At 71.2% G+C, this 56356-nt stretch carries 51 protein-coding genes (1 of these 51 cut by a window edge); 34 read left to right on the top strand and 17 right to left on the bottom strand.

Going from position 1 to position 56356, the window contains the following annotated elements:
- The 3 genes in view from NJ376_RS00255 to NJ376_RS00245 are tightly spaced (each overlapping or abutting the next) and all read left to right on the top strand, a layout consistent with a single transcriptional unit that may run on beyond the window.
- Positions 1 to 991, top strand: the 3' portion of a protein-coding gene (locus tag NJ376_RS00255) for an amidohydrolase family protein (protein ID WP_252951204.1). Its footprint begins 440 nt before the window's first position; 991 of the gene's 1431 nt are visible here — the last part of the coding sequence; the start codon falls outside the window, past its left edge; its stop codon occupies positions 989 to 991.
- Complete coding sequence (locus tag NJ376_RS00250; RefSeq protein WP_252951203.1) at positions 988 to 1278, top strand: hypothetical protein; 291 nt, start codon at positions 988 to 990, stop codon at positions 1276 to 1278. The genes NJ376_RS00255 and NJ376_RS00250 overlap by 4 nt, the downstream gene beginning before the upstream one ends.
- Positions 1275 to 2249, top strand: a complete 975-nt coding sequence (locus NJ376_RS00245) for a CobW family GTP-binding protein (RefSeq protein ID WP_252951202.1) — start codon at positions 1275 to 1277, stop codon at positions 2247 to 2249. The genes NJ376_RS00250 and NJ376_RS00245 overlap by 4 nt, the downstream gene beginning before the upstream one ends.
- Here NJ376_RS00245 and NJ376_RS00240 read toward each other — a convergent pair.
- On the bottom strand, positions 2246 to 3148 hold the full coding sequence (locus tag NJ376_RS00240; RefSeq protein ID WP_252951201.1) for an ABC transporter substrate-binding protein: 903 nt from the start codon (positions 3146 to 3148) through the stop codon (positions 2246 to 2248). The two genes, NJ376_RS00245 and NJ376_RS00240, sit on opposite strands and share 4 nt — an antisense overlap.
- Positions 3149 to 3268: 120 nt before the next feature.
- Between NJ376_RS00240 and NJ376_RS00235 the strand changes: the two genes are divergently transcribed.
- From NJ376_RS00235 to NJ376_RS00205, 7 genes are all read left to right on the top strand, one after another.
- The gene (locus tag NJ376_RS00235; protein WP_252951200.1) at positions 3269 to 4231 is read left to right on the top strand and encodes a Bug family tripartite tricarboxylate transporter substrate binding protein; all 963 of its coding nucleotides are present in this window, start codon (positions 3269 to 3271) and stop codon (positions 4229 to 4231) included.
- A 67-nt stretch (positions 4232 to 4298) separates the two neighbouring features.
- On the top strand, positions 4299 to 5066 hold the full coding sequence (locus NJ376_RS00230; RefSeq protein WP_252951199.1) for an SDR family NAD(P)-dependent oxidoreductase: 768 nt from the start codon (positions 4299 to 4301) through the stop codon (positions 5064 to 5066).
- A 13-nt stretch (positions 5067 to 5079) separates the two neighbouring features.
- Positions 5080 to 6285: an acyl-CoA dehydrogenase family protein gene (locus NJ376_RS00225; RefSeq protein WP_252951198.1), complete on the top strand. Its 1206-nt coding sequence runs from the start codon at positions 5080 to 5082 to the stop codon at positions 6283 to 6285.
- Entirely contained in the window at positions 6278 to 7894 is a 1617-nt protein-coding gene (locus NJ376_RS00220) for an acyl-CoA synthetase (protein WP_252951197.1), read from the top strand. The genes NJ376_RS00225 and NJ376_RS00220 overlap by 8 nt, the downstream gene beginning before the upstream one ends.
- A gap of 30 nt (positions 7895 to 7924) precedes the next feature.
- Complete coding sequence (locus tag NJ376_RS00215) at positions 7925 to 8887, top strand: Bug family tripartite tricarboxylate transporter substrate binding protein (RefSeq protein WP_252951196.1); 963 nt, start codon at positions 7925 to 7927, stop codon at positions 8885 to 8887.
- Between the two features lie 13 nt (positions 8888 to 8900).
- A complete protein-coding gene (locus tag NJ376_RS00210) occupies positions 8901 to 9311 on the top strand; it encodes a (R)-mandelonitrile lyase (protein WP_252951195.1) in 411 nt (136 codons plus the stop codon).
- 82 nt (positions 9312 to 9393) lie between these two features.
- A complete protein-coding gene (locus NJ376_RS00205) occupies positions 9394 to 10347 on the top strand; it encodes an acetamidase/formamidase family protein (protein ID WP_252951194.1) in 954 nt (317 codons plus the stop codon).
- A gap of 170 nt (positions 10348 to 10517) precedes the next feature.
- Here the strand turns inward: NJ376_RS00205 and NJ376_RS00200 are convergent, their stop codons facing one another.
- The 4 genes from NJ376_RS00200 to NJ376_RS00185 form a co-directional block, all read right to left on the bottom strand.
- On the bottom strand, positions 10518 to 11300 hold the full coding sequence (locus NJ376_RS00200) for an N-acyl homoserine lactonase family protein (RefSeq protein WP_252951193.1): 783 nt from the start codon (positions 11298 to 11300) through the stop codon (positions 10518 to 10520).
- A complete protein-coding gene (locus NJ376_RS00195; protein WP_252951192.1) occupies positions 11300 to 12235 on the bottom strand; it encodes an NAD(P)-dependent oxidoreductase in 936 nt (311 codons plus the stop codon). The genes NJ376_RS00200 and NJ376_RS00195 overlap by 1 nt, the downstream gene beginning before the upstream one ends.
- A complete protein-coding gene (locus NJ376_RS00190; protein ID WP_256476061.1) occupies positions 12232 to 12564 on the bottom strand; it encodes a carboxymuconolactone decarboxylase family protein in 333 nt (110 codons plus the stop codon). The genes NJ376_RS00195 and NJ376_RS00190 overlap by 4 nt, the downstream gene beginning before the upstream one ends.
- Before the next feature lie 128 nt (positions 12565 to 12692).
- A complete protein-coding gene (locus NJ376_RS00185) occupies positions 12693 to 13331 on the bottom strand; it encodes a con-10 family general stress protein (RefSeq protein ID WP_252951190.1) in 639 nt (212 codons plus the stop codon).
- A gap of 345 nt (positions 13332 to 13676) precedes the next feature.
- On the opposite strand from NJ376_RS00185, the gene NJ376_RS00180 reads away from it, so the two are divergent.
- The gene (locus NJ376_RS00180; RefSeq protein ID WP_252951189.1) at positions 13677 to 13874 is read left to right on the top strand and encodes a hypothetical protein; all 198 of its coding nucleotides are present in this window, start codon (positions 13677 to 13679) and stop codon (positions 13872 to 13874) included.
- Between the two features lie 31 nt (positions 13875 to 13905).
- On the opposite strand, the gene NJ376_RS00175 is transcribed toward NJ376_RS00180, so the two are convergent.
- The 6 genes from NJ376_RS00175 to NJ376_RS00150 form a co-directional block, all read right to left on the bottom strand.
- Positions 13906 to 14730 (bottom strand): ABC transporter permease, encoded by an 825-nt coding sequence (locus tag NJ376_RS00175; RefSeq protein ID WP_252951188.1) that lies wholly within the window; start codon positions 14728 to 14730, stop codon positions 13906 to 13908.
- 59 nt (positions 14731 to 14789) lie between these two features.
- Positions 14790 to 15809, bottom strand: a complete 1020-nt coding sequence (locus NJ376_RS00170) for an extracellular solute-binding protein (RefSeq protein ID WP_252951187.1) — start codon at positions 15807 to 15809, stop codon at positions 14790 to 14792.
- Positions 15806 to 16807: an ABC transporter substrate-binding protein gene (locus tag NJ376_RS00165; RefSeq protein ID WP_252951186.1), complete on the bottom strand. Its 1002-nt coding sequence runs from the start codon at positions 16805 to 16807 to the stop codon at positions 15806 to 15808. The genes NJ376_RS00170 and NJ376_RS00165 overlap by 4 nt, the downstream gene beginning before the upstream one ends.
- 74 nt (positions 16808 to 16881) lie before the next feature.
- Positions 16882 to 17898, bottom strand: coding sequence for an extracellular solute-binding protein (locus tag NJ376_RS00160; RefSeq protein ID WP_252951185.1), 1017 nt, complete (start codon positions 17896 to 17898; stop codon positions 16882 to 16884).
- Positions 17895 to 18980: an ABC transporter ATP-binding protein gene (locus tag NJ376_RS00155; protein ID WP_252951184.1), complete on the bottom strand. Its 1086-nt coding sequence runs from the start codon at positions 18978 to 18980 to the stop codon at positions 17895 to 17897. Before NJ376_RS00155 ends, NJ376_RS00160 begins: the two co-directional genes overlap by 4 nt.
- 2 nt (positions 18981 to 18982) lie before the next feature.
- Positions 18983 to 19792 carry an ABC transporter permease gene (locus NJ376_RS00150; RefSeq protein ID WP_252951183.1) on the bottom strand — a complete coding sequence of 270 codons (810 nt, stop codon included), beginning with the start codon at positions 19790 to 19792 and terminating at the stop codon, positions 18983 to 18985.
- A gap of 140 nt (positions 19793 to 19932) precedes the next feature.
- On the opposite strand from NJ376_RS00150, the gene NJ376_RS00145 reads away from it, so the two are divergent.
- Positions 19933 to 21162, top strand: a complete 1230-nt coding sequence (locus NJ376_RS00145) for an ABC transporter substrate-binding protein (protein ID WP_252951182.1) — start codon at positions 19933 to 19935, stop codon at positions 21160 to 21162.
- 6 nt (positions 21163 to 21168) lie between these two features.
- On the opposite strand, the gene NJ376_RS00140 is transcribed toward NJ376_RS00145, so the two are convergent.
- Positions 21169 to 22404 carry a metal-dependent hydrolase family protein gene (locus tag NJ376_RS00140; protein ID WP_252951181.1) on the bottom strand — a complete coding sequence of 412 codons (1236 nt, stop codon included), beginning with the start codon at positions 22402 to 22404 and terminating at the stop codon, positions 21169 to 21171.
- Between the two features lie 136 nt (positions 22405 to 22540).
- On the opposite strand from NJ376_RS00140, the gene NJ376_RS00135 reads away from it, so the two are divergent.
- Positions 22541 to 24646 carry a TonB-dependent receptor gene (locus NJ376_RS00135; RefSeq protein WP_252951180.1) on the top strand — a complete coding sequence of 702 codons (2106 nt, stop codon included), beginning with the start codon at positions 22541 to 22543 and terminating at the stop codon, positions 24644 to 24646.
- On the opposite strand, the gene NJ376_RS00130 is transcribed toward NJ376_RS00135, so the two are convergent.
- The gene (locus tag NJ376_RS00130) at positions 24630 to 25625 is read right to left on the bottom strand and encodes a Bug family tripartite tricarboxylate transporter substrate binding protein (RefSeq protein ID WP_252951179.1); all 996 of its coding nucleotides are present in this window, start codon (positions 25623 to 25625) and stop codon (positions 24630 to 24632) included. The two genes, NJ376_RS00135 and NJ376_RS00130, sit on opposite strands and share 17 nt — an antisense overlap.
- A gap of 265 nt (positions 25626 to 25890) precedes the next feature.
- Between NJ376_RS00130 and NJ376_RS00125 the strand changes: the two genes are divergently transcribed.
- The 5 genes from NJ376_RS00125 to NJ376_RS00105 all read left to right on the top strand — a co-directional run bounded on the left by NJ376_RS00125 (position 25891) and on the right by NJ376_RS00105 (position 30998).
- Positions 25891 to 27015, top strand: a complete 1125-nt coding sequence (locus NJ376_RS00125) for a CaiB/BaiF CoA transferase family protein (protein ID WP_252951178.1) — start codon at positions 25891 to 25893, stop codon at positions 27013 to 27015.
- Positions 27016 to 27028: 13 nt separating this feature from the next.
- Positions 27029 to 28201, top strand: a complete 1173-nt coding sequence (locus tag NJ376_RS00120; RefSeq protein ID WP_252951177.1) for an acyl-CoA dehydrogenase family protein — start codon at positions 27029 to 27031, stop codon at positions 28199 to 28201.
- A gap of 108 nt (positions 28202 to 28309) precedes the next feature.
- Entirely contained in the window at positions 28310 to 29755 is a 1446-nt protein-coding gene (locus tag NJ376_RS00115) for a protein adenylyltransferase SelO (RefSeq protein ID WP_252951176.1), read from the top strand.
- Positions 29756 to 29814: 59 nt separating this feature from the next.
- Positions 29815 to 30774: a Bug family tripartite tricarboxylate transporter substrate binding protein gene (locus NJ376_RS00110; protein ID WP_252951175.1), complete on the top strand. Its 960-nt coding sequence runs from the start codon at positions 29815 to 29817 to the stop codon at positions 30772 to 30774.
- An 86-nt stretch (positions 30775 to 30860) separates the two neighbouring features.
- Positions 30861 to 30998, top strand: a complete 138-nt coding sequence (locus tag NJ376_RS00105) for a hypothetical protein (protein ID WP_252951174.1) — start codon at positions 30861 to 30863, stop codon at positions 30996 to 30998.
- Between the two features lie 15 nt (positions 30999 to 31013).
- On the opposite strand, the gene NJ376_RS00100 is transcribed toward NJ376_RS00105, so the two are convergent.
- Positions 31014 to 32549 (bottom strand): AMP-binding protein, encoded by a 1536-nt coding sequence (locus NJ376_RS00100; RefSeq protein WP_252951173.1) that lies wholly within the window; start codon positions 32547 to 32549, stop codon positions 31014 to 31016.
- A 163-nt stretch (positions 32550 to 32712) separates the two neighbouring features.
- Here NJ376_RS00100 and NJ376_RS00095 point away from each other — a divergent pair, with 163 nt between their 5' ends.
- From NJ376_RS00095 to NJ376_RS00065, 7 genes are all read left to right on the top strand, one after another.
- Entirely contained in the window at positions 32713 to 33708 is a 996-nt protein-coding gene (locus tag NJ376_RS00095; protein ID WP_252951172.1) for an MBL fold metallo-hydrolase, read from the top strand.
- A gap of 12 nt (positions 33709 to 33720) precedes the next feature.
- Positions 33721 to 34548, top strand: a complete 828-nt coding sequence (locus NJ376_RS00090; protein ID WP_252951171.1) for a hypothetical protein — start codon at positions 33721 to 33723, stop codon at positions 34546 to 34548.
- A gap of 53 nt (positions 34549 to 34601) precedes the next feature.
- On the top strand, positions 34602 to 36107 hold the full coding sequence (locus NJ376_RS00085) for a bifunctional metallophosphatase/5'-nucleotidase (RefSeq protein WP_252951170.1): 1506 nt from the start codon (positions 34602 to 34604) through the stop codon (positions 36105 to 36107).
- Complete coding sequence (gene greB / locus NJ376_RS00080) at positions 36104 to 36634, top strand: transcription elongation factor GreB (protein WP_252951169.1); 531 nt, start codon at positions 36104 to 36106, stop codon at positions 36632 to 36634. The genes NJ376_RS00085 and greB overlap by 4 nt, the downstream gene beginning before the upstream one ends.
- A 56-nt stretch (positions 36635 to 36690) precedes the next feature.
- Complete coding sequence (locus tag NJ376_RS00075) at positions 36691 to 37746, top strand: hypothetical protein (RefSeq protein WP_252951168.1); 1056 nt, start codon at positions 36691 to 36693, stop codon at positions 37744 to 37746.
- Positions 37747 to 37881: 135 nt separating this feature from the next.
- Entirely contained in the window at positions 37882 to 38751 is an 870-nt protein-coding gene (locus NJ376_RS00070; protein WP_252951167.1) for an alpha/beta fold hydrolase, read from the top strand.
- Positions 38748 to 39716, top strand: a complete 969-nt coding sequence (locus NJ376_RS00065) for a Bug family tripartite tricarboxylate transporter substrate binding protein (protein WP_252951166.1) — start codon at positions 38748 to 38750, stop codon at positions 39714 to 39716. Before NJ376_RS00070 ends, NJ376_RS00065 begins: the two co-directional genes overlap by 4 nt.
- A gap of 182 nt (positions 39717 to 39898) precedes the next feature.
- Here NJ376_RS00065 and NJ376_RS00060 read toward each other — a convergent pair whose 3' ends face one another.
- Positions 39899 to 40807 (bottom strand): glycosyltransferase family 2 protein, encoded by a 909-nt coding sequence (locus tag NJ376_RS00060; protein WP_252951165.1) that lies wholly within the window; start codon positions 40805 to 40807, stop codon positions 39899 to 39901.
- A gap of 333 nt (positions 40808 to 41140) precedes the next feature.
- Positions 41141 to 42271 (bottom strand): M20 family metallopeptidase, encoded by a 1131-nt coding sequence (locus NJ376_RS00055; RefSeq protein WP_252951164.1) that lies wholly within the window; start codon positions 42269 to 42271, stop codon positions 41141 to 41143.
- A 238-nt stretch (positions 42272 to 42509) separates the two neighbouring features.
- Between NJ376_RS00055 and NJ376_RS00050 the strand changes: the two genes are divergently transcribed.
- From NJ376_RS00050 to mutL, 9 genes are all read left to right on the top strand, one after another.
- Positions 42510 to 42713: a hotdog family protein gene (locus NJ376_RS00050; protein WP_252951163.1), complete on the top strand. Its 204-nt coding sequence runs from the start codon at positions 42510 to 42512 to the stop codon at positions 42711 to 42713.
- On the top strand, positions 42710 to 43645 hold the full coding sequence (locus NJ376_RS00045) for a bifunctional riboflavin kinase/FAD synthetase (RefSeq protein ID WP_252951162.1): 936 nt from the start codon (positions 42710 to 42712) through the stop codon (positions 43643 to 43645). Before NJ376_RS00050 ends, NJ376_RS00045 begins: the two co-directional genes overlap by 4 nt.
- A 289-nt stretch (positions 43646 to 43934) precedes the next feature.
- Positions 43935 to 46778 carry an isoleucine--tRNA ligase gene (gene ileS / locus NJ376_RS00040; RefSeq protein ID WP_252951161.1) on the top strand — a complete coding sequence of 948 codons (2844 nt, stop codon included), beginning with the start codon at positions 43935 to 43937 and terminating at the stop codon, positions 46776 to 46778.
- Positions 46775 to 47284, top strand: coding sequence for a signal peptidase II (gene lspA, locus NJ376_RS00035; protein WP_252951160.1), 510 nt, complete (start codon positions 46775 to 46777; stop codon positions 47282 to 47284). Before ileS ends, lspA begins: the two co-directional genes overlap by 4 nt.
- Positions 47281 to 47856, top strand: coding sequence for a DUF3035 domain-containing protein (locus tag NJ376_RS00030; protein ID WP_252951159.1), 576 nt, complete (start codon positions 47281 to 47283; stop codon positions 47854 to 47856). Before lspA ends, NJ376_RS00030 begins: the two co-directional genes overlap by 4 nt.
- Before the next feature lie 308 nt (positions 47857 to 48164).
- On the top strand, positions 48165 to 49553 hold the full coding sequence (locus tag NJ376_RS00025) for a M16 family metallopeptidase (protein ID WP_252951158.1): 1389 nt from the start codon (positions 48165 to 48167) through the stop codon (positions 49551 to 49553).
- The gene (locus NJ376_RS00020) at positions 49550 to 50836 is read left to right on the top strand and encodes a M16 family metallopeptidase (protein ID WP_252951157.1); all 1287 of its coding nucleotides are present in this window, start codon (positions 49550 to 49552) and stop codon (positions 50834 to 50836) included. Before NJ376_RS00025 ends, NJ376_RS00020 begins: the two co-directional genes overlap by 4 nt.
- A 232-nt stretch (positions 50837 to 51068) precedes the next feature.
- Positions 51069 to 52709, top strand: coding sequence for a glucose-6-phosphate isomerase (gene pgi / locus NJ376_RS00015; protein WP_252951156.1), 1641 nt, complete (start codon positions 51069 to 51071; stop codon positions 52707 to 52709).
- Positions 52710 to 52927: 218 nt separating this feature from the next.
- Positions 52928 to 54718: a DNA mismatch repair endonuclease MutL gene (mutL, locus tag NJ376_RS00010; RefSeq protein WP_252951155.1), complete on the top strand. Its 1791-nt coding sequence runs from the start codon at positions 52928 to 52930 to the stop codon at positions 54716 to 54718.
- A gap of 88 nt (positions 54719 to 54806) precedes the next feature.
- Here the strand turns inward: mutL and NJ376_RS00005 are convergent.
- Positions 54807 to 56356 (bottom strand): DUF6212 domain-containing protein (locus NJ376_RS00005; RefSeq protein ID WP_252951154.1); only part of this gene is annotated, 1550 nt, incomplete at its 5' end.

The following is a 56356-nucleotide window of genomic DNA, read 5'->3' as shown; positions in this document are numbered from 1 at the left end:
CGGCGAGGCGATCGAGGCGGGCCACGCCTCGGTGAAGATCTTCACCACCGACATCACCCCGAGCCGCAAGGGACGGATGGTGGATTTCGGCGATATCTGGGAAGTCTTCCAGGTGCTGGCGAAGAAGGGCGGCCTCGGCGTCATCCATGCCGAGGACAACGACATCGTCATGCACATGTACGCCAAGCTGTTCCGCGAGGGCCGCACCGGCTTCGAGAACATGGCGGAGGTGCACAACACCCTTTCGGAAGACCTCTCCTTCCGCCGCGTCCTGCGTCTGGCGGAGCATGTGCCGGGCACCGCGCTCTACATGCTGCATGTCTCGGCGGCCAATGGCGTGCACGCCATCCGCGCCGCGCGGGGCAAGAACCAGCCCGTCTATGGCGAGAGCCTGCACCAGTACATGCTCTACACCCAGGAGGACTACAAGCGCCCGAACGGGCAGATCTACCACACCTACCCCTCGCTCAAATCCCAGGCGGACCAGGATGAGCTGTGGCGTGGCGCGATGGATGGCAGCATCAATTGCGTGGCGACGGATGAGCTCTGCTGCTCCCTGGCGGTGAAGACCCAGGGCAAGCAGATCGACGACACCACCGGCGGCAATTCCGGCGTCGAGCCGCGGGTGGCGGTGATGTATTCGGAGATGGTCGGCAAGCGCCGCTTCACGCTGCGGCAATTCGTCGATGCCGTCTCCACCAATGCAGCGCGGATCATGGGGCTCTATCCGCGCAAGGGCTGCATCGCACCGGGGGCGGATGCGGATATCTGCATCCTGGACCCGGCGCTGAAGCGCACCGTGCGGGCCGAGGTGATGCATGAGAGCGACTACTCGCCCTGGGAAGGGCGCGAGGTGAATGCCTGGCCTTCCATGACCATCCTGCGCGGCAAGGTGGTGGTGGAGGGCGACAAGTGGCTGGGCGACGACCGGGGCGGCACCTGGCTCTCCCGCAAGGTGCCAGAAGAGATCCGCGCCGGCGCGGCGCTGTGACGCCGCCGGAGCTGCGCGACCTGATCTCCGACGCCCTGGCGCTGTGGCAGGTGCCGGGGAAGGTCCGCGTGGTGGAAGGTAGGGTGGCGCTGGCGGCACCGGATGGCACGCCGCTCAGCGTGCATGCGGCGGAGCCAGCCGACCGGCCGATCCGCTGGTGGCTCGAACGGCCGGGGCAGAGGCGGCCCTGCACCTCGGTGCTCGGCCTGCTGCGCGGGTTGCGCAATGCGGTAGGCGCCGGCGAAGGGGAAGCGCGGCGCGCCAGGGTCGCGTTGCCGGAGGCATGAGCCCGATTGCGGCGCCGGAGGGACGCCTTCCCGTCTGCGTCGTCACGGGCTTTCTCGGCGCCGGCAAGACGACGCTGCTGAAGCGCGTGCTGCGGGACCCCCGCTTTGCCGACAGCGCCGTCATCGTGAACGAGTTCGGCGAGGTGCCGCTCGACCATGACCTGATCGCCGCCAGCGAGGACATGCTGATCAGCGTCTCCACCGGCTGCCTCTGCTGCGTGGTGCGCAGCGACCTGACGGAGACGCTGCTGGACCTGGCCCGGCGCCGCGCCGCGGCGGAGGTGCCGGCCTACGCGCGGGTGGTGATCGAGACCTCCGGCCTGGCCGACCCCGCCCCCATCCTGCATGCGCTGATGGCGGATGAACGGGTGGCGGCGGGACACCGTCTGCAGTCGGTGGCAACGCTGGTGGATGCGGCAACCGGCGCGGCGGTGCTGGAACGCCATCCGGAGGCCCAGCGCCAGGTCATGCTGGCCGACCGGCTGCTGCTGACCAAGACCGACCTGGCACCGGTGCCGGCGACGCTGGAGACGGCGCTGGCAGCGCTGAACCCGGCCGCGCCGCGCCGGGTTGCGGCGCATGGCGAAGTGGACCCCGAGTGGCTCTTCGCTCCCGGCAGCCTGCCCGCATTCCTGGAGGCGAATGCCCGCCACACCGAGGGCGTGGCGAGCATCGTGCTGGAGCGGGAGGCGCCGATCCCGGCCCTGGCCCTGACGCTTTGGCTACAGGGGCTGGTGGAGCATTGCGGCCCGCGCCTGCTGCGACTGAAAGGGCTGGTGGCGCTGGCGGAGGCGCCGGAGAAACCCGTCGCCCTGCACGCCGTGCAGCACCTGCTGCACCCGCTGGAATGGCTGGATGCCTGGCCGGGCACGGACCGCCATAGCCGGATCGTGCTGATCGGCGAGGGCATCCCCCGGCACCTGCCAGCCCGGCTGCTGGCCGCCATCGAGGCGGAGGTGCGGGACAGCTAACCCAGCGCCTCCGCGACGATCCGGTTGTCCGCCGTCCGTGCGAAGCCCGGCTTCCGGGTGATGGCACCCGCCGTGGACATCGCATGCTCCAGCCGGGCGAAGGCTTCCTCCGGGTAGAAGGGATCCTGCGTCCAGATCCCCAACGTCTTGTAGCGTGCCAGGCAGCGCGCCAGCAGCGGCTGGGGCAAATCGGGGAAATAGGCTGCGATGCTCTCGGCCAGGGCCTCCGGCGGGTTCGCCGCCACCCAGGCCAGGGTCTTCGCCAGGCCGCGGATCATCGCCTTGAACTCGGCGTGTCGCGATTGCAGCATGTCCGTCGTGGTGGTGAAGGTGGTGTAGCCCGTCACGCCGCGGGAGGCCGCCGCGTACCAGACATGGCAGCCGCGGTCCTCCGCCAGGGTGATGAAGGGCTCGAAGAGCTGCGCCACCTCCAGCCGCCCCTCCACCAGCGCGTCCAGATTCGCCGCCATGCCCTGGTCCGTCACCCGCCGCACCGTGGTCGGGTCCAGCCCCGCCTGTCGGATGTCCTCCTGCAGGGTCCACCAGGGCGTCGGCACTTCGGACACGCTGCCCAGCGTCAGCCTCGCCAGCTCGGACAGGCGGAAATCCGGCCGCGGCGTGCGGCCCAGCAGGCAGAACGGGTCCCGCATCACCACCGCGCCGAAATTGCGCAGGGGGCTGCCAGGGTCGGCCTCATGCGCCAGCAGGATGCGCATCGGCCCGCCCCAGGCGAGGTCCGCCACCCCCGCCAGCACCGCATCCTTGGCATTTGCCGGGATGGTGCCGCTGCGCAGCACCACCTCCACCCCCTCCGCCGCATAATCGCCACGCGCCAGCGCCGCGTAGAAGGGGGCGTAGAAGACGCCGCGGAAAGGTTCCTGCAAGGTGATGGTCGGCATGGCACGCTCCGGCGTGGGGCTTGCTAGAGCAATATCCGATTAGGCGGAATCACCTGATCGGATTTCTTGCTCTGGAAACATAAGATCTAGAGCATGCAATTCCCCTCAGGACCATCCGCCATGCTGCGCCGATCCCTGCTCGCCGCCCCGCTCCTCACGCCCTTCGCCGCCGCCGCACAGGAGCGATTCCCCAGCCGTCCCGTTCGGCTCGTCATTCCCGTCGCCGTCGCTGGCGTTACCGACATCGTCGGCCGCATCCTGGCAGAGGGGATGGCCGCCATCCTTGGCCGGCCGGTGGTGGCGGAGAACATCCCCGGGGCGGGCAGCACGGTGGGCGCCGCCGCCTTCCAGCGCAGCCCGGCCGATGGCTACACGCTTTTCATCGCCACCAACAACCATGCGGTGATGAAAGCGATCTACCCGCAGATCCCCTTTGATCCCGTGGCGGATTTCATCCCCCTCGCCCTGGTCGCGCGGCAGCCCTTTGTCCTGGCGGTGCACCCGGCGGTGCCGGCGCGCGACGTGCCGGAACTTCTCGCCTGGCTGAAGGCGGAGGGGGAGAAGGCGAATTACGGCGCCGCCAACCCCGGCGGCAGCAACCACATGGCAGGGGAGCAGTTCCGCCAGCGCGCCGGCGTCACCTTCACCATCGTGCCCTACCGCGCCGCCGCGGCCTCGGTGCAGGACCTCGTCGCCGGGCGGGTCCAGCTCACCATCGACAGCCCGACCATGCTGCTGCCGCTGATCCGGGACGGCCGGGTGCGAGGCCTCGCCGTCTCCACGGAGAGCGCCTCCGCCCTGGTGCCTGGCCTGCCTAGCCTCGCCGAAGCCGGGATCGCCGGCTATGACATGACGGTCTACCAGATCCTCTTCGCCCGCCCCGGCACGCCGCCCGAAGTGATGGCCACGCTGCAGGATGCAGCAAGGCAGGCGATCGCCGAGCCCAGCTTCGCCCAGCGCTTGGCCGGCGTGGGCTGCGAACCCTGGCCGGACTCCTCCCCCAAGGCCGCCTCCGCCCTGCTGGCGGCGGATATCGCGCGCATGGCGCCGGTCGTCTCCGCCATGAAGCTGACCCCGGGCTGAAGGGGGCGGCCGCCTCGGCTTGCGCCCCCTTCCCGGGAATGGCCATATGCCATCCGGGAGGATGCGCATGAACGATCCGGCGTCGTTGTTTTCGCTGGCCGGCCAGACGGCTTTCGTCACCGGCGCCTCGGGCGCGCTCGGGGCGCATTTCGCCCGGGTGCTGCATGCGGCGGGCGCCCGGGTGGTCCTGGCAGCCCGGCGGGCGGAGGCCCTGGCTGCACTGGCGGCGGAGCTCGGGGAAGGTGCCCTGGCCGTGCCGCTGGATGTGACAGCCCCCGCCAGCATCGCCGCGGCCTTCGATGCCGCGGAGGCTGCTTTCGGCCCCTGCGACATCCTGGTGAACAATGCCGGCATCGCCGTCACCAAGCCGGCCCTGCAGCAGACCGCCGAGGACTGGGACAGCGTGATGGAGGTCAATCTCCGCGGCTGCTTCCTGGTGGCGGGAGAGGCGGCGCGCCGGCTGGTGGCGGCGAAGCGCCCCGGCAGCATCATCAACATCGCCTCCATCGGCGGCCTGCGCATCCTGATGGGCGTCGCCGGCTACACCGCCTCCAAGGCCGGGCTGGTGCAGCTCACCAAGCAGCTCGCGGTGGAATGGGCACGGCACGGCATCCGCGTGAACGCCCTCTGCCCCGGCTATATCGAGACGCCGATCAACCGTGAGTTCTTCGCCTCGGAGGCCGGGCAGGCCGTGGTCAAACGCGTGCCGCAGCGCCGCCTGGGTCAGCCCGAGGACCTTACCGGCCCGCTGCTCCTCCTCGCCTCCGCCGCCGGCGCGCACATGACCGGCGCGGTGCTGGCGGTGGATGGCGGCCATTCCGTCAACGCGCTCTAGGACCCCAGCTCCGATGGATTTCAGCCTCTCCCCCGAGATCACCGAGATCGCGCAGCGCATCCGCGACTTCGTCGAGCGCAAGCTGATCCCGCTGGAAGCCGACCCGGCGAGCTATGACGAACACGAGAACATCGCCAAGCCGCTGCTGGAGAAGCTGCGGGCGGAGGCCAAGGCGGAAGGGCTTTGGGCGTTGCAGATGCCGCAGGAGCGGGGCGGCGGTGGCCTGCCTATGGTCGGCCTTGCCGCCTGCTATGAAGAGATGAACCGCAGCATCTTCGGCCCCGTGGTGTTCCATGGCGCGGCGCCGGATGACGGCAATATGCGCGTGCTGAACATGGTGGGCACGGAGGCGCAGAAGGAGCGCTGGCTGCAACCCATCATCGATGGCGAGGTGCAGAGCAGCTTCGCCATGACGGAGCCGAACGGCGCCGGCAGCGACCCTTCGATGACCCTCACCAAGGCGGAGCGGAAGGGCGACCGCTGGGTCATCACCGGCCGCAAGCACTTCATCACCGGCGCCGGGGAAGCGAAGCACTTCATCCTCATGGCGCGCACCTCGGATGATCCGCGCAACGGCCTCACCGCCTTCCTCTTCCACGCGGACCAGCCCGGCTGGCGCATCATCCGCCGCATCCCGATCATGGGGCCGGAGGAGCATGGCGGGCATTGCGAGCTGGAATTCGACGGGCTGGAGGTGACGGACGACAACGTGCTGATGGGGGTGGGGGACGGGCTTCGCGTCACCCAGATCCGCCTCGGTCCCGCCCGCCTCACCCATTGCATGCGCTGGACCGGCATGGGGCGGCGGGCGCTGGAAATCGCCTCCGCGCATATCGAGCAACGCCGCAGCTTCGGCACGACGCTGGCCGAGAAGGAGAGCGTGCAGCAGATGGTCGGCCAGGCGGCGATGGAGCTGGACATCGGCCGGCTGCTGACCATGCGCGCCGCCTGGCTGCTGGACAATGGCAGCCTGGCGCGGAAGGAGATCTCCATGGCGAAGATCGTCGCCGCGGATGCGCTGCACAAGGCCGTGGACACGGCACTGCAATTGCTCGGCGCCCGCGGCTATTCCAAGGATACGCCTATCGAGTGGATGTACCGCTATGCCCGCCAGGCGCGGCTGGTGGATGGCGCCTCTGAGGTGCACCGCATGGTGCTGGCGAATTTCCTCCGCCGCCAGGGCAAGGACTTCTTCCAATGGGGGGTGCACCGTGGATGACGCCGACCTTCCCCGGCTGAGCGCCAACCACGTCCCGCTCTCGCCGCTCTCCTTCCTGGCGCGGGCGGCGCGCATCTACCCGCACCGCATTGCCGTCATCCATGGGGCGCGGCGGTATACCTACGCGCAGATGGCGGAACGGGCACGGCGGCTGGCCTCGGCGCTGGGCCGCGCCGGGGTGAAGCCCGGCGATGTCGTCGCCATCCTGGCGCCGAACACGCCGGAGATGCTGGAGGCGCATTACGGTGTGCCGCTGGCCGGCGCCGTGCTCTGCACCATCAACATCCGGCTGGATGCCGCCTCCATCGGCTTCATCCTGCGGCATTCCAAGGCCCGCGCCTTCCTGGTGGACAGCGAATGGGCGCCCACCGCTTGCCTCGCGCTGGCGGATGTACCGGACGCGCCCGTGCTGATCGACATCGTGGACAGCGAGGCCCCAGGGTCGGAGCGCCTGGGCGGCATGGAGTACGAGGCCTTCCTCGCCGGCGGCGACCCGGATGTGCCCTGGCGCCTGCCGGGGGATGAGTGGGAGGCGATCTCCCTCTCCTACACCTCCGGCACCACCGGGGACCCGAAGGGCGTCGTCGCTCATCATCGCGGCGCCTATCTCAACGCCAGCGGCAACGCGCTGGCCTTCAACCTCACGCCGCGCAGCGTCTATCTCTGGACGCTGCCGATGTTCCACTGCAACGGCTGGACCTATACCTGGGCCGTCACGCTCCAGGGCGGCACCCATGTCTGCCTGCGTCGCGTGGAGGCCGGGGCCATCTTCGCCGCCATCGCGGAGCATGGCGTGACGCATATGTGCGCGGCGCCCGTGGTGCTGACCATGCTGATCCACGCTCCGGCCGAGAAGAAGCGGCCCCTGCCCCATTCCGTCGCCATCGCCACCGGCGGCGCCGCGCCGCCCTCCACCGTCATCGCCGGGATGGAGGCGATGGGCTTCGCCGTGACGCATCTCTATGGCCTGACGGAGTGCTACGGTCCCGCCACCATCTGCCTCTGGCAGCCCGGACTCGATGAGATGCCACTGCCCGAGAAATCCGCCTTCATGGCCCGCCAGGGCGTGAATCATCCGATGCTGGAAGAAGCCGCGGTGCTGGACCCCGCCACCATGGCCCCGGTGCCCGCGGATGGCGCGACGCTCGGCGAGGTGATGCTGCGCGGCAATACGGTGATGAAGGGCTATCTGCGCAACCCGAAGGCCAACGAAGCCGCTTTCGCCGGCGGCTGGTTCCACACCGGCGATCTCGGCGTTATGCACCCGGATGGCTATATCGAGGTGAAGGACCGCGCCAAGGACATCGTCATCAGCGGCGGGGAGAACATCTCGACCCTTGAGGTGGAGGAGGTGCTCTATGCCCATCCCGGCGTGATGGAAGCCGCGGTGGTGGCGGCGCCTGATGAGAAGTGGGGCGAAGTGCCGCACGCCTTCGTCACCCCGGTGGATGCGGCGAACCCGCCGACCGAGGCGGAGATCATCGCCTGGTGCCGCAACCGGCTGGCGCATTTCAAATGCCCGAAGCGCGTCAGCTTCGGCCCGCTGCCCAAGACCTCCACCGGCAAGATCCAAAAATTCGAGCTGCGCCAGCGGCTGCGATCCGTGTAGCCTTTCGTTCCAGATACGGGAGGAAGCCACATGCATCGCCGCGTCCTGCTCGCCGCGCCTGCGCTGCTGGCCTTGCCGGCGCACGCCCAGCCCTGGTCGCCGGACCGGCCCATCCGCATCCTGGTCCCCTACACGCCGGGCGCGATCAACGACACCCTGGCGCGGCTGATCGGCGAGAAAATGGGTGACGCCCTCGGCCAGCTCGGCGTGGTGGAGAACCGGCCGGGCGCCAGCGGCTCGCTTGCCATCGCCGCCACGGCGCAGGCAGCGCCGGACGGCACGACGATGGTGGTGGCGAATACCGCCAACCTCACCATGAACCCCTTTCTCTTCGCCAATACCGGCTATGACCCGCAGAAGGACCTGACGCCGCTCGCCACCTGCGCCCGGGTGATGAATGCGCTGGTGGTGCCGGCGAACAGCCCCTATCGCACACTGGCGGAGCTGGTCGCGGCGGCGAAGGCGAACCCCGGCAAGCTCAGCTATGCCAGCTCCGGCGCCGGCTCCTCCCCGCACCTCGCCGCGGAGCTGTTCAGGCACCGCACCGGCACCGACATGGCCCACGTCCCCTATCGCGGCAGCGCGCCGGGCCTGGCCGACCTCATCGCCGGCCGGTTGGATTTCAGCATCGACAACCTGCCGAACACCCTGCCGCATGTGGAAGGCGGGCGGCTGCGCGCCCTCGGCGTCACGGGCAGCGAGCGCGACCCGACGATGCCGGGGGTGCCCACCTTCCAGGAAGCCGGCTTCCCGGGCTACGAGGTCTATGTCTGGTTCGGCTTCGTCGGCCCCGCGCGGCTGCCGGCGCCGATCCGCGACCGGCTGGCGGATGCCATCATCCGCATCGCCAACGGGGCGGAGACGGCGGAGCGCATCCGCCGCGCCGGCGCCACCGTCTGGACCCGCAACCCGGCGGAATTCGCTGTGCTGATCGGCGAGGAGCTGCGGAAATGGGGCACGGTGATCCGCGCCGCCAATCTGCGCATCGAGTGAAGGAAGGGAAGCCATGAAGATCCTGCGTGCCGAATCCCGTGCCACCAAATCGGCGCCGGCCTCGAACTTCACCGGCACGGTGTTCTCGGACGAGGTGCTGAAGGTCACCCCGCCCTCCCGCATGCGGGCCAGCGCCATCACCTTCACGCCGGGCGCGCGCACTAATTGGCACACCCACCCGCTGGGACAGACGCTCTACTGCCTCTCCGGCATCGGCCGCATCCAGAAGGAAGGCGAGCAGGTCCAGGCGCTCTACCCCGGCGATACGGTAGTGATCCCGCCGGGCGTGCGGCACTGGCATGGCGCGGCACCGGACCGCGTCTTCTCCCACCTGGCGATGTCCGAGGACGGGCCGAACGGCGAGAGCACCGCCTGGTTCGAACCGGTCTCGGAGGCCGACTACACCGCGACGCCGCAGGGCTGAACCGGCACCGCCCGCCGCCGTGCCGGCGCCGGCACGGCGGTTGCTTGCTTGCCGCCGTCCCACCGTCCTGAAGAGAGCCCGCATGGCCACCCACACGCTGCGCGCCACGCCCGAGACCGTCCGCCTCGGCGTCTTCGATGCCATCTTCCCACCCGTCCTCACCATCGCTTCCGGCGACACGGTGGCGGTGGAATGTCTCTCCGGCCGGCCGGGGGTGCTGCCGGAGCCGGGCAGCGGCCTGACCATCCCGCCGGCTCTGGCCGCGATCGTCGAGGCCAATCCGGGCATGACCACCGGGCATATCTGCACCGGGCCGATCGCCATCGAGGGCGCCATGCCCGGCGACATGCTGGAGATCCGGATCGAGAGCATCGAGCCGGGCAGCGACTGGGGCTGGAACATGATCCGCCCCCTGGCCGGCACCCTGCCGGAGGATTTCCACGAGCCGCATCTCATGGTTATCCCCATCGACAGGACGCGGAAGACCTGCCGCCTGCCCTGGGGCACGGAGTTGCCGCTGGCGCCCTTCTTCGGCGTGATGGGCGTGGCCCCGCCCCCCGCCTTCGGCCGTGTCAGCTCCAAGGAGCCGCGCATCCATGGCGGCAATCTGGACAACAGGCAGCTCCAGCAGGGCAGCACGCTGTTCCTGCCGGTGCATGTGCCGGGCGCCAATTTCTCGGTGGGCGACGGCCATGGCGTGCAGGGGGATGGCGAGGTCTGCGTGACGGCGCTGGAGACCTGCCTGGACGGCGTCTTCACCTTCGTGCTGCACAAGGCGGAGGGCGGCAAGCCGGCCCTCGCCTATCCCCGCGCCGAGACGCCTACCCACTTCATCAGCATGGGGCTGCATGAGGATCTGGACCAGGCGATGAAGACCGCGCTGCGCGAGATGATCGCCTTCATCACCGCCCGCACCAATCTGTCACCGGAACAGGCCTATGCCTTCTGCTCCCTCGCCGTGGATTTCCACGTGACGCAGACAGTGAACGGCGAGAAGGGCGTGCACGGGCTGCTGAAGAAGGGCCTGCTGTTCTGACGCCCTCAGGGGCGTCTCCCCGGGAGCGGCGTCGCTCCCGGGGAGACGCGAGCCTGCGCGGCCAGGCCTAGAGCAGATCGCCGTAGGGCGGCATCGCCCGAAGGCGTGAATCTGCTCTGCAAACAAAGGCGTAGAGCGTTTTCGCTGAACGCATGTAAACCGAAAACGCTCTAAGCGCTCGGCGGCAGGTCCAGCCGCACGACGATCCCTTCCAACCCCGACACCGCCGGGTAGCGCCGCATTACCTCCGGGTCATGGCCGGGGACGATGTGCTGCGGGCTCGGCGCCAGCTTGCGCAGCTTGTCGAAGCCCTCCAGCATCTCGCCGATATGGAAGGCGGTGGTGAAGGGCCGGCCGGCCTCCATGTTCTCGTAGAAATGCGTGACGTCGGAGGCGAGCACGACGGTGCCGCGCTGCGTCTCCACCGTGACGCATTGCAGCCCGGCGGAATGGCCCTTCATCAGATAGGTCTTGATGCCCGGCGCGATCTCGGCGTCCCCGCCCAGCATGTTCACGCGCTGGCCGAAATTCAGCTTCACCATGCCGGCGATGTCGTCCGGCTCGAAGCTATGGGACAGCTTCGGGTAGCGCATGTAGCGGCCGCAGGCGTAGTGCATCTCGGATTCCTGCAGGTGGAAATTCGCCTGCGGGAATTTGTCGAAGCTGCCCACATGGTCGTAGTGCAGGTGGGTGAGGATGACGTCCTTCACCGTGGCGGGGTCCAGCCCCACCAGCTTCAGGCTGTCCGCCGGGCAGCGCAGCCATTGCCGCTTGCGGCGCTTGGCCACCGCCTCGGTGAAGCCGGCATCGACGACGAAGCTGCGCTCCTTGCCGATGGCGGCCCAGACGAAATAGTCCATCGGCATCGGCGCGTCATGCGGGTCGCCGCCGATGAAGTGCTCCGCGCGCTTCGCGTCGCGATGCGCGTAGCGGATGGCATAGACCTCGTACATCAGCCCTTGTCCGCGTCCAGCACGGCCTTCACCGCGGCCTTGTCCACGGCGACCTTCACCCCCGCGCGCTCATTCTGCATCAGCATGGGCACGCGGCTGTCGCGATGGCCCCAGCCGCGGTTCATTGCCTCCTGCATCTCCTCCAGCACCAGGTGGGAGAGGCGCATCGGCACGCCATGCTTGCGGCCCAGGCCGAGCGCGAGCGTCACGTCCTTGCAGGCGAGCTTCAGGGAGAAGGCCGGCGGGTCGTAGCTGTCCACCAGATACTGGTCGGCGATGCGGTCGAAGGTCCGCCGCCGGCCGAGCGCGCCCTGGCGGATGGCCTTCCACAGGTCCAGCGGGTCCATCCCCGCCTTCACCCCCATGCTGAAGGCCTCCGCGACCACGGTCTGGATGGCGTAGCCGGAGAGGTTGTGCACCAGCTTGGCCACCGTCGCCGTGCCGATCGGGCCGATATAAGCCGCCTGGTCGCCGAAGCTGTCCAGCACCGGCTTCAGCTTCTCATAGGTCGCCTTGTCGCCGCCCACCCAGATGGCGAGCTTGCCGCTGGCCGCGCCATGCGGCCCGCCCGAGACCGGCGCGTCGAAAACCTGCACGCCCTTTTCCGCCATGACGTCATGCACGCGGCGCATGAGGTCCTGGCTATTGGTGGAGAGGTCGAAATAGGCGGTGCCGGGGCGGACGCCGTGGACCAGCCCATCCTCGCCGAAGACCACCCCCTCCACCTCGACCGGCCCCGGCAGCGAGGTGAAGATGACGTCGGCACGCTCCGCCACCTCCTTCGGCGTCGCCGCCCAATCGGCGCCGGCATCGATGAAGCGCTGGGCGTTCTGCCGGGCGATGTCGTTCACCACCAGCTTGTACTTGCCGCGCTGCTGCAGATTGTTCGCCATGCCGGCACCCATGGTGCCGAGGCCGATGAAACCGATGATCATGCGCCCTTCCCCCCCGCCTCATAGACATCGCTGGCGATATGCGCCGCGGTCATCGCCGCGGGCCAGCCGGCATAGACCGCCAGGTGGGTGACGATCTCGGCGATCTCTTCCTTCGTCACGCCATTGCCCAGGGCGCGGCCGAGATGCGTGGCGAGCTGCTCCTCCCGCCCCAGCGCGATCAGTGCCGCGACGGTGATCATGCTGCGGTCGCGCTTGGAAAGGCCGGGACGCTCCCAGATGTCGCCGTAGGCGAACTCCTCGGTCATCGCGACCAATTTGGGAAAGTTGGCTTTCAGCCGATCACGGCGGGCTGAGGGGGGGGCGGCCATGGACACTCTCTCTTATCCGTTTCTCCTGGCGCGATCCTGCGTCCCGGGAGGGAAGAGAGCAAGGTGGGCACAAAAAAACGGGCCGGCATCGCTGCCGGCCCGTCCTTCGGCTGTGTCAGCCCTGCGGCTTAGCTGCGGCCGCCGCCATGGCTGGAATGGCCGCCCTTGCGGCCGGCCTCGCTGGCCTTCTCACGGTCCTGGGCGAAATTGCCCGGGTTGTTCGAGGCGCCACCGCCGCCATGGCTGGACTGGCCACCCATCCGACCCGCCTCGGCCGCCTTCTCGCGATCATTGGCGAAGTTGCCGGGGTTGTTCTCCTTGCCCTGGTGCGTGCCGCCGACATGGCCGGCCTCGCGGGCCTTCTCGCGGTCCTTCGCGAAGTTGCCGGGGTTGTTCTCCTTGCCCTGGTGCGTGCCGCCGACATGGCCGGCCTCGCGGGCCTTCTCGCGGTCATTCGCGAAGTTGCCGGGGTTGTTTTCCTTCCCCTGATGCGTGCCGCCGACATGGCCGGCCTCGCGGGCCTTCTCGCGGTCATTCGCGAAGTTGCCGGGGTTGTTCTCGGCGCCCTGATGGGTCCCGCCGACATGCCCGGCGCGGGAAGCCTTCTCGCGGTCGTTCGCGAAGTTGCCCGGGTTGGTGTTCTGGCTGCCGCCCTGGTTGTTATTCGCCATATGCGGAGTTCCTTCCGTTGTTGGCGCTTGATCGCCGATTTGGCGACCTGCGGGACCCCAAACGTGGCGAGGACCGGAAGGATGCAGGGGGGTCACGCAAATGAACAAGAATTCTAACGCGGTTTCAATATGATAACGCTATCGGAGGGGGCATTTCCCGTGGCCCCGGAGGGGTTTGCGGGGGTAGTTCCGGCCCTGGTCCAGGGACAGGCGGCAACGGGTCCGGGCCGGGATCCGGTCCGGGGCCCGGCGGGTGGGGCGGGATCTCGGGGCCGGGGAAGCCCGGCTGGGGCGGGGTGGGCGGATCGGCGGGCATGAGCGGCGTCCTTCATCCTGGCAATCCCCGCAACGCACCCGCTGCGCCGGTGTTGCCCGGTGCCGCCGGTCACCGCCCACGACGGGCCGAAGCGCTTTCCTGGCGTCCCGCACAGGAGCCTCGCCATGGAGCAGTTCATCCTCGTGCTGTTGGTCGCCCGCGGCCTGAGCGGGCCGACACCGCCGCTGACGCATGACTACCTGCCCTTCCCAAGCCTCCTGGCCTGCGAGACAGCGGCGGCGCACACGCCGCTGCCGCCAGGGCTGCGGCTGGTCTGCCTGCCGGTACCGGCAGGGCCGCCGGTGCTGAGCGCGATGCACTGACGCCGCCGGACGTGGCGTCGCTGGCGAAGGGCTATCGTGCCCGCCGCCCCAGCGCTGCGCCACCGATGACCGTCAGCGTCAGCGTCACCGCCAGCAGCAGGAAGGCCAGCGCCGCGCCGAAGGGCCAGTTGGTGCCCCTGACGAACTGGTCATAGACCGCCGGCGCCATCATCTTGAATTGCGGTCCGCCGAGCAGCACGGGCGTGGCATAGGCATTCATGCACAGGATGAACACCAGCACGCAGCCGGCGGCGACGCCAGGTGCGGCCAGGGGGAGGATCACGCGACGGAAGGCGGTCAGCGGTCCGGCGCCGAGATTGGCCGCGGCCTCCTCCACCTGGCGCGGAATGCCCTCGATCACTGCGGCCAGGGTCAGGATCATGTAGGGCGCCACCACCGCGAGGATGCCGGCGATGACGGCGCCCTTGGTATAAAGCAGCGTCAACGGCTCGCCGCTCAGCCCCAGCCCCTGCAGCGCCGCGTTGATGGCACCGTCGCGGCCGAGCAGCGCCATCCACCCCGCGGCGCGCACCACATTGCCGACCAGCAGCGGAAAGAGGGTGAGGATCAGCGCCAGGCTCTTCCATCGGCTTTCCATGCGCGCCAGCCAGTAGGCGGGCGCAAGGCCGAGCACCAGCGCGAGGAAGGTGCAGGAGAGGGCGACGGTCATCGTCGTCCCCATCACCTCCTGGTAGTAGGGGTCGGCGATGGCGCGCAGGTAATTGGCGGGCGACAGCGCCTCGATCATGAGCTGGGTCGGGCTGTATTCGTTCAGGCTGATGCGGAGCAGGAAGACCAGCGGCGCCACCAGCAGGGCAAGGACGAGAAGCGTGGCGGGGAGGATGAGCGTCGCCATGAATCAGCCGCCGCGCGCCGTGTTGCGCGACCTGCGGTCGCTCCGCGATCGCAGCGACATCACCCTTTGAACTCCTTGTTCCAGAACTCCAGCACCTGCGGCGCCATGCCCGCCATGTAGCCGTAATCCGGTGCGCGCAACTTCGCTTGGTCCTCCGCCGAGAGGCTGATCTCCCGCGCCAGCTCCGCCGGCAGCGGCGCATCCGTCACGGTCGGCACATAGCCCATGCGGTCGGCGAAGGCGGCCTGCGCCCGCACATCCAGCATGGCATCCATGTAGCGCCAAGCCTGGTCCTTGTTCCGCGCATTCCTCGGCACCGCCATCTCATAGGTGATGGAGGTGGCGCCCTCGCTCGGCACCACATGCGCCAGCGGAATGCCCGACTTCTTCCACATGAAGCCGCGGGCCAGCCACATGACGGTCAGCCATACCTCCTCGGATTTCAACGCCGCGGCCAGCGCCTCGTTGGAGGGAGAGACGCGGGCGCCGAGGCGCTTCCATTCCCGCAACTTCTCCCAGGCCGGGGCGAAATCGCTGTTGCCGCCGCCCCCGACGATCGCCGCCGTCTCCACATACTGCGCGTAGAGCAGGTCGGAGAGGCCGATGCGGCCGCGATACTTCGGGTCCCACAGATCGGCATAGCTGCGCGGCGCGACCGGCACCCTGTTCGGGTTGTAGAGGATGACCCGTGCCGAATAGATGTGCGGCAGCGCGTAGGGCTTGCGGAGCGCCGGGATGATGGCGGCCTGCCGACGGACGCTCTCCGGCACCGGGTCGAACATGCCGTGCTGCGCCAGCTCGTACATGTCCACATCGGAGAGCGCGGCGACATCCATGCTGCCACGCCGCGCCTGGCGTTCCGCCAACAGCTTCGCCTTGCGCGGCGGCGCCGGCGCCACATCCTGGACCGGTTCCAGCCCGGCGGGCCGGGCCACCGGCTCGTCCACCGCCTGGCGCAGGATCTCGCCATAGTCGCCGCCCCAGGTGCCCACCACCAGCTGGGCGCCCTGCGCCCGCGGCAGGCGCGGCGCGCCCGCCGTCAGCGCCGCGACGGCAAGCGCGAGGTCGCGACGCCTCACCGCTTGAACTCCTTGTTCCAGAAGTCGATCAGCGCCACCTGGTTCTTCGCGATGTAGTCGTAATCCGGCGTGCGCAGCTTCGCCTGCTGCTCCGGCGTCAGGCTGATCTGGCGGGCCAGCTCCGGCGGCAGCGCGGCGTCCGTCACCGTCGGGGCATAGCCCATCCGGTCGGCGAAGGCGGTCTGGGCGCGGGCATCCAGCGCGGCGTTCAGATAGGCGAAGGCGCCCTCACGGTTGCGGGCATTCTTCGGCACCGCCATCTCGAAGCAGATACTGGTGGCGCCCTCCGCCGGCACGGCGTGCTCCACCGGAATGCCGGATTTCTTCCACATGAAGCCGCGGGCCAGCCACATCACGGTCAGCCACACCTCCTCGCTCTTCAGCGCCGCGGCCAGCGCCTCGTTGGAGGGATAGAGCTTCACGTCCAGGCTGCGCAGCTCCATGAGCTTGCGCTTGCCCGGCTCGTAATCGTGCTCGGTGCCGCCGGCGGCCAGCGAGGCCGCCTCCATGTTCTGCAGGTGCAGCAGATCCACCAGCCCGACCCGGCCGCGGTATTTCGGGTCCCAGAGATCGGCATAGGCCCGGGGCGGCGCCGTCACCTTGGCCGGGTTGTAGAGGATGACCTTGGCCGAATAAATGTGCGGTGCGGAATAGGGCCGCTTCAGCGTGGGGATGGCCCTGGCGAGGTTCGGCACCTGCGCCTCCGCCACACCCTCGAACACCCCCTGCTGGGCCAGGGTGTACATGTCCACATCGGAAAGGCAGCAGACATCCATGCTGCCGCGGCGCGCCTGGCGCTCGGCGATCAACTTCGCCTTGCGCGGGTCCTGCGGGCCGACATCCTGCACCACCTCGATGCCCCGGGGGCGGAGCAGCGGGCGGTCGATATTGGCGGCCAGCAGCTCCCCGTAATCGCCGCCCCAGGTGCCGACCACGACCTGGCCGGACTGGGCCCGGGCCAGGCCGGGCAGGCCGGCGGTGAGCGCGACGGCAAGCACCGAACGGCGGCTGACGCCCGATCGGTGGAGCGCCGAAGAGCGCGAAGCCGTGAATCGGTCGTCCGGATTCTGCATCATCCCTTGAACTCCCGGTTCCAGAAATCCAGCGTCTCGGCGTTGGTCCGTGCCAGGTAGTCGAAATCCTGCCGCCGCAGCTTCGCCTGCTGCTCGGCAGTCAGGCCGATCTCGGCCTGCAGAGCGAGGGGCAGGGTGGCGTCGGTGGTGGTGGGCAGGAAGCCCATCCGCTCGGCGAAGCCCAGCGCAGCGCGCGGGTCCAGCATGGCGTCGAGGTAAGCGAAGGCCGCCTCCTTGTTCCGCGCATTCTTCGGCACGCAGGCGCAGGAGATGTAGGGCGTTGCCCCTTCCTCCGGGATGCGCGCCACCACCGGGATGCCGGCCTTCCGCCACATATAGGCGCGGCCGAGCCAGATGATGGTCGCCCAGACCTCCTCGCTTTTCAGCGCCGCCGCCAACACCTCGTTCGAGGGATAGACCCGGGCGCCGAGGCGCTTCCATTCCAGCAGCTTCCCGCGGCCAGGCCGGTGGTTGCCCTCATCCCCGCCGGCGGCGATGGCCGCGGATTCCGTGATATGCGTGAAGAGCAGGTCGGAGAAGCCGATGCGGTTGCGGAGGCCCTCGACGAAAAGCTGGTCGTAGCGCGTCGGCGCCGGGTCCATCCTCGCGGGGTTGGAGAGGATGGCGCGCACCGAATAGATATGCGGCAGGGTGTAGGGGTACCGCAGCGCCGGGATCACCTTGGCGAGGTTCGGCACCTTCTCCGGCGTCAGCTCCTCCAGCAGCCCCATCTGGCCTATCGCATGGGTGTCGGCATCGCCCAGGCAGACCACATCCATGCTGGCCCGTCGACTGCTCCGCTCGGCGATCAGCCTGGTCTTACGGGCGGCGGGCGTGCCCACCTCATGCACCGGCAGCAGGCCGCGCGGACGCAGCAGAGGCTGCTCGATCTCGCTGGCCAGCAGCGCGGCATAGTCGCCGCCCCAGGTGCCTACCACCAGCTCGCCCGTCTGGGCCGAGGCGATGGCGGGCGCGGCCAGCGGGGCCAGCAGCAGGGCGCGTCGGGCGAGGCTCATCCGGTGGTCTCCGGGGCGGGCAAGTCGCCGGGCGCGGCGCAGAGCAGCCGGGCGAGCGCCGGATCCCACTCGGCCATCACTCGGTCGCCCACCGCAAGCGCGCGCATGGCGCTGCCCTCCGCCGGAGTCGGAAGAACAGCAAAGAGGCGTGTGCCGGCGAGGTCCATATGGTACTCCGTCTGGGCGCCGAGATAGGTGATAGCGAAGATGCGCGCCGCCATGCCATCCGCACCGCCCGGGGCCACCGCGATGGCCTCCGGCCGCAGCGCCAGCATATTGGCGCCCGGCGGGCCGGAAAGGGCACAGGGCAGCACGGCGCCGGCAGCGGTGCGGAACAGGCCCCGCCCCTCCACCTGACCGGGGATGAGGTTGCAGCGGCCGATGAAGCCGGCAACGAAAGCGTCGGCGGGGCGCTCATACAGCTCCTCCGCGCTGCCCACCTGGCGCACCCGGCCGCGGTCCATCACCACCAGCCGGTCCGCCATGGTCAGCGCCTCCTCCTGGTCATGCGTCACGAACAGGGTGGTGAGGCCGAGGCGCTGCTGCAACGCGCGGATCTCGAAGCGCACCTCCGCCCGCAGCTTGGCGTCGAGGTTGGAAAGCGGCTCGTCCAGCAGGAAGACCGCCGGGTTCACCACCAGCGCGCGGGTCAGCGCCACGCGCTGCTGCTGACCGCCGGAAAGCTGCCGTGGCAGGCGGTCCGCCAGACCGTCCAGCCGCACCAGCCGCAGCGCCTCCCGCACCCGCGCCTCCCGCTCGGCCCGGTTCACCTTCCGCATCTCCAGGCCGAACGCGACGTTCTGCGCCACGCTCATATGCGGGAAGAGGGCGTAGGACTGGAACACCATGCCGGTGTCCCGCGCATGCGGCGGCAGCCGCGTCACGTCCCGGCCGGCAATCAGCACCCGGCCCTCGCTGGGCGGAACGAAGCCCGCCACCATGCGCAGGGTGGTGGTCTTCCCGCAGCCGGAGGGGCCGAGCAGCGCCACCAGCTCCCCCTCCGCCACGGTCAGGTCCACCCGCTCCACCGCCAAGGTGGCGCCGTAGCGGCGGGAGAGGGCATCGAGCGTCAGCGTCCCCATGCTCAGACCACCCGGCTCAGCTTCACGAAGCGGTCGGTGATGAGCATCAGCGCGCCGACCAGCGTGATCTGCACCGTGGCCACGGCGGCAAGCGTCGGGTCCACGCGGAACTCCAGGTAGTTGAGCATGGCGACCGGCAGGGTGACGCGGCCGGGGCCCACCAGCAGCAGGGTCAGCTCCAGGTTCTCGAAGCTCTGGATGAAGCTGAACAGGCAGGCGGCGACGATGCCGGGGCGCAGCATGGGCAGCGTCACCCGGCGGAAGACGGTGAAGGGCCGGGCACCGAGATTGGCAGCCGCCTCCTCCGCCGCCCGGTCCAGCCCAGCGAGGGAGGCGAAGACGAGCCGCACCGTCCAGGGAATGGTCAGCAGCACATGCGCGGCGACGAGGCCGGCCAGCGTGCCCTTGATGTCGTCATCCACCCAGAATTCGGCGCGGACGTAGAAGAGGTAGAGGGCGGTTCCCGCCACCACCCCCGGCACCGCCAGCGGCCCCAGCAGCAGCGTGTTCAGCGCCTGCCGCCCCCGCCAGGCGCCGCGGCTGATGGCGAGCGCCGCCGCCGTGCCGCAGGGCACGCCGATGGCGGCGGCGGCCAGGGCGAGCTGAAGGGAGGTGGCGAAGCCCCGGGCGAATTCCCGCTTCTCCCAGGCATTGGCATACCAGTCGAGGGTCAGGCCCCGGGGCGGGAAGCTGACGATCTCCTGCGCAAAGACGCTGATGACGATGACGGCGAGGACCGGCGCCAGGATCAGCCCATAGGCCCCTGCGACCGCCAGGGCGAACGCCATCCGCCGCATGCGCGAGCCGATCATTCTGCCTCCGTCTCCCGCAGCCACCATGCGGCGTGTGGCGCGGCCGGGTCAACGGTTCGGTGGCGTGGCCGTGTCCGGGCGGCTTCCGCGCTGCGCGGCGACGCGGCATGATCCGGACCAAATTGAGGAAGGATTCGTCCATGCGTCACAGCCGCCGCCTGATCCTGGGGGGTGCCGCAGCGCTCACGCTGTCGCCCCGGGTCTTTGCCCAGCCCAGGGACCAGGTCATCCGCATCGGCGTGCTGGCCGATTTCTCCGGCCCCTACCGGGACACCTCCGGCCCCACCTCGGTCGTCTGCGCCCAGCAGGCGGTGGAGGATAGCGGCGTGCTGGCCCGCGGCATGAAGGTGGAGGTGCTGCAGGCCGACCACCAGAACCGTCCCGACGCCGCCCTGGCGCTCTGCCGCCGCTGGTTCGACCAGGATGGCGTGGATATGGTGTGCGAGGTGAACAACAGCGCCATCGCCCTGGCCGTCGCCAACCTGGCGAAGGAGAAGGACAAGGTGCAGCTCGCCTCCGGCGCCGCCACCTCGGCTCTGACCGCAGAGCAGTGCAGCAGCAACACCATCCAATGGACCTACGACACCTGGCTGTTTGCCAATGTGGTCGGCACGGCGACGGTGCGGGCCGGGGGCGACAGCTGGTACTTCATCACCGCCGATTACGGCTTCGGCCACCAGCTGGAGCGGGATACCTCGCGCTTCATCCAGGCCGCCGGCGGGCGGGTGCTGGGGGCCGCGCGCTTCCCCTTCCCCGGCACCACGGATTTCTCCGCCTTCCTGCTGCAGGCCCAGGCCAGCCGGGCGAAGATCGTCGGCCTGGCGACGGCGGCCGCGGATACGGTGAACTGCATCAAGCAGGCGCGGGAATTCGGCCTGACGCGGCGCGGCCAGAAGCTGGCGGGCATGGTGATGTTCACCACCGACATCCACGCCATCGGGCTGGAAGCGGCGCAGGGGCTGCTGCTGCAGGAGGTGTTCTACTGGGACCTGAACGACCGCACCCGCGCCTTCACCGACCGGGTCCGGCCGAAGACGCCGCAGAACTGGCCGAACCAGGAGCATGCCGGCACCTATTCCGCCTGCTTCCACTACCTGAAGGCAGTGGCCGATCTCGGCGTGGCGCGCGCCAAGGCGAGCGGGCTGGAGGTGGTGAACCGCATGAAGGCCATGCCGACCGACGCTGACTGCTTCGGCCCCGGCCGGGTGCGGGAGGATGGGCGGAAGATCCACCCCTCCTACCTCTTCGAGGTGAAGTCGCCCGCCGAGAGCCGTGGCCCCTGGGACTACTACAAGCTGGTCGGCTCCGTGGGCGCGGAGGAAGCCTTCCGCCCGATCGCGGAAGGCAATTGCCCCCTGGTCCGGCGGTAGAGGCGCTCAGGCGAGGCGGTCGATCGCCGCCTCGCCTCCCTTCATGACGAAGGGGATGCGCTCGCCCTGGCCGGTCAGCACGCCGATATCGGCGATGGGGTCGCCTTCCACCAGGATGAGGTCGGCCAGGGCGCCCGGGGCGATGACGCCCAACTCCCCCTCCTTCTGCAGCAGCGCGGCGTTGATGCTGGTGGCGCTGCGCAGCACATCGGCGGCCGGCAGCACCTGGCGGCGGATGGTGAACTCGTCGGACTGCCGGCGATGCATCTCCGCCAGCAGGTCGGTGCCGAAACCCATCCGCACCCCGGCCCGAGCCAGGATCTCCAGGCTGCCGAGGCCGGCGCCCTTCACATCCGCCAGCTTCCGCATGCTCTCGGGCGGCAGGCCGAGCGAATCGCCCTCGTCCTGCAGTGCTTCATAGGTGACGAGGGTGGGGACGGCGAAGGCGCCCTTCTCCGCCATGAAGGCCGCGGTCGGGGCGTCGATCAGGTTGGCATGCTCGATGGAGCGGACGCCGAGGCGCACCGCGCGGTGGATGCTCTCCGGCGTATAGGCATGGGCGAGGACGTAGCTGCGCCAGGCGGAGGCTTCCCAGACCGCGCAGGCGATCTCCTCATCGCTGTATTGCAGCGCATAGATCGGGTCGGAGGGCGAGGCGACGCCGCCGCTGGCCATGATCTTGATGGCATGGGCGCCGCGCTTCAGCTCCCCGCGCACCGCCTTGCGCACCTCGTCCACGCCATCGGCGATGACGGAAATGGCCTGGGTGGGCGCGCAGCAGCCGCAGAATTGCTCGAGGAACACGTTCGGCCGCATGTCGCCATGCCCGCCCGTCGGGGATAGCGCGCGGCCGGGATAGAAGAGCCGCGGCGCGGTGATGAGCCCGGTCTCCACCGCAATGGCCAGGCCCCAATCGGCGCCGCCGGCATCGCGGATGGTGGTGAAGCCGCGCTTCAGCGAGTCCTTCAGCCGTTCCGCCGCGCGCAGCGCCTGCAGGCTGCGCGGCAGCCGGTCCAGCCGGCCGAGATCGGCATCCACGCCATAGGCGTGCACATGCGCGTCGATCAGCCCCGGCATCAGGGTGCGGCCGCCGCAATCGATGAGGCGCGCGGCGGCGCTGCCGATCGGCCGGTCCGCCACCTCCTTGATGCGCCCGTCCTCGACCAGGACTTCGAAGCCCTCAGCGATGGCGTCGGCCTTCCCGTCCCAGAGGCGGAGGTTGCGGAACAGCGTCGTCGTCATGCCGGTCCCTCGCATTGCGGCGCACCCAGCATCGCGGATCGTCCCTGCTTGCGCCAGCGCCTTGGGTGCCACATCCTAATTATCTGAAATCAAACGCAAATACCTCGACACCTCTACAGGAATCGAAAGTGAAGAGATGAACACTCATTCACGCATCGCCGCCCTGCTGTGCCTCGCCCTGCCCACCGCCGCCGCGGCGCAGGAGCCGCCAGCGGCAGCCCCGGCAGAGCTGGAGCTTCCGCCCATCGTCGTGCAGTCCCGCGCCTTCGAAGCCGCGCGCAACGCCATCGCCCCCGCCCTCGGCGCCAGCCGCTACGAAATCGACCGCACCGCCATTGCCACCCTGCCCCAGGGCGAGAATGCCCGGCTGACCGATGTGCTGCTGCAGGCGCCTGGCGTGGTGCAGGAGGCGTTCGGCGACCTGCATGTCCGTGGCGACCACCGCAACCTGCAATACCGGCTGAACGGTGTGCTGCTGCCGGAGGCGATCAGCGGCTTCAGCCAGTTGTTTGATGCGCGGGCATTGCGCAGCGTCTCCCTCATCACCGGCGCGCTGCCGGCGCAATTCGGCTACCGCACCGCCGGCATCGTGGACATGGTGCTGCGCTCCGGCATCGAGGATACGGGCGGCGCCGTCAGCCTCTATGGCGGCAGCTTCGGCACCATCCAGCCCGGCTTCAATTACGGTGGGCTGGCCGGGAATGTGGAATACTTCGCCAGCCTCTCCGGCCTCGCCAGCGACCGCGGCTTTGAGAATCCGACGCGCGGCCCGGACGGCACCCACAACCAGACGCTGCAGGGGCGCGGCCTGGTGCATGTGGCGGTGCCGGTCGGCGACAGCACGCGCCTCTCCTTCATCGCCGGCACGGTGCAGGCGCGCTACCAGGTGCCGAACACGCCCGGCCTGGTCCCGGGCTTCACCGCCTTCGGGCAGCCCGCCTTCGACAGCGCCGATCTGCGCGCCAAGCAGGTGCAGCGCAGCAGCTTCGCCATCCTCGCCGCGCAGCACGCGACCGGAGAAGTCGACTTGCAGCTCTCAACCTTCCTCCGCAGCTCCTCCGTCCGCTACCGGCCGGATGGGCTGGGCGACATCCTGTTCGATGGCTTCGCCAGCGCGGTGCGGCGGGAAAGCCTGGCCTATGGGCTGCAAGGCGATGCCGCCTGGCGGGTGGACGAGAACCACACGCTGCGCGGTGGCCTCTTTCTCTCCGCCGACACCACGCGCAATGCGACGGACAGCACCGTGCTGCCGCTGGACGGCATGGGCGGCACCATCGACGCCCCCTTCGGCATCCGCGAGCGGAGCCGTGCGGAGCAGCAGCTCTACGGCCTCTACGCCCAGGATGAATGGCGGCTGGCGGAGACCCTGACGCTGAATTACGGCGCCCGCTTCGATGTCGTGGCCGGCACGCTGGAAGCCTCCCAGCTCAGCCCGCGCGCCAACCTCGTCTGGCGGCCGGACGAGGCGACGACCATCGCCCTCGGCTATGCCAATTACTTTACCCCGCCGCCGGCCGAGCTGCTGGGGCGGGTGGACCTCCCGCGCTACCTCGGCACCACCCTGCAACCTTCAACCCTGCGCGCCGATCCAGTGAAGGCGGAGCGCTCCCACTACCTCAACCTCGGCATTCGCCGGCAGTTCGGGGAAACGCTGACCCTCGGCGTGGAAGCCTATGCGCGCACGGTGCGGGACATGCAGGATCTCGGGCAGTTCGGCCGCGCCTACATCTTCTCGCCCTACAACTACGCCAAGGGCCGCGCCTATGGCGTGGAGTTCACCGCGGATTGGCGGGAAGGCCCGTGGCGGCTCTACGGCAACCTCTCCATCAGCCGGTCGGAAGGCAAGGGCCTCGTCTCGAACCAATATTTCTGGACGGAAGCGGAGCTGGCGCAGGTGCAGCGCAAATGGGTGCGCACGGACCATGACCAGCTCATCACCGGCTCCGCCGGCGCGAGCTACGAGGCCTGGGAGGGCGGCGCCATCTCCGCCTCCCTCGTCTATGGCAGCGGCATGCGCCGCGGCTTCGCCAACAGCCGGGTGATGACGCCCTACGCCACGGTCAATCTGGGCTTCTCCCAGCGCCTGAGCCTGCCGGATGGCGGGGACTGGACCTTCCGGCTGGATGTGCTGAACCTGTTCGACCGCACCTATCTGCTGCGGGACGGCACGGGCATCGGCGTCGGCGCGCCGCAATACGGCATGCGGCGGGGGATCTTCGCCGGCATCAGCCGGGCGATCTGACGGGCGAGGCGGTGGAGCGTTCCGGCCGGATGCCGGCCTGCCGCGCCACCTCGGCCCAGAGCGGCAGTTCCGTCTCGATCACCCGCCGGAATTCCTCCGTCGAGGAGCCGATGGGGTCGAGCGAGAGCGCCCGCAGCGTCTCCAACACCGAGGGCTCCCGGGTGATCGCCGCCAGCTCCGTGGCCAGGCGGTTCAGGATGGGCGCCGGCGTGCCGGCCGGCGCCAGCACCCCGCTCCAGAGCCGGAGGGTGAGGTCGGGATAGTCCAGCTCCGCCATGGTCGGGCAGCCCCGCCAGGCGGGGAGGCGGTGCGGCGCGGTGACGGCCAGCCCCCGCACCCGCCCCGCCGCATGGGCCGCCAGGGCGGAGCCGGCATCCACCAGCGCCATCGTCACCTCGCCCTCGGCCACGGCCCGCACCGTCTCGGCACTGCCGTCAAAGGCGGTGTAGGCGAAGCGCGTGCCGGCGCGCTGGTTCAGCAGCTCCGTGGGCAGCTGGAAGCTGGCAGCGCTGGCGCCGTAGTTCGTCCCGTCCGGATGCTCCCGGGCAAAGGCCATCAGATCCTGGAAGGTGCGGAAGGGCGAATCGCCCGGCACCACCACCACCAGCGGGTAGGCGGCCAGGATCGAGACCGGCGCCAGATCCTTGCGCGTGTCATAGGGCAGGCGTTCATGCACGGCCGGGTTGAAGACCAGCGGCCCGCTTGCCGCGACCAGCAGTGTCCGGCCATCCGGCGCGGCCCGCGCCGCCAGCTCCGTCCCGAGGATGGCCTGGGCGCCGGGCCGGTTCTCCACCAGGAAGGGCTGGCCCAGCCGCTCCGTCAGGCGCCGGCCATAGAGCCGGGCGAGAATGTCATTGGCGCCACCCGGGGCGTAGGGGACGATCAGCCGCACCGGCCGGTTCGGCCAGCCCTGCGCCCGCGCCAAAGCCGGCAGCCAAGCGGCGGCGGCCAGGGCATGCCCCAGGGAACGGCGGCGCATCACGACCGCGTCATCCGCACCCGGCCGGACCGCGCCGGCATGGCGCGGCCGCCGGCCCCATGGAGCGCCGCAGAGGGCGGCTGCCCCAGGCTCGGCGCGTCATCTCCCCCGGGACCGTGCCGGCCCTGCAAGGCGGGCGACGCGTGGCGTTGTGACGGGCCATTCGGACCCCCTCCCCTGAATTGCCGTCAAACTCGGGTCTCGGGGGGATTTCTGTCAAATCGCGCGGCAGGTGATAGGCTGCGCGAAATCGGAGGATCCGCCCATGGGACCGTTGCAAGGCCTCACCATCCTGGAATTCGCCGGCATCGGGCCCGGCCCCTTCTGCGGCATGGTGCTGGCCGATCTCGGCGCCAGCGTCATCCGCATCGACCGCAAGGAGGGACCGCCGGGCGACCGGCTGGATGTCACCGGCCGCGGCCGCCGCTCCCTGGCGCTGGACCTGAAATCCCCGGCGGCGGTGGAGGCCGCGCTGCGGCTGGTGGCGCGGGCGGATGCGCTGATCGAGGGCTTCCGCCCCGGCGTCATGGAACGGCTGGGCCTGGGGCCGGAGGTCTGCCTCGCCCGCAACCCGCGCCTCGTCTATGGCCGGATGACCGGCTGGGGGCAGGAGGGCCCGCTTGCCCAGGCGGCGGGGCATGACATGAACTACATCGCCCTCACCGGCGCGCTCTGGGCCATCGGCCGGCCGGGGGAGCGGCCGGTGCCGCCGCTGAACCTCGTCGGCGATTATGGCGGTGGCGGCATGCTCCTGGCGATGGGGGTGTTGGCGGCGCTGCTCGCGGCGCAGCGGAGCGGCCAGGGGCAGGTGGTGGATGCCGCCATGGTGGATGGCGCGGCGCTGCTGATGGCGCCGATCTACGGCATGAAGGCGCGCGGCCGCTGGCGGAACGAACGGGGCACGAACATGCTGGACGGCGCCGCCCCCTGGTACGACACCTATGAATGCGCCGATGGCCGCTACCTGGCGGTGGGCCCGATCGAACCGCAATTCTTTACCCTGATGATGCAGAAGCTCGGGCTGGACGCCGCGCGCTGGCCGAACCGCATGGAGAAGGCGAGCTGGCCGGCGCTGAAGGCGGAGATCGCCGCCGCCTTCCGCACCCGCACCCGGGACGACTGGGCAGCGCTGTTCGAGGGCACGGATGCCTGCGTCGCCCCGGTGCTGGACATGGAGGAAGCGCCGTCGCATCCGCACAACCTGGCGCGCGGCACCTTCCTCTCGCGGGACGGCGCGGTGCAGCCCGCCCCTGCCCCGCGCTTCAGCGCCACTCCGGCGGAGGCCGGCGGCCCGCCCCCGCTGCGCGGCGAGCACAGCGAGGCGGTGCTGGCGGAGGCTGGCTTCAGCGCGACCGAACTCGCCGCGCTGCGTGAGGCCGGGGCGATCTGAGGGGGAGGGAAGCATGGACACGAATATCGGCCTTGGCGGCCAGCGCCTGACCGGCCCGCGCACCGTCTTCACCGCGGATCACGAGATCTTCCGCGACCAGGTGCACCGCTTCTTCGAGAAGCATGTGGTGCCCTACCACCGGCAATGGGAACGCGACGGCATCGTGCCGCGGGAGGTATGGCGGGAGGCGGGCGCGGCCGGGCTGCTCTGCCCCATGCTGGCGGAGGAGTATGGCGGCGCCGGCGCCGATTTCGGCTATTCCGCCGTCATCATCGAGGAGATCGCCCGGACCAATTGCACCGGGCCCGGCTTCCCGCTCCATTCCGACATCGTCGTGCCCTACATCGCCGACCTGGCGACGGCGGCCCGCAAGCGCGAATGGCTGCCGAAGATGGTGAGCGGCGAGATCATCGGCGCCATCGCCATGACCGAGCCCGGCATGGGCAGCGACCTGAAGGCCATGCGCACCACGGCAAAGCGGGAGGGCGACCACTACGTCATCAACGGCGCCAAGACCTTCATCAGCAACGGCCAGCTCGCGGACCTCGTCATCGTCTGCGCCAAGACCGATCCGGCCGCCGGCCGCAAGGGCATCAGCCTGATCTGCGTCCCCGCCGGGACGCCCGGCTTCACCAAGGGCCGCAACCTGGAGAAGATCGGCCTGCATGCGCAGGACACCTCGGAGCTGTTCTTCGAGGATGTGCGGGTGCCGGTGGAGAACCTGCTGGGCGAGGAGAACAGGGGCTTCAACTACCTCATCCGCAACCTGCCGCAGGAACGCCTTGTCATCGCCATCCGCGCCGCCATGGGGATGGAGGTGATGCTGGAGAAGACGGTGGCCTACACCAAGGAGCGCCAGGCCTTCGGCCAGCCGGTCATCGATTTCCAGCACAACCGCTTCAAGCTGGCGGATGCCAAGGCGCAGGCGGCGATGTTCCGGGTCTTCGCCGACCATTGCCTGGCGCTGCATCTGCGGGGCGAGCTGACGGTGGAGCTGGCGGCGGCGGCGAAGCTGCTGGGGGCCGAGATGCAGAACAGGCTGTTCGACGATTTCCTCCAGCTCCATGGCGGCTATGGCTACATGGCGGAGTACGAGATCGGCCGCGCCTGGGCGGATGCCCGGGTCGGCCGCATCTATGGCGGCAGCAGCGAGATCATGCGCGAGATCATCGGCCGCACGCTGTAGCAAGAGCAGACCCATGGGTTCCAAGGGCCCTTCGGCCCTTGGCGGGGTGAGCTCGAGAGGGGCGGCGCCCCTCTCGAAAGCCCCCACCGCCGCCCCCACATCCCCCTCATGATCCCCTTCGACAACAGCTATGCCCGCCTGCCGGAGAAATTCTACGCCCGGCTCGATCCGACACCGGTGAAGGCGCCTGCCCTCATCAAGGTGAACACGGCGCTGGCGGTGGAGCTCGGCATCGATCCGGCGGAGATCGATGCCGATGTCGTCGCGGGCAATCGCATTCCCGAAGGCGCCCTGCCCATCGCCCAGGCCTATGCCGGGCATCAATTCGGCAATTTCACCCCGCAACTCGGCGATGGCCGCGCCATCATGCTGGGCGAGGTCGTCGGTCGCGACGGGCGCCGCCGCGATCTGCAGCTCAAGGGCTCCGGCCCCACCCCCTGGTCGCGCCGCGGTGATGGCCGCGCCGCCCTCGGGCCCGTGCTGCGCGAATACATCGTCTCGGAGGCGATGCACGCCCTTGGCGTCCCCACAACCCGCAGCCTCGCCGCCGCCACCACCGGCGAATACGTGTTCCGGGAGGAGGTGCTGCCCGGCGCCGTGCTGCTGCGGATCGCCGCCAGCCATATCCGCGTCGGCACCTTCCAGTATTTCGCCGCCCGCGGCGACCAGGAGGCGGTGCGGGCGCTGGCCGACCACGCCATCGCCCGCCACTATCCGGAGGCCGCCGAGGCGCCCAACCCCTATCTCGCCTTCTTCGGGAAGGTGGTCGCCGCCCAGGCGGACCTCATCCCGCAGTGGCTGCATCTCGGCTTCATCCATGGCGTGATGAACACCGATAACTGCACCATCTCCGGCGAGACCATCGATTACGGCCCCTGCGCCTTCCTCGACGAGTACAACCCCGGCGCGGTCTTCAGCTCCATCGACCATGGCGGCCGCTACGCCTATGGCAACCAGCCACGCATCGCGCAGTGGAACCTGGCGCGGCTGGCGGAAGCCCTGCTGCCCCTGCTGGCGGAAAACGAAGAAGCGGCAGTGGAGGCGGCGCAGGAAACGCTCGCCGCCTTCGCCCCACGCTTCCACGAAGGGTATCTGAATGGCCTCCGCGCCAAGCTCGGCCTGTTCGAGGCGCGGGAGGAGGATGTGGCGCTGGCGCAGGACCTGCTGCAGGCCATGGCGGATAGCCAAGCCGATTTCACCCTGACCTTCCGCGCGCTTTGCGCGGCCGCCGAGGGCAGCGACGCCCCGCGCCAGTATTTCACTGACCTGGCCCGGTACGACGCCTGGGCGGTGCGCTGGAAGGAAAGGCTGGCGGCGGAGCCCCTGCCCGACCGCCCCGCCCGCATGCGCGCCGTGAACCCGGCTTTCATCCCGCGCAACCATCTGGTGGAAGCGGCCATCGCCGCCGCCGTCTCGAACGGCGACTTCGCGCCCTTCGAGGCGATGCTCGGCGTCCTCGCCCGGCCCTATGAGGACCAGCCGGAAACTCCGGACCGCTTCCGCCTGCCGCCGCAGCCGGAGGAACGCGTGCTGCAGACCTTCTGCGGTACCTGATTGCGACTCCCCCAGCACCCCATGGTAGGATCGCTCCCAACATAAAGCGGGAGCCGTCCATGACACTCCACCGCCGTGCCCTGCTGGGCGCTGCCCTTGCCACGCCTTGCTTGGCCCGTGCCCAGGGCCGCTTCCCGGAACGGCCCATCACCATCCTGGTCCCGTTCCCCGCCGGCGGCGCCACGGATGTGCAGATGCGCGCCCTCGCGGAAGCCGCGACGCGGCATTTCGGCCAGACGGTGCTGACGGAGAATCGCCCTGGCGCCGGCAGCACCCTGGGCGCCGCCGCCGTCGCCCGCGCCAGGCCGGATGGCTACCTGCTGGCGCAGATGACGCTGCCGGCGCTGCGTCTGCCCTTCATGCAGCGCATGGCCTACGACCCGCGCCGGGACTTCACCCCGGTGGTACACCTCACCGGCTACACCTTCGGCGTGCTGGTCCGCGCCGAAAGCCCCTGGCGGAGCTGGCCGGAGCTGGTGGCCGATGCCCGCGCCCGCCCCGGCCGCCACCGCTGGGGCAACACTGGCGCCAACGGCACCCCGCACCTGACCATGGTCGAGCTCGCTGAACGCGAAAAGCTGGAGGTGGAGCACGTGCCCTTCCGCGGCGAGGCGGATGCGGTACCATCTCTCCTCGGCGGCCATATCGAAGCCGCAGCGGCCGGCTCTGGCGCCGCGCCGCTCGTCCTCGAGGGCAAGCTGCGCTACCTGAATTTCTGGACCCCCAAGCGGCTGGCGAAGTTCCCGGATGTGCCGACCCTGGTGGATCTCGGCTATCAGGGCATGGTCGTCACCTCGCCCTACGGGCTGGTGGCGCCGGCCGGGCTGGACCCGGCCATCCTCGCCGCCCTGGCGGAAGGCTTCCGCCGTGCGGTGCATGACCCGGTCCATCTCGCGGCGCTCGACCGGCTGGACCAGACGCTCGAATATCTCGGGCCCGAGGAGTATGCGCGCAACATGGCGGAAACGATCGACATGGAGGAGGCGCGGGTGAAGCGCCTCGGCCTCAGCACCGGCTGACGCCACGCCGGGTGCGCCCCGTCACCGCCCCCGGCTCATGACGGGCCTAGTCTCTCGCCGCAGTCATTTGCGGCGGGAGAGGGACAATGGCCTTCGGCCTCGGGTTCCACGGCAGCGGCTGGTACGACGTCCTCAGCGGCGTCCTTGCCCTTCTCTACATCGGCGGGTTCGTGGCGGCTGTCGAATACGCCATCATGCGGCTGCATTTCCTCAGCGGCATCTGAGCCAGTGCCGCAGCCTCACCCGGTTGGCAGGTACTTCTCCTTCAGCAGCCGTCGCAGCAGCTTGCCCGCCTCGCTGCGCGGCAGCTCCTCCACAAGCTCGTAGCTGCGCGGGCGCTTCGGCCCCGCCAGCCGCTCCCGGCACCAGGCATCCAACGCGGCAGGCAGGGCGGCGGCATCGGCGCCTGCGCGCGGCACCACTACGGCGTGCACCTGCTCGCCCATCTCCGCCTGCGGCACGCCCACCACTGCCACCTCCGCCACCTCCGGGTGCTGCGCCAGCACCGCCTCGATCTCCGCCGGGTAGAGGTTGACGCCGCCGGAGAGGATCAGGTCGGCGCGACGGTCGGAAAGGAAGAGGTAGCCTTCCTCATCCTTCCAGCCGAGATCGCCGAGCGTGGCCCAGCCGCGTTCGTCGTAGCAGGCGGCGGTCTTCTCCGGCGCGTTGTGGTAGGCGAAGTGCGGCCCGCCGGAGAAGCGGATGGTGCCGGTCTCGCCCGGCGGCAGCTCCGCCCCATCCTCGCCAGTGATGTGCACCGAGACACCGTTCACCGGCCGGCCGACGCTGCCCGGCTTGCGCAGCCACTCCTCGGAGGAGATCACCGTCGTGCCGATCCCCTCCGAGCCGGCATAGTATTCCCAGAGGATCGGCCCCCACCAGGCGATCATCGCCCGCTTCACGGCAGGCGGGCAGGGCGCCGCGGCATGGATGGCGCAGCGATGGCTGGACAGGTCGTGCGCGCGCCGCTCCGCCTCCGGCAGCGCCAGCATGCGGACGAACATGGTCGGCACCCATTGGCTGTGCGTCACGCCATGCGCGGCAATCAGCGCGAGCGCCCGGGCCGCGTCGAATTTCTGCATCACCACCGCCGTGCCGCCCTCGCTCAGCGTCCGGTACACATAGCGGTTGGGCGCGGCGTGGTAGAGCGGCGCGGGCGAGAGATAGACCGTCTCCGGCGCGAAGCCGTAGAGCGATTTCCAGCTCATATCCCATTCCGGCTTGTCGCGGTCCGCATAGGGGATCAACGGCCGGCGGATGCCCTTGGGCAGGCCGGTGGTGCCGGAGGAGTAGAGGAATTCCCGTCCCACCGGCCGCTCCGGCAGGGGGGCGGCGGGGTCCTCTGCCGCCAGCGTCGCCTCGTAGCTCGCATAGCCCGGCAGCCCTTCTGCCAGCGCGAAGCACGGCCGGTCGCCCACCACGCCCTCCGCCAGCAGCCGCGCTGCCAGTGGCGCCAATGCGGGGCTGGCGATCAGCAGCTTCGCGCCGCTATCGGCCAGCACATAGGCGACCTCCTGCGGCCGCAGATGGATGGAGAGCGGCGTGTAGTAGAGCCCCGCCAGCCGCGCCGCCTCCGCCAGCTCGAGGAACTCCGGCCGGTTCTCCAGCAGCAGCGCGATGCCATCCCCGGGCGTGAGGCCGAGGCCGATCAGCCACTGCGCCGCGCGCCGTGCCCGAGCATAGAGAGCGGCGTAGGTCACCGCCGCGCCCAGCTCAGGAAAATGCGCCGCGATCTTCTCCGGCTGCCGTTCCACCCAGTAGGCCAATTGCGGCATGGACACCCTCCCGTTTCCCCCAGGGTGGCGGCGCCGCCATGCATGCGTCAACCGCAGCAGGTGAGAGGAATTTCATCCGGCCAGCTGGACAGGACCCGCATGGGTTGTGCCATTCTGATGTTCCGCACCATGTTGCGGCCCAGACCAATGGGGAGGAAGAACAATGCCCGACATCACTCGCCGCTTCCTGATCGGCGCGGCCACCGCCACTGCGACCCTGCCCCTGCTGCCGCCCGGCCTCGCCCGGGCCGCGGCGCCGATGCAGAACAAGCTGCCGCCCGCCTGGCACCGTTTCAAGATCGGCGAGTTCGAGGCGACCATCGTCTCCGACGGCAACCTGCCCCTCGGCAAGCCGGAACCGGCCTTCCCCGCCTCCCCGCCCGACCAGATCCGCCAGCTGCTCACCTCCAACTTTCTCGACCCGCAAACGGCGACGCTGGAGCAGAACGCGCTCATCCTGAACACCGGCCGGCAGCTCATCCTGTTCGATACCGGCATGGGCGAGAGCATGGGCGCCGCCAGCAAGATGTTCGGTCCCACCACCGGCAAGCTGCTGGACAACATGCGCGCTGCCGGCATCCAGCCGGAGCAGATCGACCTGGTCGTGCTGACCCATGCCCATTGCGACCATTGCTGGGCCCTGGTGGACGCCAATGGCAACCGCAACTTCCCCAACGCCCAGGTGGCGATCAGCGAGGTGGACCTGAAATTCTGGACCGACGACTCCAACAAGCGCGGCCCGGACTTCATGGTGCCTTTCATCGACGGCGCGAAGAAGAACCTCTCCGCCTACCGTGACCGCATGGTGATGGTGCGGAACGAGCAGCCGGTGATCCCCGGCGTCACCGCCATCTCCGTCCCCGGCCATACGCTGGGCCACACCGTCTATGCCATCACCTCCGGCAACACCACGGTGGTGAACACCGGCGACATGGCGCATCACCACATCCTGCTGCTGCGCCAGCCGCTGTGGGAATTCGCCTATGACACCGACCCGAAGCTCTCGGCGCAGAGCCGCAGCCGCATGCTGGACCGGCTGGCGACGGACAAGCATGCCATCATTTCCTACCACTTCCCCTGGCCCGGCCTCGGCCATGTGACGAAGGAGGGCAGCGGCTATGCCTGGATGCCGACGCCGATGAACGTCACCACCCTGTAGGCGGCGAAGCGGGTGGCCCTCCCCGAGCTGCGCGAGGCGGAGGCGCCGCCCGATATCGCCGCGCTCTACGCCGCGCTGCGGCAGGCGAGCGGGGTGCCGCTGGTCAACCTGATCCACCGGCACCTCGCCACCCTGCCGGGCGTCCTGCCCTGGCTGTGGGAGGCGATCCGCCCGCCGCTCGAGGACGGCACCCTGGCCGCGGCGCGGGAGAGGCTGGTGGCAGCGCTGCCGGCCCCGCCCGCGTCACTTTCCGCCGCAGCCTGGGCAGCGGCCTGCCTGGCGCCGGACTCGCGCCGGCCGGTCGGCGACCTCATCGCCGTCTACAACCGTGGCAACCTCACCAACCTCATCCTGCTGACGGCGCTGCGCCGCGCGCTGGAAGCCGCCCCGCGCGAGGACATCGCGCCGCCTGCGCCGATCCCGCCCCCCGCCATGCTGCCCGCGCCCCCGCCCCTGCCGCGCCTGGAGTCGCTCCCGCCGCCGGTCGCCGCACTGGTGAAGGGCCTGGCCGCCCGGCATGGCGACTCCGGCGTGGTGCCCAGCCTCTATCTCCACCTCGCCCATTGGCCCGCCCTGCTCGCCGCGCTGCCGGGCTGGCTGGGCGAGGAGCTCTCCCCCACGCGCCTCACCGCCGGGCGCGACCTGGCCATCCGCCTGGCGGAGCGCGAGGCCGATGCGCTGCGCCCACGCCTCGCGCCGCAGGGCGGCGTGCCGGGCGGCCATGGCGCGCAGGTGCTGGCCGCGCTCGGCACCTTCACCCGCCAAGTCATCCCCGGCATGGTCCCGCTCGGCCATCTCCTGGCGGGGCTGCTGGCCCCGCCGGCCGATCGCGCCGCTTGACCTGAGCCGCCGCCGCCCGCAACTCTCCGGGATCCTTGGGACCCCATCACCTGATGTTCCTCTCCGCCCGGCGCCTGCTGTTGCGCGCCGCCCTGCTCTGCCTGCTCGCCTTGCCGGCAGCGGCGGAGACCACCACCCTCACCTTCCTCCACCTGAACGACATCTACGAACACCTGCCGCGCAACGGCCATGGCGGGCTGGCGGAGATCGGCACACTGATCGAGCGCGAGCGGGCCGCGGCGCCGGGCCCGGTCTTCCTCACCTTCGGCGGCGACCTGATCTCCCCCTCCCTCGCCTCCTCCATCACGGAGGGCGCGCATATGATCGAGATCTTCAACGCCCTCCGCACCGATGTGGCAGTGCTCGGCAACCATGAATTCGATTTCGGGCCGGAGGTCGCGGCCCGGCGCATCGCCGAATCGCGCTTCCCCTGGCTCGGCGCCAATGTCCTCGGGCCAAATGGGCAGATCTTCGGCGGCGCCGTCGCCACCGTCATGCGCCAGGCCGGGCCGCTGCGCATCGGCTTCGTCGGCGTGCTGACCCAGGCCACCGCCCTCGTCTCGAGCACGCCCGGCATCACCTTCCTGCCGGAGTTGCAGGCGGTGCGGGAGGCGGCCGCCGCGCTGCGCGCCGCCGGCGCCGACCTCGTCGTCGCCCTCACCCATCTCGACCTCGAGCAGGACCGGGAGGTCCAGCGGAGCACCGGCGTCGATCTCGTCCTCGGCGGGCATGACCACGACCCGGCGGCGCTGCTGGAAGGCGGCGTGCTGCTGCTGAAATCGGGCTCGGACGCCTACTGGCTCGGCGTGGCCGAGCTGACGGTGGAAACCCTGCCGGGCCGGCCCGCGCGCATCGCCGCCATCGGCTGGCGCATGATCCCCAATACCGGCGTGCCGCCCTCGGCCGCCATCGCGCCGCTGGTCGCGGCGGTGGAGACGAAGCTGGATGCCGCGCTGGGCGAGCGCCTGGCCACCCTCGCCGCACCGCTCGACAGCCGCTCCGCCACGCTGCGCAGCCGGGAAGCCGCCATCGGCGATTTCTTCGCCGAGGCGCTGCGGGCGCATCTCTCGGCCGATGTCGCGCTCATCAATGGCGGTGGGCTGCGCGGCAACCGGGAATACCCGGTGGGCCATGTGCTGACGCGGCGGGACCTGGTGGCGGAAGCGCCCTTCGGCAATGTGGTGATGCTGTTGGAGGCACGGGGCGAGGAGCTGAAGCGCCTGCTGGAGAACGGCGTGAGCGAGGTGGAGAACGTCGATGGCCGCTTCCCGCAGATCTCCGGCATGGCCTTCACCTACGATCCGCGCGCGCCGCGCGGCAGCCGGGTGCAGGCAGTGACGGTGGGCGGCCGCCCGCTGGAGCCGGACCGCACCTACCGGCTGGCAACCACGGATTACCTGCAATCCGGCAAGGATGGCTATGACCTCATGGCCCAGCTCCCGGTGCTGGTGGATGCCAGCGGCGCCATGCTGCTGGTGACGGTGGTGGCGGAGGCGGCGAAGCGCGCCGGCACCATCGCGCTGGTGCCGGATGGCCGCATCCGCGCCCTCGCGCCATGAGCGCGGCCGAGGATGACGAGGAGGAAGGCCCGCCCGGCCTGCCCCCCGGCACCCCCTTCTACATGACACCCGCCGGCCATGCGGCGCTGGAGGCGGAGCTGAAGCGGCTCTGGACCGAGGAGCGGCCGAAGGTGGTGGAGGTGGTGAGCTGGGCCGCCTCGCTCGGCGACCGTTCGGAGAATGCCGACTACCAGTACGGCAAGCGCCGGCTGCGGGAGATCGACCGCCGCGTCCGCTTCCTGCGCAAGCGGCTGGAGAAGGTGCAGGTGGTGGATCCGACGAAGACGCCGAAGCGCGACCAGGTCTTCTTCGGCGCCACGGTCACCTATGTGCGGGAGGATGATGCCGAGGTGACGGTGACCATCGTCGGCGTCGATGAGGCGGACAGCAAGACCGGCCGCATCTCCTGGGTGGCGCCGGTGGCGCGCGCCCTGCTCGGCGGCCGGGTCGGCGATCTGCGCCGGCTGCGAACGCCGCAGGGGGTGGAGGAGATCGAGATCCTGGCCATCCGCTACCCGGAGGGTTGAGCGCAACGTTCCTCCACCCGCCGCGTTGGCGGTGGGCTCAGGAGATAACGCTGCCCATGTCGGACCGGAGTCCGCCGCCCAGCTTCATCGAACACGGCGCCAGCGCGCTGCCTGCCGTCACCGTCGATGCCTACAATGCAGAGATGAAGACGCCCGAGGGCTTCCTCGGCGATCGCGCCAGCAGCCGTGCATTCAAATCCCTGCTCGACCATTGGCGGAAGCGGCTGCGGGCGGTGGAGGGCGAGGATCCGCTGGGCCCGGCGCCGACGGCGGAGATCGGCCGCAGGGACCTCGACCGGCTGCTGACCGAGGGCGATGCCGAGACCGCCGGGCTGGTGCATAGCGTGGTGGAGGAATTCGCCCAATCCCTCGCCATGGTCGTGCAGCGCCTGCTGAAGCTGAAGGCCTGGGAGGGGGTGGAGCGCATCGTCGTCGGCGGCGGGATGCGCGCCAGCCGGGTGGGAGAGCTCGCGATCGGCCGCACCGGGATGCTGCTGAAGGGGGAAGGGCTGAAGCTGGACCTGCAGCCGATCCGCCACGACCCGGACGAGGCGGGCATGATCGGCGCAGTGCAGCTTGCGCCGTCCTTCATCTTCAAGGGGCATGACGCGCTGCTCGCCGTCGATATCGGCGGCTCCAACATGCGCGCCGGGCTGGTGCGGCCGCATCTGAAGAAGGCGCCGGACCTCTCCGCCGCCTGCATCTGGGAAAGCGAGATCTGGCGCCACCGCGACGACAAGCCGGCGCGGGAGGAAGCGATCGACCGGCTGGTGGAGATGCTGCAGGATCTGCAGCGCAAGGCCGGAAAGCGTGGCCTGGCGCTGGCGCCCTTCATCGGCGTCGGCTGCCCCGGGCGGATCGAGGCCGATGGCAGCATCGCCAAGGGCGCGCAGAACCTGCCGGGCAATTGGGAGAGTTCCCGCTTCAACCTGCCCCAGCGGCTGCGCGAGGCGTTGCCAGAGATCGACGGCCAGGACACGGTCGTGGTGCTGCACAATGACGCGGTGGTGCAGGGGCTGAGCCAGGCACCCTGGATGGGGGATGTCCGGCGCTGGGGGGTGCTGACCATCGGGACTGGGCTCGGCAATGCCTGTTTCAGCAACCGCGCCTGATCCAGGGCAGCGCCGCGCAGCCTGAGCCGGGCCGCGGCCAGGACCGCGAGGACCGGCCGCCCCTCACCCCCTCGTCTTGCCTCCCCGCCCGCCCCGGCCGACAACAGCACCGAAGGCTTGTGGAGCGGCACGAGGATGCTGGAATCGGGAACCGAACCCCCGGAGGTGATGCTGGCGCGGCTGGACCGCGCCGCGGAGCGGCAGGAAACCCCCTGCGGCGAGGGCAGCATGGTCTGGCGCCGCTGGGGCCCCGCCGGCGGCCCGCACCCGCCGCTGGTCCTGCTGCATGGCGGCTCCGGCTCCTGGCGCCACTGGATACGGAACATCGCCGCCCTCTCCGTCCGCCGCCAGGTGATCTGTCCGGACCTGCCCGGCCTCGGCGAGAGCGCCATGCCGCACCCGGCGGAAACCCCCGCCCCCGTCGCGGCAGAGGTGCAGGCCGGCCTCACCGCCCTGCTCGGCGAGGGCACGCGCTACGATCTCTGCGGCTTCTCCTTCGGCGCCCTGCTCTCCGGCCATATCGCCGCCCAGGCGGGGCCGGAGCTGCGCAGCCTGACCCTGGTCGGCGCCGGCGCGCTCGGCCTGCCGCGCCAGGTGACGGAGCTGGTGAAGGTCCGCACCGTGGAGGGCGAGGCGCGGATCGCCGCGCACCGCCACAACCTTGCCAGCCTGATGTTCGCCGACCCGGCCGGGATCGACGAGCTCGCCCTCGCCATCCAGGAATGGAACACCCAGCACGCCCGCTTCCGCAGCCGCGGCTTCGCCAGCAGCTCCTCGCTGAAGGATGCGGTGGCCAAGGCGCGCTGCCCGGTCGCGCTGCTCTATGGGGAGCGCGACGCGATCGCCTGGCCGGAGGTGGAGAAGCGTTTCGTCGCGCTCCGCGAAGTGCAGCCCGAGGCCTGGACCGGCGTGATCCCCGGCGCCGGCCATTGGGTGGCCTATGAGGCCGCCACCGCCTTCAACGCCATGCTGGACGAGATGCTGCTGCGGAGGTTCGGGACATGAAGCGCCGCACCTGGCTGGCGGCCGCCCTGGCCGCGCCCTCCCTCGCCTCGTCCCGGGCCCGGGCGCAATGGGCGCCGCCGCGCCAGGTGCGGCTGCTGGTCCCCTTCACCCCGGGCGGCGGGGCGGACACCACCGCCCGGCTTTTCGCCCCCATCATGACCAATGTGCTGGGCCAGCCGGTGGTGGTGGAGAATCGCGGCGGGGCGGGTGGCACGATCGGCGCCGGGGAGGCCGCGCGGGCGGCGCCGGATGGCGCGACGCTGCTGCTGGATGCGGCAAACCAGGCGGTGGCGCCCTTCATCTTCCGCAACCTCGCCTTCGACTACGCCACCGCCTTCACCCCGATCTCCCGGGTCACGGTCTATCCGCTCATCATCGTGGTGAAGCCGGACAGTGCGATCCGCAGCTTCCCGGACCTGCTGGAGCGGGCCCGGGCGCAGCCGGGGCGGCTGACCTATTCCTCCTCCGGCACCGCGGTCTCCAACCACATCGCCGCGGCGGTGCTGGCGCAGCGGGCGGCGATCGACATCACCCATGTGCCCTATCGCGGCGGCGGGCCGGCGCTGCAGGCCATTCTCGCCGGGGATGTGGATTTCGGCTTCGCCACCGTCGCCGCCGCTGCCGCGCTGGCGCAGCAGGGCGGGGTGCAGCCGCTGGCGGCCTCCTCGGCGGAGCGCATCCCCGCCCTGCCGGAGGTGCCGACCATCGCGGAGCAGGGCTTCCCCGGCTACGACCAGACGGAGTGGAACGCGCTCTACGGCCCGGCCGGCCTACCCGCAGCGGCGACCGAGCGGCTGTACGAGGCCTGCCGCACGGCCCTGGCGGATGCCGGGGTGCAGCAGCGGCTGGTGGCGCTCGGCGCCATCGGCCTCGGCACGCCGCCCGCCGAATTCGCCGCCTGGTTGGCGAAGGAGCGACACTCCATGCAGGCCCTGGTCCGCGCCGCCAACATCACGGCGGATTAAGGGGGGGCACCCGCCGGTGCGGCGCTGAAGGATCGGGGCCTGCCCCGAACCCCCACCGGGGAGGGTACCCCTCCCCGGACCCCGGTGCGAGTTTCGGAGCCGCGGGTTGAACCGCCAGACTCAGGGGCGGGGTCGGGGGAATTTCTTCTCCCCGGCGAGGGTCTGGGGGCAGAGCCCCATCCCTACCCCGTCACCGGATGCACCCCGTCTGCCGCATCGCCGCCCGACCGGCGCAGCCGTCGCGCCAGCACCTCCATCATCCCGGCCGGGTCCAGCGCCGCCGCCCGCGCCGTCAGCGCCAGCCCGCGCCCCCAGATACCGTCCCGCAGGCAGGCCTTGCCGCTGGTGCGGTAGCCGCCGGCCAGGAAGGCCCGCCGCAACCCGTGCCGGTCGAACAGCGCCGCATGCCGTTCCGCCATCCGTTCCCGCATGGCCGCATCGGCGCGGGCGAAGCGCTGGGTGGTGATGGAGCCGGCATGCTGGCGATAGAGGTAGAGCGGCTCCGGCACCCGCACCGCCTGCAGACCATGCTCCGCCAGGCTGAGGAAATAATCCCAGTCCTCGTTGCCGGCGCGGAAGACCGGCTCCTCGCAATAGCCGCCGCTTGCCTCGAACAGCGCCCGCCGCACCATGGTGCCAGGGTGGGGGATCCACTGCTCCGTCAGCAGCGCGCGCAGATCCTTCTGCGGGAATCGCAGCACCCCCTCATCCGCGCCGAACAGTCGGTAGTCGGAATAGGCGGCGCCGGCCGCCGGGTTGGCCTCCAGCGCCGCCAGCAGCGCGGCCAGATGCGTCGGCGCCAGCGCGTCGTCGCAATCCAGCGCCACCAGGTACTCGCCCCTGGCTGCCCGCATGCCGGTGTTCCGCCCCGCCGCCTGGCCCCGGTTCTCTGCATGCCGCAGCAGGCGGATGCGGGGGTCGGCCAGCCGGTCCAGCAGTGCCTCCCAGCCGCGGTCGGGGGAGGCATCGTCGACGATGATCGCCTCCCAGAGCTGGCAGCTCTGGCGACGCAGGCTCTCCAGACATTCGGGCAGATAGGCGGCGTAGCTGGAATGGAAGGGGATGACGATACTGATGCGCGGCTCGGCCATGGCGTCCCTCCACCATCTCCTGGTGGTACGCGGACGCTAGGCGCGGCGTTCTTTGACCGGTAGGCGACCAAAGGCTGCGGCGGCAGGCCCAAGGTCACGCACTGCGCGAAGCTGGATAAATATTCATACATGTTACGAAAACGTATCGCATAGCATCAAGCCCTTGAGCGGAAACGTTCCGGCCTCAGGCAGCCGGATCACGAATGCGGCAGGCGCGACGCCCATCGTAACTCAATTAGACCCTTCTGCTTACGAGAGAAGATCACGTGACACGGCAGGACTTCACGTCCCGGGCATGACGGGAACCTACGCTGCGGATTCCCGGCGCGACACCTACTCGATGCTTTCCAGCAGCTCGCACAACACCGCCCCGCGCGGCGCGAGCTCCGGCCAGCGGATATGCTCCTCCGGCGCATGCGCTCCGGCCCCGCCGCAGCCGAGCCCGTCCAGGGTCGGGATGCCCATGACGGCGGTGAAATTCCCGTCCGAGCCGCCGCCGCGATGCTGCCGCGGCAGGTCATAGCCATGCCGCGCGGCGATGCCCTTCGCCATCTCGTAGAGCGCGAGCCCCGCCGGCGTCTCCGGGAAGGGCGGCCGGTTCAGCCCGCCGGTGATGGTGACGCGGATGCCATCCGCCTCCCCCGCCAGGCCGCGGATCGCCGCCACCACCCGCTCCGCCTCCGCGAGGCTCGGCACCCGGAAATCGACGCGGCACCCCGCCCCGGGCGGGATGACGTTGGAGCGGGTGCCACCCCAGATCGGGGCGCAATTCGTCGTCACCCCCCGCTCCAGATCGGTCAGCCCATGGATCTCGAGGATGAGGCGGGCGAGGGCGACGACGGCGCTCCGCCCCTCCGACCAATTGCCGCCGGCATGGGCGGATTTGCCCTCCACCTGCACGGTGAAGCTGCCGGTGCCCTTGCGGCTGGTCACGCAGCTGCCGCGCAGCCCGCCGGCCGGCTCCGGGATCAGCACCGCCCGCGCCCCTTCCGCCTCCCGCTCGATGTGCCCGCGGCTGGTCGGGCTGCCGACCTCCTCGTCCGGGGTCAGCAGCAGGGTGATGGGGCGGCGCGTCCTTGTGCCCTGGCGCAGTATCTCCCGTACGCAATGGAAAGCGAGGAAGCTGCCCGCCTTCATGTCGTAGATGCCGGGGCCATGGGCCCGCTCGCCCTCCACCCGGTAAGGCATCGGCCCGGCCAGCACCCCATGGTCCCACACCGTATCGACATGACCGGCGATGATGATGCGCGGGCCCTCGCCCGGGGTCTTCGCCACCAGCGTATCCCCGGAGCGACCGCTGCCGGGGTAGCGCACGATCCCAGCCCCCACCGCCCGCAGCCCGGCCTCCGCCACGTCCAGCAGCCCATTCACCGCCGCCGGGTCGGTGGAGGGCGTCTCCCGCTCCACCCAGCCCCGCAGCTCGTCCAGCAGGCGCTCGGCGGTGCCGATCTCGGTGGCGGGCATGGCAGGCTCCTCGATCCTCGCCGTCATAAGGGCGTCCCGGCCACCGCTTGTCCACCCATGGTGCGGGGGCTAGGACCGACGGCGCCCCGAGCCCCGGCAGACCTGGGGGTCGGGGCGGCCTGGCGGGATTGCCGCGCCGGGGCGTCGGGCTGCGTGCCGGGGCAATGGCCCCTGGCCGCACCGCCTGCCGGCCCGGTCCGCGGGATCCCCCTCCCGAGGGCCCAGGAGCAGAACCGGAATGACGGACGGCATGAGTTTCGAGGACCACGCCACGGGCCAGGCCGCGACGGCGACGGTGGAGGTCACCGCCCTGCAGCCGGAGAAGCGCCGCGCCACCCTGTCCACCCGCTGCACCGTCGCCGGCCGCAAGGTGCCGGAGGGGGATGCGCAGGTCTCCGTCCCCGGCCGCGCCCAGCGCCGGCCCGTGGCGGCCCGCGCATGACCGCACCCGTGATCCTGACCGATTGGCGCGCGGTCCCGGCGGCGTTCCGCGGCGCCACCCTGGCGCTCGGCAACATGGATGGCGTGCATCGCGGCCACGTCGCGGTGCTGCGGGCGGCGCATGCGGCGCGGCCCGCCGCCCCGCTCGGCGTCGTGACCTTCGAGCCGCATCCGCGTGAGCACTTCCGGCCGGATGACCCACCCTTCCGCCTGACCCTGCTGCCCGCCAAGGCGGCGGCGCTAGGGGCGGCGGGGGCGCATTTCGTCCTCGCCCTGCGCTTCGATGCCGCGCTGGCCGCCATGCCGGCCGAGGCCTTCTTCGCCGAGGTGCTGCAGCAAGGGCTCAGCGCCGTGCATCTCGCCTGCGGCCAGGATTTCGCCTTCGGCCACCGCCGCGGCGGGGATGCCGGGACCCTCGCCACCATGGCCGAGGCGGCCGGGGTGGGGCTGACGGTGGTGCCGCCGGTGGGGGATGCGGAGGGGCCGATCTCCTCCACCCGCATCCGCCGGCTGCTGCAGGATGGCTATCCGGAACGCGCCTCCGCCCTGCTGGGCCGGCCCTGGGAGATCCGGGGCGAGGTGGTGCATGGCGACAAGCTCGGCCGGGTGCTGGGCTGGCCCACCGCCAATCTCTGGCTGGGGCGGCACCTGGAGCCGGCGCGGGGGGTCTATGCCGCGACGGTCAGCCTGCCGGATGGGCGGGAGGTGAAGGGCGTCTCCAATATCGGCCGCCGCCCGACCCTGGGCGGGGACCCGGAGACCCGGCTGGAGACCTACATCTTCGACTTCGACGAGGACCTCTACGGCAAGGAGATCGGCGTCCGCCTCCGCACCTTCCTGCGGCCGGACGCCAAATTCGACGGCCTGGAAACACTGAAGGCGGCGATCGCCCAGGATGCGGAGGATGCACGGGCGGCGCTTGCCGGGCTCTGAGCCCCGTCAGGGAATGGCCCTCGGGCCACCGGGGGGGGTTATCGCCGGACCACCTGCCGGCCTGCCAGGGGCCCTGGCGGCGCCGTCGCGGCAGTACCGCGCCGCTTCCGGCCCGGGAACCCTCCCCCGCTTGACCCAGGCCCCTGCCCCTCCCCATAACCCGCCCATGCCGCGCCCGGTGGTCCCGCTGCGAATTACCGGCCCGGCCCTTATCTAAGGGCCGGGACGCCACGCGCTTGCCACCACCGACCCGCCGCCCAGCGCCAGGGCGGCCGGAGATGCCCCCGAAATGAGCACCGAGACCCAGACCATCCCGGCCCCTCGCGACTACCGCGGCACCGTCTTCCTGCCGGACACCCCCTTCCCGATGCGTGGCGACCTGCCGAAGCGGGAGCCGCAATGGCTGGAACGCTGGCAGCGCCTCGGCCTGTGGCAGCGCCTGCGCACCCAGTCCAAGGGCCGGCCGCATTTCGTCCTGCATGACGGCCCGCCCTACGCCAATGGCCCGCTGCATATCGGCCACGCGCTGAACAAGATCCTGAAGGACGTCATCAACCGCGCCGCCCAGATGGCGGGGAAGGACGCGGATTACGTCCCCGGCTGGGACTGCCACGGCCTGCCCATCGAGTGGAAGGTGGAGGAGGAGTACCGCGCCAAGGGGAAGGACAAGGACGCCGTCCCCGTCCTCGAATTCCGCGCCGAGTGCCGTGCCTATGCCGAGCACTGGCTGGACGTGCAGCGGGAGGAGTTCAAGCGCCTCGGCGTCTTCGGCGACTGGGAAGGCCGCTACGCCACCATGGATGTCACCTCGGAAGCGGTGATCGTGGCGGAGATCGGCAAGTTCCTGATGAACGGCTCGCTCTATCGCGGGCTGCGGCCGGTCATGTGGAGCCCGGTGGAGAAGACCGCCCTCGCCGAGGCCGAGATCGAGTATCACGACCATGTCTCGCCAACGCTCTGGGCGCGCTTCCGCCTGCTCAGCGCGGCGGCGGAGGACCTGGTCGGCGCCAGCGTCGTCATCTGGACCACCACGCCCTGGACCATCCCCGGCAACCGCGCCGTCGCCTATGGCGAGGAGATCGACTACGCGCTGGTGCATGTCGAAGGCGTCGCCGAGGGCAGCCACCTGATTCCCGGCGAGAGGCTGCTCATCGCCCTGCCCCTGCTCCCGCAATTCGAGAAGGATGCGAAGCTCGGCGCGCACAGCGTGAAGCGCGTGCTGAAGGGCGCGGAGCTGGCGGGCGCCATCGCCGCGCACCCGCTGCGCGGCGCCGGCTACGATTTCGACGTGCCGCTGCTGGCCGGCGATTTCGTCACCACCGAGGCCGGCACCGGCTTCGTCCACATCGCCCCCGGCCATGGCGAGGACGACTTCAATCTCGGCCGCGCCCACAACCTGCCGATCCCCGAGACGGTCAACGACGACGGCACCTTCACCGTCCAGGCGCCGGGCTTCGCCGGGCTGCATGTCTTCAAGGCGCATGACGCGGTCTATGCCGCCTGCGAGAAGGCCGGCACCCTCGTCGCCAAGTCGAAGCTGACGCACAGCTACCCGCATAGCTGGCGGTCCAAGAAGCCGGTCATCTTCCGCGCGACACCCCAGTGGTTCATCGCCATGGACGATGCCAATGAGATCCGTGCCAAGGCGCTGGCGGCGATCGACGCGACGCATTTCGTCCCGGATATCGGCCGCAACCGCATCGGCAGCATGGTCGCGGCCCGGCCGGATTGGTGCATCAGCCGCCAGCGCGCCTGGGGCGTGCCCATCGCCGTCTTCGTCGAGAAGAGGACCGGCGAGCCGCTGCGCGACCCGGCGGTGATGGAGCGCATCGTCAGCGCCTTCCGCACCGAGGGCGCGGATGCCTGGTACCAGCCCGGCGCCGCCGCCCGCTTCCTCGGCAACGACCGGAACCCGGACGATTACGAGCAGGTGATGGACATCGTCGATGTCTGGTTCGAGTCCGGCTCCACCCACGCCTTCGTCCTGCCGGACCACAACCTGCCCTTCCCGGCCGATCTCTACCTCGAGGGCTCCGACCAGCATCGCGGCTGGTTCCATTCCTCCCTGCTGGAATCCGTCGGCACCAATGGCGTCGCCCCCTTCAAGGCGGTGCTGACGCATGGCTTCGTGCTGGACGAGCAGGGCCGCAAGATGTCGAAGTCCCTCGGCAACGTCACCGCCCCGCAGGCGGTGATGACGCAGTACGGCGCCGACATCCTCCGCCTCTGGGTGATGAACTCCGACACGGCGGAGGATCTCCGCATCGGGCCGGAGATCCTGAAGCAGCAGGCGGAGCTGTATCGCCGCCTGCGCAACACGCTGCGCTGGCTGCTCGGCAACCTCGCCGGCTTCACGGATGCCGAGACGGTGCCCCATGCCGAGCTACCGGAGCTGGAGCGGTGGGTGCTCCACCGACTGACCGAGCTGGACCGTCGCATCCGCGAGGCGGTGCGGACGCATGACTGGACTGGCGTCTATCCCGAGATCCACAATTTCTGCGCCACCGATCTCAGCGCCTTCTACTTCGACATCCGCAAGGACAGCCTGTACTGCGACGCGCTCGCCAGCCCGCGCCGCCGCGCCGTCCGCACCGTGCTGGACGCGCTGCATCGCTGCCTCACCGCCTGGCTCGCCCCGGTGCTGGTCTTCACCGCGGAGGAAGCCTGGCTCGCCCGCTTCCCTGCCGAGGACGGCTCCGTCCACCTGCAGGATTTCCCCACCCTGCCGGAGGAATGGCGTGACGAGGCGCTGGCGGCGATCTGGGTGAAGATCCGCGCCATCCGCCGCGCCGTCACCGGCGTGCTGGAGAAGGCCCGGGCGGATGGCACCATCGGCGCCTCGCTGCAGGCCGCGCCGGTGCTCCATGTGCCGGAGACCGACCTGCCCCTGCTCTCCCCCGAGGGCTGGGCGGAGATCTGCATCACCTCCGGTCTCACCCTCTCCACGGCGGAGCCGCCGGAGGACGCATTCCGCGTCCAGGACCTCTTCGGCACGAATTTCGGCGCCGTCTTCGCCCCGGCGCAGGGCCAGAAATGCGAGCGTTGCTGGCGCGTGCTGCCGGAAGTGGGCCAATCCGCCGCCCACCCCACCCTCTGCCGCCGCTGCGAGGCGGTGGTGGAGGGCGCGGCTTGAGCCTCCGCCTCGGCCTGCCCGCCGCCGGCCTGCTGCTGGTCGCCGACCAGGCCAGCAAATGGTGGATCTTGGACGGGCTGAAGCTGCCGGAGCTGCGCAACGTCCCGCTGCTCCAGCTCGGCCCCCTCGGCCTCGACCTCACCATGGTCTGGAACCGTGGCGTCACCTTCGGCCTGCTCTCCGGCACCGGGCCGCTGAACCACCTGATCCTGGCCGTGCTGGCCAGCGTCATCGCCCTGGTGCTGCTGCGCTGGATGGCCCGGGCGGAGACCCGGATGGTGGCCATCGCCCTCGGCGCCGTGGTGGGCGGGGCGGTGGGCAACGTACTGGATCGGCTGCGCTTTGGCGCGGTGGTGGATTTCGTCGATGTCCACCTCGCCCTCTCCGGCCAGGTTTGGCACTGGTATGTCTTCAACATCGCCGATGCCGGGATCGTCTGCGGCGTGGGGGCGCTCCTCGCAGATGCCTTGTTCCGGCGCCCGGCCGGCCTTAAGGAAGGCGCATGAGCCTGCCCACCCTCCGCCTGGCCCTCTGCCTGCCGCTGCTGGCCGCCATGGCCGGCTGCGGCCCGGACACCGCGCGCAATTTCGGCTTCACCCGGGAGGCGCCGGACGAATTCCAGGTGACGACGCGGGCGCCGCTCTCCATGCCCCCCTCGCTGGGGGAGCTGCCGGTGCCCCGGCCGGGGGCGGAGCGGCCGCAGGAACTCTCCCAGCGTCAGGCCGCGGAGGCCGCGCTGGTGCCGGGCGCGGCCCTCTCCGGCCCCGCCACCGGCCCCCGCAGCAGCGGCGAAGCCGCCCTGCTCGCCCAGACCGGGCGGCCGGTCAGCGACGATATCCGCCGCCGGGTGGATGAGGAGAGCCTTCGCCTCGACCAGCCGGAGCGCGGCCTGGCCGACCGGCTGATCTTCTGGCGCCAGTCCGAGCCGCCCGGCACCGCGCTGGACGCCTCGCGCGAAGCCCGCCGGTTGCGGGAGAATGCCGCGCTGGGCCGCGACGTGACGGAGGGCGAGACGCCCGTCATCCAGCGCAGCCAGAGCGGCAACCCGGTCCGCCGGCTGCTGGAGAGCATTTTCTAAAGCGTGATCGGGCAGGGCCGGATCGACCGTAACCGCGACTTGCGCGACCAGACAACGAACCGGAGCGGGATGGGGGAGCGGAGCTCAGCCGATCCTGCCCGGTCTTGCCCGCAGCGGCGCCGCGCCCCATCGTGGAGACCCCGGAAAGCACCGCAACTTGGGCATCGTATGGTCCGGCGCAGCGAAGCCGCGCCCGGACAAGGGGCGGACCATCGGGCTGATGGCCGGCCGGGCAGGCCCAGCGAGGTCGGGCTCCGATAGAATTTGCGCCGGGCCGTGCCCGCCCCACATGCTGGAGCATGCCTGAGATGACCCGCCGCACCGCCATCGCCGCTGCCGGCCTGCTCCCGACCGCCCTAGCGACCTCCGCCCCCGCCCAGCCTGCCGCGTCCAGCCTGCTGCCATCCTCCGCGCCGCCGCGTGACCGGCCGCTCTTCGGCGCCACCTCCTGGAGCCTGCCCAACGGCCTCCGCGTGGTGCTGGCGGAAAGCCGCCGGGTGCCGGTGGTCTCCCACTTCCTGTTCTACGCTGCGGGGGCGGGGGAGGACCCGGCTGGCCGCTCCGGCCTCGCCCATTTCCTCGAGCACATGATGTTCAAGGGCAGCCCGCACGTCGCCCCCGGCGCCTTCAGCCTGGCCGTGGCGCGGGAAGGCGGGCAGGACAACGCCTTCACCTCCCGCGACGTCACCGCCTATCACCAGACGGTGGAGGCTTCCCGCCTCCCCCTCGTCATGCGCATGGAGGCGGACCGCTTCGCCGGCCCCCTGCTGCCGGCCGGGACGGTGGAGCCGGAGCGCGCCGTCGTGCTGGAGGAGCGCCGCCAGCGCACCGACAGCAATCCTCGCGCCCGCTTCTACGAGGCCTTCGAGGCCGCCCTCTTCGGCCCGCAGCACTGGCGCGGCCGCCCCATCATCGGCTGGGAGGAGGAGATCCGCGCCCTCACGCGGGACGATCTGCACAGCTTCTACGAACGCCGCTACGCTCCGGCCAACGCCACGCTGGTCGTCACCGGCGATGTGCGGGAGGCCGAGCTGCGCCGGCTGGCGGAGGAATTCTACGCCCCTGTCCCGGCCCGCGCGGCAGTGGCCCGGGACCGTGCCCCCCCGCCCGCCCAGGCGGTGGAGCCTCGCCTCATCCGCCGCGACCCGGCGGTGCGGGAAGCCACCTTCCTGCGCGCCTACATGGCCCCCAGCCTGACCTGGGGCGATGCCGACCAGGCCTGGGCGCTGGAGCTGCTGGCGCATCTGCTGGGCAGCGGCCCGGGCAGCCGGCTCTACAAGGCGCTGGTCGAGACCGGTCTCGCGACCTCCGCCGGCGCTTCCTATGACAGCGAGGCGATGGGCGTCGCCGCCTTCACGATCAGCGCCACCACCCGCCCCGGCATTGCGCCGGAGGCGCTGGAAGCGGCGGTGGATGCCGTGCTCGCCAAGCTGGTGCAGGAGGGCCCGGCCGAGGCGGAGCGCGCCCGCTCCGCCCGCCAGCTCACCGCCGGGGCCCTGCTGGCGCTGGACGGCATCGGCGCGGCGCCGCGCATGCTGGGCGGCGCCCTGGCCATCGGCCTGCCGCTGGAGACGGTGGAGTACTGGCCGGCCCGGCTGCGCGCCGTGACGCTCGATCAGGTGACCGTCGCCTCCCGGGCCGTGCTCGGCGGCGCGCCCAGCACCACCGGCTGGCTGCTGCCAGGCACCGCCTCGTGAGCCCCGCCGCGAGCCCGGTGGAGACCGGCCAGCCGGCCGGCTTCTCCCTGCCCATCCAGATCGTCCGGGCCGGCGGCATCTCCGCCTGGCTGGTGGAGCATCACAGCGTCCCGGTCGTCTCCCTCTCCTGGTCCTGGTCGGGCGGCGCCAGCCTGGACCCCGAGGGGCAGGAGGGTGCCGCCGCCATGGCCGCCGCCCTGCTGACCGAGGGCGCCGGGCCGCTGCCCGCCACCGCCTTCGCCGATGCGCTGCGCGACGACGCCATCAATCTAGGCTTCTCTGCCGGGCGGGACGGGTTCGAGGGCAGCCTGCGCAGCCTGACCGAGTCGCTGCCCCAGGCGCTGCGCCTCGCCCGCCTGGCCATGACGGAGCCGCGCCTCGATGCCGAGGCGGTGGAGCGGGTGCGCGCCCGCGGCATCGCCAACGCAAGGCGCAACCTGGAGACCCCGCGCGGCCAGGCCGGCCGTGCCTTCTGGGCCGCCGCCTTCCCCGGCCATCCCGTCGGCCGCCCTGCCACCGGCACGGCGGAAAGCCTCGCCGCCCTGCCGCCGGAGGCGATCCGCGCCGCCCTGGCCCGCCAGCTCCGGCGGGAGGGGCTGCTGCTGGCGGTGGCGGGCGACATCACCGCGCCGCAGCTTGCCGCCCTGCTGCCGGAGCTGTTCGGTCCCCTGCCCGCCGGCGAGCCCCCCGCCGTGCCGCCCCTGCCCGGTTTCCAGGCCTTCGGCCAGAAAATCGTGCCCGTCGCCTCGCCGCAATCCGCGGTGATCTTCGGGCAGGAAGGGCTGGCGGCGGAGGACCCGGACTGGGAGCCGCTGCAGGTGGTGCTGCGCATCCTCTCCGGCGGCGGCTTCGCCTCCCGCCTCATGCATGCGGTGCGGGAGCAGCGCGGCCTCGCCTATGGCATCAGCGGCGGGCTGGAGGTGCTGTTCCGTCGGGGCATCATCATCGGCGCAGTGGCGACGGAGAATGCCCGGGTGGCGGAGACACTGGCCGTAACGCGGGAGGAATGGGGCCGCATGGCCGCCACGGGCCCGACCGAGGCCGAGCTGGCCGATGCCGTCGCCTACCTCACCGGCTCCCTGCCGCTCGCCTTCACCGACAGCCGGCGCATCGCCGATACCCTGCTCGGCATGCAGCAGAATGGCAGGCCGCCGGACTGGCTCGCCGGGCGCCCGACGCGGCTGCGGGCGCTGGGGCGGGAGAAGCTGGCCCAGGTCGCCGCCCGGGTGCTGCGGCCGGAAGCGCTGGCCGCCATCATCGCCGGGGAGCCGCAGGGCCTTTGACCTCCCGCGACACCGCTGCGCGGCGCCATGGGGGGCCGGAGAGCGCCTGACGGGAAGGCTCCGCACAGCCCACACGGCGGAGTTGCGCCAGGACAACGGCGGGGCGGGAGCGCGGCGCAGGCCGCCTGGCATGCGGCCTCTTCCGCCGGCTGTGACCGGACATGACCGGACCGCCGGGTTTTCGCCGTATCCTCTTGGCGATAATGGCCGGGCAGCGGATGGAGGCGGGGGTATGAACGAAGCGATGCGGGCGGCCTGGGCGGAGATCGCAAGCCTCGCGGCGGCACCGGACGCCGCGGCGATCCGTCCCCTCTTCGCCGCCGATCCCGGCCGCTTCGGGCGCTTCTCCTGGGCGGCGGACGGGCTGCTGCTCGACCTTTCCAAGACCTCGCTGAACGCGCCGCGCCTCGCCGCCCTGCTCGGCCTGGCGCAGGCGGCGGGGCTGGCCGAGCGTCGGGACGCCATGGCGGCCGGCGAGGCGATCAACGCCACCGAACGGCGCGCCGTGCTGCACATGGCGCTGCGCGCCCCGCGTGAGGCCGGCTTTCGCACCGGCGGGGAGGATGCCTCCGCCGCGGTGGCGCAGGTGCTGGAGCGGATGGGGCAGTTCACCCGCCTGGTCCGTGGCGGCGGCGTGCTTGGCGCCACCGGGGAGCGCTTCACCGATGTGGTGAATATCGGCATCGGCGGCTCCGATCTCGGCCCCGCCATGGTGACGCGGGCGCTCTGGACGCCGGCCGCGCCGATGCGGGCGCATTACCTGGCCAATGTCGATGCCCATGCCTGGGAGGCGCTGCGGCCGCAGCTCGATCCCGCCCGCACCCTGGTCCTCGTCGCCTCCAAGACCTTCACGACGCAGGAGACGATGACCAACGCCGCCCTGGTCCGGGACTGGCTGCGCGGCACGCTGGGCGAGCAGGCGGGGCAGCATTTCGCCGCCCTCTCCACCAACATGCAGGCCACGGCGGCCTTCGGCATCCCGGCCGAGCGCGTCTTCCCCTTCCGCGACTGGGTGGGCGGGCGGTTCAGCTTGTGGTCCGCCATCGGCCTGTCCATCGCCCTGGCGCTGGGCTGGGACGCCTTCACCCGCCTGCTGGCCGGCGCCCGCGCCATGGATGAGCATTTCCTCGGCACGAAGCTGGAGGCCAATCTGCCGGTGCTGCTGGCCCTGGCCGAGATTTGGCACGTCAACGGCCTCGGCTACCCGACGCGCGCCGTGCTCCCTTACGATGAGCGCTTGGCGCGGCTGCCGGCGCATCTCCAGCAGCTCGAGATGGAGAGCCTCGGCAAGCGGGTGGCGCTGGATGGCAGCGCGGTGGCCCAGGCGACCGGTGCGGTGGTGTTCGGCGAGCCGGGCACCAATGCCCAGCACAGCTTCATGCAGCTCATCCACCAGGGCACCATGCCGGTGCCCTGCGACATCCTCCTGGTGGCGCAGCCCGACCACCCGCATGCCGACAGCCACCGCAAGCTGCTGGCCAATGGCCTCGCCCAGGCCGAGGCGCTGATGCGCGGCAAAGCCGCCGAGGAGGTGGAGGCGGAGATGGCCGAGGCGGGCGTGCCGGCCGCCGAGATCGCCCGGCTGCTGCCGCACCGCATCTTCCCCGGCAACCGGCCGAGCGCGACCCTGCTGCTGCCGCATCTGGACGCCTTCACCCTCGGCCAGGTGGTGGCGCTCTACGAGCACAAGGTGTTCTGCCTGGGCGCCCTCTGGGGCATCAACGCCTTCGACCAGTGGGGGGTGGAGCTGGGCAAGCAGCTCGCCGGGCCGATCCTGGCGGAGCTGGAGGCGGGGACGCCGAAGCCGGGCGCGCATGACGGCTCGACGGAGGGGCTGCTGCGCACCATCTCCGGGGCTTGGCGCGCCGGGTAAGGCCGGTCGGCGCCAAACCGCGCCCCTTCCAGGCCCGGCCGTGCTAGGCTGGTTTCCGACTCCATGCCCCATCTTCGGACGCCTTACGCCGACCACCTTACCACCCGCCCGGCGCCGCCCGTTGCGCCGTCGCAGCTTTGCCGCGACGGCCTGTGCGAGGCGCTGATCGGGAACCGCCTCGGGGCCCCCACCACGGCGCGCAGCGACGCGGTGGGGACATGATCAGGCTGCTGCCCGAAACCACCGCCAACCGCATCGCTGCCGGCGAGGTGGTGGAGCGCCCGGCCGCGGTGGTGAAGGAGCTGGTGGAGAACGCCCTCGATGCCGGCGCCTCCCGCATCGCCGTGACGCTGGAGGAGGGCGGCATCGGCCGGGTGCTGGTGGAGGATGACGGGCATGGCATGCCGCCCGCCGACCTCGCCCTCTGCGTCGAGCGCCATGCCACCTCCAAGCTGCCGGAGGAGGCGATGCTGTTCCGCATCGCCACCCTCGGCTTCCGCGGCGAGGCCCTGCCCTCCATCGGCGCCGTCGCGCGGCTGGCCATCACCTCCCGTCCCCGCGGCGGCGATGCCCATGTCCTGGTGGTGGAGGGCGGCCGGAAGGGGGAGGTGGTGCCCGCCTCCGGCGCCCCCGGCACGCGGATCGAGGTGCGGGACCTGTTCTTCGCCGTGCCCGCCCGCCGCAAATTCCTCAAATCCCCCCGCGCCGAGGGCGACCAGGCGGTGGAGGCGGTGCGCCGTCTGGCGCTGGCCTGGCCGGAGGTCGGCTTCCGCGTGACCTTGGAGGGGCGGGAGGTGCTGTCCCTCGCCCCCGCGGCGCGCGAGGAACGCCTCGCCGCCCTGCTCGGCGCCGATTTCGCCGCCGCCGCGCTGCCCGTGACGGCGGAGGGCGGGGGGCTGACCCTCTCTGGCCTCGCCGCCCAGCCCGCCTTCACCCGCGCCACGGGGACGGAGCAGCATCTGGTGGTCAATCGCCGCCCGGTGCGGGACCCGCTGCTGCGCACCGCGCTGCGCGTCGCCTATCGGGAGCTGATCGCCGCCGGCCGCCATCCGGTCGCCGCCCTGTTCCTCGACCTCCCGCCCGAGGCGGTGGATGTGAATGTCCACCCGATGAAGACGGAGCTGCGCTTCCGCGAGGAGGCCGCGGTGCGCGGGCTGATGATCTCGGCGCTGAAGCGGGCGCTCTCCGCTGGGGCGGGGGTGGCGGCGCCGGCACCCGCCCTCACTCAGTACCGCCCCAGCCGGTCCTGGGGCGGCTGGTCGCGCCCGGCACCCGCGCCCCTGCCCGCCGGCCCGGGCTTCGCCGAGGCGCAATTCGCCCTCTCCGGTGCACCGGGCCCTGCCGCGCCTGGCCCGGCGCCCCTGCCCCTCGGCTTCGCCCCGCCCCGCCCCGCCGCCGCGCCGGAGGCGCCGCCCGCCCCGGCGGAGCACCCGCTCGGCCGCGCCCTGGCGCAGCTGCTGGACACCTACATCCTGGCCGAGGCGCCGGATGGCGCGCTGGTGCTGGTGGACCAGCATGCGGCGCATGAGCGGCTGACCCAGGAGGCGCTGAAGACCCAGCTCCTCGAAGGCGGCGTCCGCGCCCAGCCCCTGCTGCTGCCCGCGGTGGTGGATCTGCCGCAAGCGGAGGCGGCGCGGCTGCTGGAGGCCGCGCCGGACCTCGCCCGGCTTGGCCTCGAGATCGAAGGATTCGGCGCCGGCGCGGTGCTGGTGCGCGCCCTGCCAGCCCTGCTCGGCCCGACCGACCCCGCCCCCCTGCTGCGGGATTTGGCGGCGGAACTGGCCGCGGAGGGCGAGACGGTGGCGCTGGAGAGAAGGCTGGATGCGGCGATCGCCCGGCTGGCCTGCCATGGCTCGGTCCGCGCCGGGCGGCGCCTGACCCCGCCGGAGATGGATGCGCTGCTGCGCCAGATGGAGGCGACGCCCCGCGCCGCCACCTGCTCCCATGGCCGCCCCACCTTCCTCCGGCTGGGGGCGGCGGAGCTGGAGAAGCTGTTCGGCCGTCGGTGACGCGCCCCTCCCGCGCCCGCGGCGGAGGAGGAGCAAGGACAAAACCCCGGGGCCCCACGAAGCCGCGCAGCGGTTTCGTGGCTAATATCTATAGCGCCGCCGCCAGCCGCCGCGCCTTGCCCAGCAGCAGGTCGAACTCTGCCGGGTCGGTGGTCGCGTCCCGCGCCACGGTGGCCACGGCGCTCGGCAGCAGGGCCAGTACGGCGGCGAGCATGGCGCGGTCGCGCGGCTCCTCCAGCGCGGCCAGCAGCCCGCCAGCCAGCGCCTCCTCCGTCAGCCAGAGATGCGGCCCGTACCGGTCGCTGCGCATGGCCGGGTGCCCCTCCGGCCAGCGGGCGAAGAGCGGCGGCCAGTCCGGCCGCAGGCGGAATTCCAGCGCCGGCGCCTCGCCGGCGAGGATGAATTTGAAGCGCAGCCGCGGCCAGGACTCGCCCGCCGCCCGCACCCCTTCCAGCCAGATATCGAGGTGGCGGTAGTTGCCGCCGCTCAGCACCAGGCTCTCCTCCAGCCGCACCGCGGCCAGGCGGGGCCGGCCGGCCTCCTCCGGCGTCTCCGGCAGCCGAGCGCGGCGGCCGGGCTTCGCGCCGCTCGGCTGCACCACCCGACGGCCATACAGCGCTGCCAGCTCGAGCCGTGCCTCCGCCTCCGGCGCCCCACCATGGCGCAGCGCCAGCGCCACCATCGCCTTCCGCGGCGCCGAAAGGGGCACGGCGAGGCTCAGGATCAGCCCCTCCCCCGGCGGCGCGCCGCGCCAGCCGGACCAACGGGCGCCGGGGGGCTCCAGGCTCAGCTCCTCCAGCCCCGCCACCAGCGCCCCGGCCGGTTGCAGCCAGAGCGCCACCTCCAGCCCCGTGGCATCGCCGAGCGGCAGACCGAATTCCGCCGTCAGGAGGTCCAGCCCGTTCAGCGGCACGGCGGGCAGCAGGATCAGCGCCGCCTCGCCGCCACGCAGCCGGGCGACCAGCTTCGGCACCTCCCGCCCCAGCGCCCTGCGCTCCACCCGGCCGAGCGGCAGCCGGGCGCCGAGCAGCAGGCTCTCGGGCAGCGCCACCTTCACCCCATGCGGCGCCACCGCCAGCCCCACCGCCTCCGCGTCCCAATGCAGCGGCTGGACGAAGCGCCGGCCATGCGGGGCGGTCCAGGCCCGCACCGCCAGGGCGCGGCCCGGCGTGGCGCTGCCCGGGCTGGTCACCGGCAGCTCGCTCTCGCGGTCCTCCAGGGAGAGGCGCAACTCATCCCCCGGCCCCAGCTCCGCCGCCAGGTCGAGCACCGCCCCCTCGCGCAGCGGGCCGAGCGGCTGGGGCAGGTCGAGCGTCAACCAACCCGGCGCCAGCGCCTCGCCCGGCAGCTCCCAGGCCGCCATGATCCGCCCGCTCTCGGCGCCATGCAGCCGGAGCCGCAGCCGCCCCTGCGCCCCCACCGAGGCCGCCGCCACATGCAGCGCCAGGGCGGTAAGGCCGGCCAGCGGCAGGCCGAGCGCCTGACCGGCCAGCAGCCGGCCCGCCGCTGGCGCCAGGACGGCCCGCTGATCGGCCTCGGCGGGGCGGGCCAGCACGGGCGGCGGCAGGCTGGGGGGCGGGCCGGCCCCAGCCAGCAGGGCCTGCATCGCCTCGCGCAGTTCCTCCGCCTCCTGCCGCG

This window comes from Siccirubricoccus soli (genome assembly GCF_024178315.1).
In the GTDB taxonomy this organism is placed as follows: Bacteria; Pseudomonadota; Alphaproteobacteria; order Acetobacterales; family Acetobacteraceae; genus Siccirubricoccus; species Siccirubricoccus soli.
This window is presented reverse-complemented; position numbering and strand designations above follow the sequence as displayed.

Bases quoted from the DNA above. Each gene is read 5' to 3' on its own strand.
- greB (WP_252951169.1), top strand. From the start codon at position 36,104: ATGAGCGCGGCCGAGGATGACGAGGAGGAAGGCCCGCCCGGCCTGCCC.
- NJ376_RS00100 (WP_252951173.1), bottom strand. From the start codon at position 32,549: ATGCCGCAATTGGCCTACTGGGTGGAACGGCAGCCGGAGAAGATCGCG.
- NJ376_RS00205 (WP_252951194.1), top strand. From the start codon at position 9,394: ATGGCCACCCACACGCTGCGCGCCACGCCCGAGACCGTCCGCCTCGGC.
- NJ376_RS00110 (WP_252951175.1), top strand. From the start codon at position 29,815: ATGACACTCCACCGCCGTGCCCTGCTGGGCGCTGCCCTTGCCACGCCT.
- NJ376_RS00050 (WP_252951163.1), top strand. From the start codon at position 42,510: ATGACGGACGGCATGAGTTTCGAGGACCACGCCACGGGCCAGGCCGCG.
- NJ376_RS00055 (WP_252951164.1), bottom strand. From the start codon at position 42,271: ATGCCCGCCACCGAGATCGGCACCGCCGAGCGCCTGCTGGACGAGCTG.
- NJ376_RS00210 (WP_252951195.1), top strand. From the start codon at position 8,901: ATGAAGATCCTGCGTGCCGAATCCCGTGCCACCAAATCGGCGCCGGCC.
- NJ376_RS00025 (WP_252951158.1), top strand. From the start codon at position 48,165: ATGACCCGCCGCACCGCCATCGCCGCTGCCGGCCTGCTCCCGACCGCC.
- ileS (WP_252951161.1), top strand. From the start codon at position 43,935: ATGAGCACCGAGACCCAGACCATCCCGGCCCCTCGCGACTACCGCGGC.
- NJ376_RS00105 (WP_252951174.1), top strand. From the start codon at position 30,861: ATGGCCTTCGGCCTCGGGTTCCACGGCAGCGGCTGGTACGACGTCCTC.
- NJ376_RS00190 (WP_256476061.1), bottom strand. From the start codon at position 12,564: ATGGCCGCCCCCCCCTCAGCCCGCCGTGATCGGCTGAAAGCCAACTTT.
- NJ376_RS00095 (WP_252951172.1), top strand. From the start codon at position 32,713: ATGCCCGACATCACTCGCCGCTTCCTGATCGGCGCGGCCACCGCCACT.
- NJ376_RS00070 (WP_252951167.1), top strand. From the start codon at position 37,882: ATGCTGGAATCGGGAACCGAACCCCCGGAGGTGATGCTGGCGCGGCTG.
- NJ376_RS00225 (WP_252951198.1), top strand. From the start codon at position 5,080: ATGGATTTCAGCCTCTCCCCCGAGATCACCGAGATCGCGCAGCGCATC.
- NJ376_RS00155 (WP_252951184.1), bottom strand. From the start codon at position 18,980: ATGGGGACGCTGACGCTCGATGCCCTCTCCCGCCGCTACGGCGCCACC.
- NJ376_RS00180 (WP_252951189.1), top strand. From the start codon at position 13,677: ATGGAGCAGTTCATCCTCGTGCTGTTGGTCGCCCGCGGCCTGAGCGGG.
- mutL (WP_252951155.1), top strand. From the start codon at position 52,928: ATGATCAGGCTGCTGCCCGAAACCACCGCCAACCGCATCGCTGCCGGC.
- NJ376_RS00135 (WP_252951180.1), top strand. From the start codon at position 22,541: ATGAACACTCATTCACGCATCGCCGCCCTGCTGTGCCTCGCCCTGCCC.
- NJ376_RS00145 (WP_252951182.1), top strand. From the start codon at position 19,933: ATGCGTCACAGCCGCCGCCTGATCCTGGGGGGTGCCGCAGCGCTCACG.
- NJ376_RS00065 (WP_252951166.1), top strand. From the start codon at position 38,748: ATGAAGCGCCGCACCTGGCTGGCGGCCGCCCTGGCCGCGCCCTCCCTC.
- NJ376_RS00030 (WP_252951159.1), top strand. From the start codon at position 47,281: ATGAGCCTGCCCACCCTCCGCCTGGCCCTCTGCCTGCCGCTGCTGGCC.
- NJ376_RS00160 (WP_252951185.1), bottom strand. From the start codon at position 17,898: ATGAGCCTCGCCCGACGCGCCCTGCTGCTGGCCCCGCTGGCCGCGCCC.
- NJ376_RS00085 (WP_252951170.1), top strand. From the start codon at position 34,602: ATGTTCCTCTCCGCCCGGCGCCTGCTGTTGCGCGCCGCCCTGCTCTGC.
- pgi (WP_252951156.1), top strand. From the start codon at position 51,069: ATGAACGAAGCGATGCGGGCGGCCTGGGCGGAGATCGCAAGCCTCGCG.
- NJ376_RS00245 (WP_252951202.1), top strand. From the start codon at position 1,275: ATGAGCCCGATTGCGGCGCCGGAGGGACGCCTTCCCGTCTGCGTCGTC.
- NJ376_RS00175 (WP_252951188.1), bottom strand. From the start codon at position 14,730: ATGGCGACGCTCATCCTCCCCGCCACGCTTCTCGTCCTTGCCCTGCTG.
- NJ376_RS00195 (WP_252951192.1), bottom strand. From the start codon at position 12,235: ATGATCATCGGTTTCATCGGCCTCGGCACCATGGGTGCCGGCATGGCG.
- NJ376_RS00235 (WP_252951200.1), top strand. From the start codon at position 3,269: ATGCTGCGCCGATCCCTGCTCGCCGCCCCGCTCCTCACGCCCTTCGCC.
- NJ376_RS00215 (WP_252951196.1), top strand. From the start codon at position 7,925: ATGCATCGCCGCGTCCTGCTCGCCGCGCCTGCGCTGCTGGCCTTGCCG.
- NJ376_RS00120 (WP_252951177.1), top strand. From the start codon at position 27,029: ATGGACACGAATATCGGCCTTGGCGGCCAGCGCCTGACCGGCCCGCGC.
- NJ376_RS00200 (WP_252951193.1), bottom strand. From the start codon at position 11,300: ATGTACGAGGTCTATGCCATCCGCTACGCGCATCGCGACGCGAAGCGC.
- NJ376_RS00140 (WP_252951181.1), bottom strand. From the start codon at position 22,404: ATGACGACGACGCTGTTCCGCAACCTCCGCCTCTGGGACGGGAAGGCC.
- NJ376_RS00060 (WP_252951165.1), bottom strand. From the start codon at position 40,807: ATGGCCGAGCCGCGCATCAGTATCGTCATCCCCTTCCATTCCAGCTAC.
- NJ376_RS00130 (WP_252951179.1), bottom strand. From the start codon at position 25,625: ATGCGCCGCCGTTCCCTGGGGCATGCCCTGGCCGCCGCCGCTTGGCTG.
- NJ376_RS00115 (WP_252951176.1), top strand. From the start codon at position 28,310: ATGATCCCCTTCGACAACAGCTATGCCCGCCTGCCGGAGAAATTCTAC.
- NJ376_RS00045 (WP_252951162.1), top strand. From the start codon at position 42,710: ATGACCGCACCCGTGATCCTGACCGATTGGCGCGCGGTCCCGGCGGCG.
- NJ376_RS00150 (WP_252951183.1), bottom strand. From the start codon at position 19,792: ATGATCGGCTCGCGCATGCGGCGGATGGCGTTCGCCCTGGCGGTCGCA.
- NJ376_RS00075 (WP_252951168.1), top strand. From the start codon at position 36,691: ATGTCGGACCGGAGTCCGCCGCCCAGCTTCATCGAACACGGCGCCAGC.
- NJ376_RS00240 (WP_252951201.1), bottom strand. From the start codon at position 3,148: ATGCCGACCATCACCTTGCAGGAACCTTTCCGCGGCGTCTTCTACGCC.
- NJ376_RS00125 (WP_252951178.1), top strand. From the start codon at position 25,891: ATGGGACCGTTGCAAGGCCTCACCATCCTGGAATTCGCCGGCATCGGG.
- NJ376_RS00230 (WP_252951199.1), top strand. From the start codon at position 4,299: ATGAACGATCCGGCGTCGTTGTTTTCGCTGGCCGGCCAGACGGCTTTC.